Below are 57,671 nucleotides of genomic sequence, written 5' to 3' on the forward strand. Positions count from 1 at the left end.
CTCCATCTTGCTTTGTGCGAATTCGCGGGTAAGTACGAATGCTGTTTGATTAGTAGATGGTAATTCGAACATCGCGTCGCTCAGTAATACTTCGCAGATAGAACGTAAACCACGTGCACCCAGTTTGAATTCCATTGCTTTTTCAACAATATAATCCACAGCGCCGTCTTCTATTTGTAATTCGATACCTTCTACTTTGAATAGTTTTTGGTATTGTTTTACGAGGGCGTTTTTAGGCTCTGTTAAGATGGCTTTGAGTGCATCGGCATCCAAAGAATTCAAATAAGTTACCACTGGAAGGCGACCTAATAATTCTGGGATTAAACCGAATGATTTCAAATCTTGTGAGTTAACGAAGCGGAGGATGTGTTTTTTCGCATCTTCTTCGCGGTCTTTATTCACAGTGAAGCCGATAGATTGCGTTTGTACGCGGCGGCTAATGATTTTATCTACGCCATCGAAAGCGCCACCACAGATGAACAGGATGTTCTGTGTGTTTACTTTGATGAGTTTTTGTTCAGGGTGTTTACGGCCGCCTTGTGGAGGAACAAGTACTTCTGTACCTTCCAATAACTTCAGCAAACCTTGTTGTACACCTTCACCGCTCACATCACGTGTGATAGATGGGTTATCGCTTTTGCGGGCGATTTTATCGATTTCATCGATATAAACGATACCTTTTTCTGCAGCGTCTACATCATAATTGCACACTTGTAATAAGCGGGTTAAAATGCTTTCTACGTCTTCACCTACGTAACCGGCTTCTGTGAATACAGTAGCATCTACGATGGTAAATGGAACGTTCAGCAATTTAGCGATCGATTTAGCAAGTAAGGTTTTACCGGTACCAGTTTCGCCTACCATGATGATATTCGATTTTTCGATTTCTACTTCATCTGTATCATGGGTTTGATTGAGGCGTTTATAGTGGTTATAAACGGCTACAGCTAAGATCTTCTTTGCATCATCCTGTCCAATCACGTATTGATCCAAGAAGCTCTTGATTTCAACGGGTTTCGACACTTTGGGAACAAAGTGAGAAGGGCCTTTAGCTGTGTTTTTATCGTGGTTGAAAAGTTCTTGCTCGATAATTTCTTGCGCGTTGGCCACACAGTTTTCACAGATGTGCCCTTCTGCGCCGGCAATTAAGATCTGCACCTCGTCTTTTGAACGGTTGCAGAATGAGCAGCGGATTTTAGACTCTTTCATCAATTGTCGATCTTTAGATATAAAATAAGTTCTAGCGAACCGGGGTTCGGCAAAAACAAATTTACGGATAATATTTTTGGTAGTACCCGTATATATTAAAACATCCCGCCGGGGCGGGATGTTTTAGCATTTTTATTGTGCGTTATTTTGTTCTTTTTTACGAGGATTTTTGTCGAGCACATCGTCGATAATCCCGTATTCTTTTGCTTCGTCGGCAGTCATCCAGTAATCGCGGTCGCCGTCTTTTTCAACCTTTTTGAAAGGTTGACCAGAGTGAGTGGCGATGATTTCGTTCAATTCTTTTTTCAATTTCACGAATTCGCGTGCTGTGATCTCGATATCAGAAGTTTGACCTTCTGCACCACCGTGTGGTTGGTGGATCATAACACGAGCATGTTTTAATGCTGTGCGTTTACCTTTTGTACCTGCTACTAAGAGAACGGCACCAAAAGAAGCGGCCATACCAGTACAAATTGTTGCTACATCTGGAGCAATAATTTGCATTGTATCATAAATGCCTAAACCCGCATATACACTACCACCAGGGCTGTTGATGTACATTTGGATGTCGCGGTTACGATCTGTGGATTCCAAGAACAGTAACTGAGCGGTAATTACGTTTGCAACGTAATCGGTCACTGGATCGCCTAAGAAAATAATGCGATCCATCATTAACCTTGAAAATACGTCCATCGTAGCTACGTTCATCGGGCGCTCCTCGATGATATAAGGGGTCAAAGCGTTGAGCTGGTGACGAGCGTAACTATCTACCACTAAGCTGCTAATACCGCGGTGGTGGATGGCATATTTTCTGAATTCGTTATTAATGTTCATGATGGTGATGTTTATGAGGCAATTTAACAAAATCTTCTGCTGTGATATCCTCTTCTTTCACGTTCACCTTCGTTTCGGCAAAGTCAAACAATTTTGTTGTAATCATCTCACGGTATGTTTGATCCACGAATTTCTCGTCTTGCAACATACGGTCGATATAAGAATCGATCCATTCAGCTTGTTCAGCGGCGCCGCCGAAGTAACCCATGATACGTTGCTTAGCGTTTTCTTTCAATTCTTCGAAAGAAACTTCAATTTTATTATCGCGGATCAATTTGTCGGAGATTAAAGTCCAACGCAATTGATGGTCGAAATTCGGGTATTCTTTTTCTGCTTCTTCGGCAGTTTTTGGTTTTTCACCGCCGGTTTGTAACCAACGTTTCAAAAACTCTTTTGGTAATTCGATTGGAGTTTCGTGCACCAAAGTTTCGAAAAGATCGTTGTGCATGCTGTTTTTAGCTTCCATGCTCCAGTACTTTTCTACTTCTTCTTGCAATTTAGCGCGGAACGCTTCTTCTGTTGTAACGCCCATGTTAGGGTATACTTCATTGAAGAATTCTTCGTTCAACTCTCTTTTAGCAATGTGATTGATTTTTGTAATAGTTAATACAAAATACTCATTCACCGCTTCTTCTCCTAATTTAAGGTCTTTTAAGATAAAAGCTTGTCTTTCTTGATCAAAAGCTGCAGACAATTGGAAAGAAATGCTTTCACCTACTTTTTTACCTTTTAATTGATCTTGAATAGCAGGTGTGAAATACTTCAACAAAACTGAAGTTTCTTTCTTCTCTGCACCTTCAGCAACAACGCCTTTCGCATCTGCTGCCTCAAATGAAACGTTCAACACGTCGTCTTCAGATGAAACGGTTTCAACTTCTTCTGCTTTACCACCTTTCAATTGTAAACGATTTACTTCTTCGTTTACCATTGCGTCAGTTACTTTTACATTGTATTTAGTTAATGTAGTACCGCCATTTAAAGGAGTAATATCAAAAGTAGGTTTCAAACCAATCTCGAAAGCAAAATCATATTCTGCTGGAGCGTTAAGGTCTATATCTTTTGCAGATTGTTCGAGGGAAATCGGTTGGCCGAAAATTTCCAATTTTTCATTTTGAATGTAATCCATCAAACCTTTCTCAACAGATTTCAATACTTCATCTGTTAAGATCGCTTGGCCATGCATTTTTTTAACCATGCCCACAGGCACCATTCCTTTACGGAAACCTGGAATGTTGGCAGATTTGCTGAACTGCTTCAACGATTTTTCAAAATTGGGAAGATAATCTTCCTGGCTCACTTTCACAGTGATCTTATCATTCAATAAACCAATGTTTTCTCTGGTTACGGTTGCCATTTTGTATGATGTTATTATTTAAAACACGAAAATTGTTTAGGCCGTGTGGAACACTTATGCACGAAGATTGTGCCATGAGCCTGCAGTGAAGGAGTTCCTGCCTTTTTAGCAGGCTTATGCCGCTTTGCTGCCGTGAGCAGACTAATTTTGGCATATAAACTGAAAAATGTGCGGGTAAAGACTCTCGATATAATAAGAAGGAAATTACTACATCACATTATGCTTGTATTCGAACCTGGTTGTCGAATAAAGCTTAGTGCGGGTGGAGGGACTCGAACCCCCATGCCGTGAAGCACTAGATCCTAAGTCTAGCGTGTCTACCAATTTCACCACACCCGCATAGCATTCATCTTAAAGAACTTCTTTTTACCGGCTAGAACCGCAGTAAAAAGGAATGCAAAGGTATCGTTTTTTATGAATAAAGCAAATGTAATTTCAATTTTATCAAAAAATCTTCCCAAACCCCAACGCAGCAAGCTTCTACAGTCGTTATCTAAAACCTTTTTCACTCTGCTTATCCCTTTTCATCCCATCACCCATGTATAACTTTCCATTCTTCATCCACCACTATAGCTACCCAAGAACACCCAAAACCGATGCTGCATATATCCCGAATATACCCTGCATATACCTGGTATATTAGAACAATATTATAATTCCAGTATGACATTATTAGAAGAACATTAAAAGATATTATAAATAACGCTGCGAAAAATAGATATGACATATTATAACCGGCTAAAATGACATGCTTTTCCGTGCAATTGGACTAAAAGCACGGTCGCTTACAGCATAGGGAAGTTAAAGACTTTTAAAGGCAGGTTAAAGTCTTTCAAAGGCAAGTCAAAGTCTTTTAAAGGGGTGTCAAAGGCTTTTCAAAGGGTTTTCAAAGGCTCGTTAAAGGGAAGTCAAAGGGAAGTTAAAGGCTTTGTGGTATAATTTGGGTTTTGCGGGTGAATTGCGTATATTGTTAACAGGGAGTAGCCGCTTCCTCATCAAAGTATGCCCGGGTGACAGTCGTTCTTGTATGACATGTTCATCCAACGAAAAAAAATCAACCCCAGCTATCGCCTCGTTGAAGCATTATATGCCGAAATGTTTATATTTGAAAAGAGCGGCAAGATCGTTGCTTACACACTTCCCGGGGGCGCTTCACCATATTCTTGGCAAGCATAGGTAGCATCCTCTTTTAATCGTAATTTTGAAGCAAGTTTATGGATACAGTGACAGTTCAACAATACAACCTCGACGAAGAACAAGAGAAAAAAGAGATCGTCCGGCACTATAGGGCCTTGTTACGAGCCTTGAAACCCCGTTTGAAAAAAGGGGATAGAGAGCTTGTGCGTACTGCTTTTGAAATGGCAGCCGATGCGCATATCGACATGCGCCGTAAATCTGGGGAGCCGTATATCTTTCACCCGCTTGCCGTTGCGCAAATTTGCGTGGAAGAAATTGGCCTCGGTGTACGCTCTGCTATTTGCGCACTTTTACACGATACCGTTGAAGATACAGAAGTAACCCTCGAAGATGTTGAACGCGAGTTCGGTAATGAAATCGCCCATATCGTTGACGGGCTTACCAAAATATCAATTGTAGTGGATTCTAATACTTCCACTACACAAGCCGAGAACTTCAAAAAGATTTTGCTAACGCTAGCAGATGATCCGCGCGTTATCTTAATCAAGCTGGCTGATCGCTTGCACAATATGCGCACCCTCGATTCTATGAGCCGCGAAAAACAGTTGAAAATCGCTTCAGAAACGGTTTTCATCTATGCGCCTTTAGCACATAGGTTAGGTTTGTATAATATCAAAAGCGAGTTGGAAGACTTGGCCATGAAGTACACGGAACAAGATAAGTACCGTGAAATTGCGCGCAAGTTGAAGGAAACGAAGCGAGGAAGAACCACTTACATCAACGAATTCATCAAGCCAATTAAAGAAGTTCTTCAAGAGGAAGGCTTCAATTTTGAAATATATGGTCGCCCGAAATCGATCCATTCCATTTGGAACAAGATCAAAACAAAGGGTGTACAATTTGAAGAAGTATACGATTTATTCGCCATCAGGATTATCCTGGATTCGCCTATAGATAAGGAAAAAGCGGAGTGTTGGAAGGTATATTCCATTATCACCGATTTCTATCACCCTTCGCCAGAACGTACGCGCGACTGGTTAAGTAACCCTAAAAGCAATGGTTACGAAGCTTTGCACGTAACCGTAATGGGCCCGCAAGGTAAATGGGTGGAAGTGCAGATACGCACGAAAAGAATGAACGACTACGCCGAAAAAGGGGTAGCTGCTCACTGGCGTTATAAAGAAGGTAACCAAACGGTGCAAGAATCGAAATTCGACCAATGGTTTACGTCGATCCGCGAAATCCTTAACAACCCGGATTCGAATACCCTCGATTTCTTGGCCGACTTTAAATCGAATTTATTCACCGAGGAAATCTATGTGTATACACCGAAGGGGGATTTGAAAATCTTACCGGTGAACGCTACAGCATTGGATTTCGCCTATTCTATTCACAGTGCTATCGGTAACAAGTGTATAGGGGCGAAGGTGAATTATAAATTGGTGCCGCTGAGTCATAAGTTGCGAAGTGGCGACCAGGTGGAGATTATTACCTCGAACAAGCAACGCCCATCGGAAGATTGGTTGAACTTTGTATTAACGGCCAAAGCGAAATCGAAGATTAAGGACGCGCTCAAGGAAGAGAAGCGGAAGATCGCGATGGATGGTAAGGCCGCCTTCGAGCGTAAAATGGACCATTTGGGTGTTTCGTTGAGCCAGCATAATATCAACGAGGTTATCCAATTCTACAAGCAGCCGTCGCCTTTGGATTTGTATTACCAAGTGGCGGTGAAGAATATCGACTTAAAAGAATTAAAGCAATTCCAAGTACTGGGCGATAAATTAGAAGCGCCGAAGCCTGTGAAAGTACCAGAAGTGGTGGTTCCAGAGGAGAAAGTAAAGGAAACGAATAAAAAAGACGCCGAGTTAATCATATTTGGCGAAAGTTCCGACAAGATCGCTTACCGCTTAGCAAATTGCTGTAGGCCGATCCCGGGAGATGATGTGTTTGGCTTTATTACGGCGAGTGAAGGATTGAAGATTCACCGAACAAATTGCCCGAATGCCGCGCAATTATTGGCGAATTATGGTCACCGTGTAGTTAAAACCAAGTGGGTGAAAAACCGTGAAATCTCGTTCTTAACGGGTTTGCGAATTGTTGGGATGGACGATGTGGGGGTTATCCACAAGATTACGAACATTATCTCCGGCGAATTGAAAATCAACATCGCTGCACTAACGATCGAATCGAAAGAAGGACTGTTCGAGGGTTTGATCAAAGTGTTTGTGCATGATAAAGAGGAGTTGGAAGTTTTATTAGATCGATTGAAAACTTTAGAAGGAATTCAGTCGATTAGTCGCCTCGAAGATTAATACAGACAAGCCTTTTAGTGGAATGGGTGCCTTTTGGGGTACCCATATAAAAAAATCATACCGGGTGGTGTGTAGGTATTTTATTTGTTAAAAAAAAGTGTAAGGGGAAATTAAAACCTTCTTTTTTTGTGCAATAATTATTGGGATCGCATTATTTTTGCGCTTCTTTTCGAAAGAATTCATAAAAATCTTTAAATATCATGGTAGATGTATTGTTAGGGCTACAATGGGGTGACGAAGGAAAGGGTAAAATTGTAGACTATTTTGCCGGTAAGTACGACGTTATCGCTCGTTTCCAAGGCGGGCCCAACGCAGGTCATACTTTGTATGTAAATGGCCAGAAAGTAGTTTTGCATACCATCCCTTCGGGCGTGTTTCATGCAAATACCATTAACCTAGTTGGTAATGGTGTGGTGCTTGATCCCGTAACGTTTAAGAAAGAGTGCGAGAAAATTAGCGCTTTGGGTATTGATCTGAAAAAGAACTTATTCATAGCTGAAAAAACGCATATCATCGTTCCAACGCACCGTGCATTGGATAAAGCTTCCGAACAAGCAAAAGGACAAGATAAGATTGGTTCAACCTTGAAAGGTATTGGCCCGGCTTATATGGATAAAACCGGTCGTAATGGTATCCGTGTGGGTGACTTATTATCGGCGAATTTTGCTACCATTTATGAAAAATTAAAAGCTAAACATCAACAACTGCTATCTAATTACGGTTTTGATGAAGATATTAGCGAATGGGAAACCGAGTTCTTCGAAGCCGTTGAATTCTTACGTACAATGAACATCGTAAATGGTGAGTACTTCTTGAATGATTTGATCAAACAAGGTAAAAAAGTATTAGCAGAAGGTGCGCAAGGAAGTATGTTGGATGTTGACTTCGGTACATACCCATTTGTAACCTCATCGAACACCATTTCTGCAGGTGTTTGTACCGGTTTGGGTATTGCTCCTCAATTAATTAAGGATGTTATTGGTGTAACAAAAGCATATTGCACACGCGTGGGTAGCGGACCATTCCCTACGGAATTGTTCGACGAAACGGGTGAAGAGTTAAGAAAAGTTGGTCATGAATTCGGTGCTACTACCGGTCGCCCGCGTCGTTGTGGTTGGATCGATTTAGTAGCCTTGAAGTACACATGTATGTTAAGTGGTGTTACGAAATTAGTGATGACGAAAAGTGACGTACTAGATGCGTTTTCTGAAGTGAAGGCATGTACAGCTTATGAAGTAGAAGGTAAGGTAACGGAACAATTGCCATACCACATCTGCAACGTACCTGTAACGCCGGTGTACAAATCATTCCCAGGTTGGACGGAAAAGACTGCTGATAGTGGTTCTTACAATGAATTACCTGGTGAAATGAAAAATTTCTTATCTTTTGTGGAGCAATATTTGGATGCCCCAGTTTCGTATGTTTCTAACGGTCCTGGTCGCGACCAAATTCTCGAAAAACAATAGTGAGAATTTACGAAAAAAATAAGCCAAAAAAAATTTGGCGAATAAAAAAAACTATTAAAACTTTACGCTAGAAACTTAAGTAACACCATTATGAAATCAAAATCTGATAAAGAAAAAGAGACCAAAAAAACTACTTCTGCCAAACCGCCGAAAGCAGCTGCTAAAAAGGCTGAGCCAAAGCCAAAAGAAGTAGATGAGGATGAGGAAGAGGATGATGAGGAGGAAACTCCGAAAAAGTCTGCTGCTTCAAAAAAATCAGATAGCAAGACTTCTAAATCCAAAAAGAAAGGCGACGACGAGGATGAGGAAGAAGATGACTTTGATGGCGATGATGACGCGGATTACGAAGATGAGTGGGAGAAAGGAAGTAAAGACGATGATTACGACCCAGATTTCGAAGAATTCGATATGCCTAAATCTAAGAGCAAACGTTCTACTGGTGGCTCAGGCGCTAAGAAGAAAAGTGGCGATGACGATGATTATGGCTTCGATGATGAGTTCAAAGACTTGGGTTTTTTCAACGATAAGTTTGACGACGACGACGATGATTTTTAATTTAAAGTGATACTGTTATCAGGACATTTTATTCATTTCCCGTAACTAATCTTACTGCACTTAAACAGCAAATGTTGAATTGGGCTAACCAGTTCAACATTTGTTGTTTTTTGGATAATAACCAGTACAGTTTGCCATATCACCAATACGAGGTTTTATTGGCAGTGGGCCGTGTGGCCAATATTCAATGTGCTGCAGGGCAAGCATTTAGTACCTTGCAGAACTTTTATAATACGCAGAAAGACTGGCTTTTTGGTCATTTCGCGTATGATCTCAAAAATGAAGTAGCCCCGCTTACATCGGCACATCCTGATGGCGTGGGATTCGATGATCTCCATTTCTTCCAACCCGAGATCATACTTACGATCCAACATAACAAACTATCTATCGGTGGCTGGAACTACAGTGAAGCCATGTGTACCAACGTGTACCAAAGCTTGCTAGCCATGCCTACAGTTGTAGCGGAAGTACACCTTTCTGTTACCCCCCAATTACAAAATCACCTCAATGAAGCAGCTTATATCAAAGCTGTAGAAGCATTACAACACCATATTCACATCGGGGATTGTTATGAAGTTAATTTCTGCCGGGAGAACTTTTGTGCCGACTTACAAGTAAACCCTTTGGCACTTTTTGCCCGTTTGAACGCGGTATCGCCTGCGCCTTCGGCGGCGTACTACCGGGTGAACGACCGGTATTTGTTGTGTTCTAGCCCGGAAAGGTATGTACAGAAAGTGGGCAATCATATTATCTCCCAACCCATTAAAGGCACCATTCATCGTGGGAACACGGCGCTTGAAGATGCAGCCTTGCGCGACGAGCTTCGGCATAACCGTAAGGAAAGAGCCGAAAACGTAATGGTGGTGGATTTGGTGCGGAATGATTTGAGTCATGTTGCCCAACAAGGCAGTGTACACGTGGCTGAATTATGCGGTATTTACCAGTTTCCGCAAGTGCATCATATGATTTCTACCGTAGCAGCGGAATTTGATGTAGAACATCATGCTTTATTCGATATTATTAGGCATAGTTTCCCGATGGGGTCTATGACGGGGGCGCCTAAGCTGCGCGTGATGCAATTGATTGAGCAATATGAGCGTTCGCGTAGAGGATTATATTCTGGAGCTGTGGGGTATGTTGATCCACAAGGCAACATGGACTTCAACGTGGTGATTCGGAGTATCTTATATAATGCAGCTGACCGGTACTTATCATTCCAGGCAGGATCTGCCATTACCTTTTACAGCAACCCGCAAAGCGAGTGGGAAGAGTGCTTGCTGAAAGCGAAAGGTATGCGGAAGGTATTAGGTATTTGACGATTTGGGGAACAATTGCATCATAGCCTCGTCGATAGTGGGGTAAGAGAATTGGAACCCGGCTTGTTGGATTTTCTGGGCCGATACGGTGGTACTTTTCAATACTTCCACACTCATCTCTCCCAAAGCCAATTTCAACGCAAATTTAGGGGCGTGAACGGTTACATAGCTATTACCTTTAGCAGCCTTTGCCATGCTTAATACTAGCTCGCGGTTACTAACGGGGTGTGGTGCAACGGCGTTATAAATACCCTTAATTTGATCATTTACGATGGCATTGAAGTACAAGCGAACGATATCTTGTATATGTACCCAGCTAATCATTTGTTCTCCGCTTCCTAAGATGGTAGCGAAGCCGAACTTCAAAGGTTTATAGAACTCCACTAATGCGCCTTTATCACGACTAAGAACGATACCTGTGCGGTAAAGCACCGTAGGAATGTTGAGTGATTCTATTTGTTGTACACTTTTCTCCCAGGCTAGGCAAGTATTGGATAGAAAATCATTCACCGGTGGATCGGATTCGATGAATGGGCGATTGCCTTTGTCTTCACCATAGAAACCAATAGCAGAGGCGCTGATGACTTTTTTAACTTTATGGGGTACTTTTTGCAGGGTGTTGAAGAGTAGGTTACCACTTTCTACGCGGCTGTCGACAATCTCCTTTTTACGGGCGGCAGTCCAACGTTTATCGGCTACACCGGCACCGGCTAAATGAACGATGTAATCGGCTTGTTGGATGGCATCTTCATCAATTTGTTGACGATTTACATCCCAGGTAGCATAGGAAAGGTGTTCATTATCAGCGTGCATGGCGTGGCGGCTCATGATGATGACTTTGTATCCTTTTTCCAATAAAAATGAAGCTAATTCTTTCCCGACCAAGCCAGTTCCACCGGTAATTAACACGGTATTCATAGTAGACAATTAATAAATCCTGCTGATAAAAATATTTATCTAAATGTACACAATAATTTGTTGTGTTTTAGCTTTTAAACAAGGGAGAAAGTTTATATAAACGGGTTTTGCAATCCGTAAATTTTCGTGTAGGTTTGGAAGTAGAACCCAATTTTTTGGAAAAAGCAATCTTTGGAGGAAAGAATCCATGACGTTAAAAATTAGTTCCATGCGCACCTTTTCATATTTGCAGCTATTGGTGCTTTTACTTTTGAGCGGCGGTTTGTTCGCGCAAAAAGTAACCTATACCGAACCTGAAAGGGATGATTACAAATCAACAGAGTTTGAGATCATCGGTAAAGTGGGTAGCAACATACTGGTATATAAAGCCAATAAGAGTGATTACGCGATTTCGGTGTACGATAATGCGATGCAATTGAAAGACCGTGTAACCTTAGACTTTTTGCCGAAGAAATTAATTAGTGTTGACTTTATCTCGTATGCTGATAAAGCCTATATGATTTACCAATTCCAGCGTAAAGACGCGGTGTATAGCTTTGCGGCCACCTTTAATAGTGAGGGCCAATTTGATAATGCGCCGGTGATGATTGATTCTACGCGTGTTGGGTATTCTACCAAGGAAAACAAAGTGTATTCTGTACAGGTGTCGGAAGATAAGAGCAAGATCATGGTGTATAAGATCAACCAAGATAAGGAAGATAACAACGTGTTTTATACCTTCTTATACGATCATAACCTGAACTTGATAAATAATAGTCGCTTAGGTATAGCCATGCATAAAAGGCTTTCCCTTAACAACTTTAACTTAACGAATGATGGTAACTTCATCTTCACCCAGTTAGAACGTACCCAGAACCGCGATTATACTGTTCGTGGTGCCGTGGTGATTAAAAAGCCGAAAGTGGACTCTTTCGAGGTGGTGATGTTGAATACGAATACTTCGTTGCTGGATGATTTGCGTTTAAAAGTGAATAATAGCAATAGCCAGGTAACATTGGTAGCATTTTACTACAAACAGAAGAAGGGTAATGTAGAAGGCTTGTACATTGGCAAATTCGACTATACTACAGCACAAGTACAATACGAGCGTTTGATGGCTTTTGGGCAAGATTTGAAATCGAACGCGAAGGGAGAGGCATCTACTTCCACTGCCTTTAATGATTATTTTATCCGCCAGATTGTGAATACCAACGATGGCGGTTTCTTAATAACAGCCGAATCTTATTACACTACATCCCGTTACCAGCCATGGAACCGTTGGAACTATATGTACGGCGGCGGTGGGGGATATTACCCTGGGTTCTATAATCCTTATGGATTTGGGGGCAGGTATTACAACCCGTATTACTGGAATGACTCGCAAGGGAACCGTTACCATTACGACAATATCGTGATTTTATCGGTAGATGGTGAAGGTTCGCCAGTTTGGAGTAACGTGATTCGTAAATCTCAGTATGATGACAATGCAGACTTGTATTTATCGTACATGATGGTGAATGTGGGTAGTGAATTACGCTTCTTATACAACGATTTAGAAAGACGTAGTTATGTATTAACCGACAATAGTATTTCGCCGGATGGTAAACTGAACCGTTTGCCGTTATTGCGTAATTTGGATAAAGGATTCAGCTGGATGCCGCAATATGGCAAGCAGATTGGCGCGCGTAGCGTTTTGATCCCGGTTGTATACCGCAACTATATTTGCTTTGCTAAAATTGACTTTTAACCGCACCTTTGCACTGTGATAAGATTTTTCCGCTCTGGCAACCCCTTAACGGTTTTGCTGCTACTGATATATACCATCGTCTTGAAGTTTAACTACCTCATTCATCCGCAGGCTTATGTTTCGGAGAAATCGGAGGGTTTGTTTTACGATATGTTCGTGCAATTCCTCGACGGCGTAGCGAATAAGAACGCGTTTTTTTACACCTTCTTTGCTGTGGCGTTGATCTTTGTGCAGGCATTGTTGCTAACGCGGATTATCAATAACCAGCGATTATTTAGCAAGCCGACTTACTTGCCGGCTATGTGTTACATATTATTTACCTCGTTATTTACCAGTTGGAACGTTTTTTCACCGGCATTGTTGGTGAACACGATCATGTTATGGGTATTTGCCAATATTACGCAGTTGTACAACCGTACATCGGCGAGGGATGTGGCATTTAACTTGGGATTTGCTGTGGGTATTTGCGGGTTGATTTATTTCCCGTCGATCATCTTTGTGTTATTGATATTTGTGAGTTTATTGATCATGCGATCGTTTAGATTGGCGGAGTGGATAATTGCGTTATTGGGGTTAGCATGCCCATTGTACTTGTTCGGTACCTATTTATTTCTCACGGATCAGTGGGGATTAATGGCGAAAGTATTGCGTATAGGCTTACCTTTGCCGCTCATTACGGATTACAAGGTGTGGGGAGCCATGATTACGAGCGTGTTATTCTTCGTATTGGGGTGGTTACTATTACAAACGACATTCAAGAAAATGTTGATACAAGGTCGAAAAATTTGGTCGGCCGCGGCAGTTTATGTGATAGTAGCAATGGTAATACCGTTTTTTACGGTGAATTTTGCCCCTTTATACTGGCTGATGGCAATTTTGCCGGTTAGCATGTTTGCCGGAAATGTGTTTTGGAGTATCCGGAGTAATACATTTGCCAATATTGTGCATTTTGTGGTATTGGGATACGTGATTGTGATGCAATACTTCACGCACTAGAAAGTAGCCATGGTGGCTTGTTAAAGCTTTATTGGCAGTATTCGAAATGTTAAAACCGGGCAACTGGTGATGGAAAATTGGTGTAGCAATTGTAAATTTGTTGCTCACTATCAACTTAGTTTAATTTTCAATTATATATGAAATTTGGTGTAGTTACATTCCCGGGCTCCAATTGCGACCAGGATATGATTGATGCTTTAAGAAATGATCTTAATCAAGAAGTGATCCATCTCTGGCACAAGGACAATGATTTAAGCATGTTTACTACCGACGACTGCATTTTATTGCCGGGTGGTTTCTCATACGGTGATTATTTGCGTTGCGGTGCGATTGCTAGGTTTAGTCCTATGATGCAAAGCGTTATTGAATTCGCAAACAAAGGTGGTAAAGTAGTGGGTGTATGTAACGGTTTCCAGATTTTGTGTGAAGCGGGTTTATTGCCAGGTGTTTTATTACAGAATAAGAACCAGCAGTTTATCTGTAAGAATGTGTATATCAAAAGTGAGAACACGCATGCGTCTTTATCCAAAGATGTAACCGGACGTCCATTAATGATACCGATCGCACATGGAGAAGGTAGATATTATGCAGATGATGCTACCTTAGAAGGACTGATTGCGAACAACCAGGTGATTTTCCGTTATTGCGATGAGTTTGGCAACATTGTTGATAATGCTAATCCAAACGGTGCATTACATAACATCGCCGGTATTTGTAATAAGGAGAGAAATGTTTTTGGAATGATGCCTCACCCAGAACGTGCCACTAGCAGCATCTTAGGCAATACAGATGGACAGCTCATTTTCCAAAGCTTGATCAATAACAATTAAAGCTTTTTTTCTTAGATCGACCAACCAATTAAAAAATTAACTATGAAAAAATTACTTGTTGCACTGTGCATGTTAGTGTTGCCGTTTCTGGCAAGTGCGCAAATTCAAAATCCGGTAAAATGGAGTTTTTCATCAAAGAAGATTGCCGCTAACACTTACGAATTACATATGACTGCCACCATTGAAAAAACATGGCACTTGTATTCAGTAACAACACCAGAAGGCGGTCCGATTGCGACCTCTTTCAAATTCACTAAAAACCCGTTAGCTACTTTCGAGGGTAAAATCAAAGAAGTGGGTAAATTGGAAAAGTACAACGATGAAAACTTTGGTGTAGAAGTTAGATACTTCGCTGACAAAGTTGACTTCGTGCAAGTAGTGAAAGCTAAAACTGCGAAGCCGTTTGCTGTAAAAGGAAGCTTAGAATTCCAAGTATGCGACGACCACCAGTGTTTACCACCGCAAGAAGTTCCGTTCTCTATTAACGTAGGAAAATAATAAGAACGGCTCATTTTATAGAGATAATGAGACGACCACTGTTTTTGACAGGAATCGTCTCATTTTCGTATACAGTACTTTTTTCAATCTTACGATACCATGAAACGATTTAAACTTTTACTATTTGCCTTGCTTACGGGCTTGGCAGCAGTAAATGCACAAGATAAACAACCCGCTAAGTGGGACTTTTCCATTCAAAAAATTGCCGACAAAACCTTTGAAATACATGCCAAAGCAACGCTTGAAAATGGCTACCGTATTTATAGCGTAAAGGAAAACGAATCATTACCGATTGCTACAGAAATTACGTTAGAAGGTAAAGCAGCGAAAAAAGAAGGTGAAGCAAAAGAAGTAGGTACTATCATTAAAAAGGCAGATAGCAACTTCGACAAAGAAATGCAATACTACGAGCAATCTTATGAGCTCGTACAAACCGTAAAAGTAGATGCAGCAGACGCAACAGAATTGAAGGGTACGCTTTCATACTTCGCTGCTACCACTACTTCAGCAGATCCATTCGAACAAACATTTACTGTAAAAGCCGACCCTGCAGCAGCCGTAACCACAGCCGCTCCAGCTACACCTGTTGCTACAGCAGATACAGCAAAAGCAACAACAGTACAACCGGTTGCAGCAGAAGATGATGCATCGGATAAATCACTGGCTTGGATTTTCATCACCTGTTTCTTAGGTGGTTTCTTAGCGGTATTAACGCCATGTGTATTCTCTGTAATTCCAATTACGGTAAGCTTCTTCACTAAAAGAAGTAAAACACGTGCAGAAGGTTTGAAAAACGCTGCATTATATTCGTTCTCGATCATTTTCATTTTCACATTATTGGGTTTCATCATTACGAAAGTTTTTGGTGCTAGCGCATTGAATGAATTATCGAGCAACATCATCGCGAACTTATTGTTCTGCGTTATTTTCATCACGTTTGGTCTTTCTTTCTTAGGCGCATTCGAAATTCAATTACCCAGCTCATGGGCGAATAAAGCTGATACAAAAGCCGGTTTAGGTAGCTACAGCGGTATTTTCTTCATGGCACTTACATTGGTAATTGTTTCTTTCTCTTGTACTGGTCCTATTATCGGTAACTTATTGGTACTAGCTGCAAAAGGTGGTAACTCTGGTCCGTTGATTGGTATGTTTGGTTTCTCTTTAGCATTGGCGATTCCATTCTTCTTGTTTGCCTTGTTCCCGAACTTGTTGCAAAAAGCAAAACCAGGTGGTTGGATGAACACGGTGAAAGTACAACTTGGTTTATTGGAGTTGGCTTTGGCCTTGAAGTTCTTATCGAACGTAGATATGGCTTATCACTGGAATTTGCTTGACCGCGAGATTTTCTTAGCGATCTGGATCGTGATTTTCAGCTTGATGGGATTAAACTTACTCGGAAAAGTATTAACATCACATGATTCCGATTTACCACGTGTTAGCATTCCCCGTTTATTATTGTCGATCGTTATTTTCACTTTCGTAGTGTATATGATCCCAGGTATGTGGGGGGCTCCATTGAAAGGTATTTCTGGTTTCTTACCACACGAAGGTTCACAAGACTTCAATATCCACAATAAACTTATCAGCATCGAGAATAAGCTGCAAGGTGGTACAGTAAGTATAGGTGGTAGCAACAGCAATGTGAAAAAACCTTCTAAATACACCGATATTCTTCACTCGGAAATCCCAGGTGTGGAAGATTTATACTTCGATTACGATGAAGCTATGGAAGCCGCAAAAGCAGCTAATAAGCCATTGATGATTGACTTTACCGGTCACAGCTGTGTGAACTGCCGTAAATTCGAGAAATCAGTATTGTCTGATCCGCGCGTTATGAAAATTATGCGTGAAGATTTCATCGTGGTTTCATTATATACAGACGAAAAAACGGCCTTACCGGAGAACGAGCAATATGTATCGACTTTGAGTGGTGCTAAAATCAAATCTGTAGGTAATAAAAACTTCGATTTCCAAGCGATCAAGTTTAACCGTAACTCGCAGCCTTACTACATTCCTGTAGATCACAAAGGCGACCAGTTAACAACTACAGGTTATGGTTATGATCCAAAAGAAAACAAAGAAGAATTTATTGCATACTTAGAAAAAGCAAAAGCTGAATTTGCTAAACGCAACGGCAAATAAGCTTCAATATATTGATTTGCAAAATCCCCGGTTCCACAATAACCGGGGATTTTTTTATGACCCTATGTAAGTTTATCCTTAAAGTAAAGCAGCCATTTATAGGTAATGAGATAACGCTTATTGCGCGCTCATTCCCAGTACGGCGAAATTGCTTAAGACAAACACATCGTACTTCTTATACATGAAAAAGCCGCCTCTACATTGTAGAAGCGGCTTTTTAGTATGTTGAAAACCTAGGTTATTGTTTGATTGCATTCAGCCCTTGGTGCTTGAACAACCATGCCGCACATTGGTAATAAGCAATGGCTTGGTTGGTTAATGAATCGTTCATGGTTCCCACCGGTGTAGCATCGCCTGTTTCAAAATTCGGTAAGAATTGGCGTTTGTTGCGGATCGGGGAAATGATCGTCATAACACTATCGCGTACATAGCCTAGGCTTTGGTAAGTGCTCACAAAGGCACGTTCTTTACCTGCCGGCAATGTGAAAATATCTTGACCAAAGAACTTCGATGTATAAGGCAATTTGAGCAAGCCGAGGATTGTTGGCGCTATATCAATTTGTGACATCAGCCTATCCATTTTAGCCGGTTCAATAATGCCGGGAGCATATATGATACAAGGAATGTGGTAATCGTTAATTGGAATTTCCGTTTGCCCAGCAACACCTGCACAGTGGTCGGATACAATGACAAAAATGGTATTGTTGAACCAATTGTGTGATTTGGCGCGTTGGATGAAATCGACGATAGCAAAATCGGTGTACTTCACGGCACCATCGCGCGATTGTGTGCTAGGTGGGATATCGATTCTGCCTTCTGGATAGGTGAAAGGACGGTGATTGGAAACCGTCATAATTTGCGAGAAGAAAGGTTTCTTTAATTGCGCATTGGCATCTAATACATCCAAAGCCTTCGTGAAAATATCTTCATCAGCTACGCCCCAAATATTAGAAAAATGAATGTTAGCAGCCGATATTTCGTTTTTGTCGATCACTTGGTAACCATTTCCACCGAAATACGTACGCATATTATCAAAGTAAGCATCGCCACCATAAATATATTGCGTGGTATACCCTTTCTCTTTCAATACAGAGCCGATAGTGAACATATTGGCATTGTTAGGGCGCTTCACTATACTTTGCCCAGGTGTGGGCGTAATAGCCATCGAAAGCGCTTCTAAGCCACGTACTGTGCGCGTACCAGTAGCGTATAGGTTGGTGAAAAGAAGTGAATGTTGAGCGATAGAGTCGAGTTTCGGTGTGATATTGTTTTTATTGCCGAAGGTGGCCATAAAATCGGCACTGAAACTTTCTACGCTAATCAGTACAACATTGTAATTCTTCGTAGGCTCGTTATAAGTAATCTTCCTTGAGATATCGAAGAGGTTATCACTTGTAAATTGAGCATTAGGTGATTCGAGTGAAGTTCGCAGTATTTTGAAGGCTGTAGTGTCGTTCAAGGTTGGATAATAACGATAGAAGTCGAGTTCATTATTATTAAAAGCGGCACCGAATTCGTAGACACCATTTCCTCCAATTTCATTTGCGAAATGGTAGAGGCTACGTTTATGCCAATCGTCTTTCACCAATAAAAAGTTAAACAAAGGGAATAGTAATAAACCAAAAGCAATAAGGCTTCGACCTAAGATAGTTGAAGGACCTTCGAATGCAGGTTTAATATAGGGCCGAATTATCCAGAAAACTAGGCCAGTAGCTGCCAATAGTACACCAATAATTGGCACTAATGGATATGATTCGCGGATATTACCCAGTACTTCTGTTGTGTAAATTAAATAATCAACAGCAATGAAGTTGTAGCGGGAAGCGAACTCTGTCCAGAAAAACCATTCACTTACAGAATTGAAAAGTAATAAGAAGATGACTAGGATAAAGTCGAAATAAAGCACATAAGTGCGCCATTTCCGGCGGAAATCATCGTTCATCAACGACAATAGAATGAAGATTCCAAAGCGCACAGCCGTGTAAATAATAGCGGCTTTGTGCAGGTCTTCGTTAAAATCGTCGGGTACTAATTGGGTGAACGTGAAAATACCCAATGCAACGAGGAAAACCGCGTATGCGAAGTATTTGTAAGGCTTTTGGTAAACCGTGTTATTAGGTCCCCAAAGGTGCAATACAAACGGGATCATTGCAAAGGAAGCCATGCAAAGATCGTAAAATAGACCCCATCCAAAAGCAGTTAATAAGCTACCAAATGGAATGCCGGCAGTTTCAGTAGCCGGGTGGAATAGCAGCGCTATACGCGTGCAAAATGATATCGCTACTATTAAAATAACGAGTACGGCGATCGGCGAAAAGCGTCGCTTAAAGTAGGTGGAATGCATTTCTCTACAGTTGTAGGACTATGTTATGTTACAATTCGAATAAGGATCGAATGTAATAAGTTTTCGTTAATTATTTCTACCACGTTTGTTTTCATGGTATCGAAAACAGTTGCCATAGTCGATAAAAAAAGATGGCAATGAATATTGCCATCTTGCAAAGATGTAGGGGGATTCTGAAGAAAATCTGAACGCTAGTTCAGCATTTTACCGCAGCCGGAGAATGTTTTATCGTCGAGTTGAATCGTTACTGTTAGCGGGCTTTTCATCCCGGCATCGTCGGTACAGTCTTTTTGCACGGCGAATATTTTCAACTGGTGCTGATCGGCATTGGAGGTATTGATGGTCGCATCTTTCGGGCCTCTTTGGGGAGGGGCATAAGGGAAATAGAGGGTGTCATTTCCATAGTTATTAATGAAAACGATTTGCCTATTGGGGTATACGATTAGGTTCCAGCCTGGCTCGTTACCCACAGCCCAGAGGGTAGCCCCTTGTCTACGAGCATTGTTTGCATTGGCGCTCATACCAGGGAAGTCGGCTTTCATTCTTTCAATGATGGTGTTGGCAATCGTGTTCACGGTGCCAGAATTACGAGTATAATCGTTTGCTTCGGATAATGGCTTATACGGGATTTCTTGTTGCGAGCTGCCAGGTTTGTTCTCAGAACGGAAGCTAACATTTTTCACGAGTTGTTGATCGGTATCGTAATAGAACCTATTTTCCACGATGTTTTGGGTAGAATCGCTGATCAGTACTTCGCGGAGGAAGAGCACTTTATTGGTAATGGTATCGATATAGAACCAACGGTCGGCGTAGGTAGCGTACTTGGATTTCCCATTCGGCAGGCGTTCTACCGATAAATAGATGCGAACAGGTTTGCCGGATGTGGTGAGCATTGCTACAGCTGTATAATCTTTATCATCAATTTTATAATCTGTTACAGTGAGGTAATTATAGGCAGCCGAGCCGCTTTGTGCGTCGGAGGTTTCAGTGTAAGAATCGGTGGCTTTGGGGTCTTTGAAGTTAGATACAATCACGGAGTCGACAACGGTGATGGTATCTTTTTGTTGATTAGAAGCGCTGTTGTTGCAAGCGAACAACGCAGCGAGTAGGATGAACGAAATCGTTTGTTTCATAGCGAGGTGTTTGGGGAAATAACAAGCTGGGGCATATAGAAGTTGCCTTGGATATGAAAAAAAAATGATACGCATATTCAGTGCGTGGTGGGTGGGTATCTTTGTATCATCATTCAACGGAAGCCCTAATTAGTCGATAGAAAGCATGCACACCCCGCGATTAGCCAGAATATGGGCGTAGCGGGGTGCATGTTTTTACGGCTAAAAAAATATTTTTCTTTTTTCGGAAAAAGCGATTAGTTTTGCCCCACTCTAACGGGGGATTAGCTCAGTTGGCTAGAGCGCTTGCATGGCATGCAAGAGGCCACCAGTTCGAATCTGGTATTCTCCACAAGCTTTAAGCCTTGGATACTTCGGTGTTCAGGGCTTTATTGTTTTTGGGGATTGATTACTCTGAAAAAGCGATAATTTATTAATCCTTCATTTCGTAAAAAATGACCGCATATGAAATCTGTAAAAAACTTCAAATATTATTTGAGTAACTCTCGAATAGAGGTTGATGGTTGTTGCACAAAGATCTGGAATATCTTATACAAAAGTCTTAGCTAAAGATCCAACTCTAAAAAGCGAGTTCTAAAATAGAACAAAGCGTAAAGAAAAGAAGCTAACTTTCTTAAAGCTTATGCCAAGAAAAAATGGGTTGTTAATGATGCGTCTAATACTTACCCCATACCGCAATATCTACATACTTACTCGTTAATCCCCCTTCGCCTATAGGCGGTGCCGCCACATATTCTAAATCCCAGCTTAATGTAATATTGATGCCATTATGCCCAATGTTAATGGTCACATTATCTAATATGGTTGTAATAAATCCAGCTGCTCTGGCAATCAATTTCCTTATCCATCCCCGGCTTTCAAAATCGCCACGGAAGGTAGCGGGGTTAACGGAAAAGCTATAATTGCCATTTACATCCGTAACCGCGGTTGCCAAATTTGAAGAACCACTATAATATTCAACCGTGGCGCCAGCAACAGGGCTGCCACCTGGGTCGGTAACTTTACCAGAGATGGTGGCGGTTTGTGCTTGTGAAGTAATGCTACAAAATGCCATTACCATCATCAATAAGAATGCTTTCATTTATGGGTTAATTTAGAAGTGAATGATCTCTAAATTTACAATAAACGACTGCAGTACACCTACACTGAACACTGCTAAAAACCGCGCCCAGCCGATGAACTGGGCGTAGCAACGGGGGCTCAATATTGAAGTAAGAGATGGTTCACCCCGTAAAACTACCTGGTTACATTTCCAGCTGTTTCACGCTTACAATTCGATGTGAGATCCTGCAATTTTGTAATTGTAATTCGCGCGGTTACCCCAACATTTCTCATCCCAAAACCTCTTTTTATGCCATCTACTATTCCATACGACCCATCGCTGGTCCTCGGAAATATTGTTACCAAGGAGGCGCTAACCAACTTGGACAAAATTAGTGGGCTACAAGCCCCGGTTGATAATGCCGAAAGCAAGTTGAATGACCTTATTGCTATGCAACGCAGTATGGATATGACTATTCAAGAATTGCTCAATATGCAAGTAGATACCACCGATCTCGTAAAACAACGCGGTGATGTAAGTACGGCTATTCAGCAAGCAGCAATTGACTTTGCGCAAAAGAAACTACAAAGTGTAAAGGCCATTCAAGATTTAAAGGGCAACAAAATCCAATTAATCCACGATCAAATTGAAAGCCCGATCGATTACAATAAAAGTAAAATTACCGGTCTGCCTCTATCTGTTGATTCCTTGAAAATGAATGCACAATACTTTTCATTCGATGAAAATGAGCAAGACTCCAATACGCAGGCCAACACGGTGAAAACCTTTATCAGCGGGGAGCTGGATTATCTCGGCGACTCGTTCAAATCACAAGCCTCTGCAGCGGTGCAATCGCAAATGAATAGCCAATACCAAAAGCACAGCATTTCTGGTACGCTCGTGGTGAGTGTGAGTTGTACACACAAAAATGCACAGGTATTTGCACCGTTTATCCTGGATGTTGATAAAGGCATCCGCGCTTGGAACCAATTATTTCCAGGAAACATGCTCAATATCAGCGACCCAGATTCGATCGCCAAATCGATTAACCAGGGTGCTAAGGAAGGTGAAGATACCATTACGTTGTTGTCGGGAGCTACTTATGGTTCTTGCTTTATTGGGATGGTGCATATCTTGAATACTACCTCTACTACCGCCAGCGAAGTAATGACCTCCGTGGCCGCTAGCTTACAAACGCAGTTTTCTGTAGCAGCCTTTATTGCTAACGTTAGTGGTGGCTTTGGTGTTGATTCCAGCTTCTCTGACGATGCGAAGAATTTGCTCAGCAAGCAAAATGTTACATCGCATTGTTCACTCGTTACGATGGGGTCGATTCCTTCCATCAAGTCAAATACAGTCGCCTTAGGTGTGAAACAATTCGCCAATTTCGATGGTGCCGGGGCCATGAATCAATTAGCAGCATTACAAAATGCTACCGCGGCCGATAAGGATACCGTAGATTCCTCGGCTACTGCTGCACGTACGGGGCAACAAATGATTGCCTTAAAGAATGCCCAAGTGAAAGGCGTATTATCTGGTTTGGCCGATATCGATGATAAATCGAATAAGATGCTCGACATCAATTCGATGATGGATGCTTTGGATGATTATATTCAAAAAGCATTGGGTAATATTATTGGTGTTCCACTGAACTATTATTTGAAACCCATTACCAAGCCGCAATTAGCGCAAATGTGGGTGAATAAATATTACCCCAATAAATACATCGCTGTAAGCGGTGATGATAGTCAACCTACAAATAACACCAGTGGCAATACTGCTAAATAATTCATCCCAAAACTTTTAATTATGCCTCCTTTAGCTCCTAATCAAATTTTACGACTCAAACAATTTATTGCAGATAATCCTGTACAACATAGCTTGCTTGGTGTGCAAGATGTAAGTGAACATTTTGAAGCAGAAGATTTAGTATGCTGGAAATGGGCGTTGTTTGGACTACAAGACAATGTAACGTTTCAAGGTGTAAATACCCCAACCCTTATTCAACGACCCGGCGAATTGTTTACCACTTATGTGAACGGAATTAACCACGTATTAGACCCACGATCTTGGTGGCTAGAACCAGGTATAGCTGGTCAATTGATAGACTTTGCCAGTGAGCATGATACATGGCGCGATAACGTAATGCACTTTGCTTGTCAATTAGTTTGCTCGAGGGCGGGAATGGTACCAGTTGTACAGAGTGCTTATACGTTGGTTATGCATTACGAAGCGTCTACACTCAACCCAAATGAAACCCATTATTGGATCGAGGTTGATTTAGGTGATGACGAGTTTGTTTGTATAGAAACGTTCCCGGTTGGTACTGATCCTGAGCATCCAAATGTACCGCCAACACCTACGATTCAGTACCGCTTTAATACACGTTATTCAGATGAAACCAATGTGCGTATTCCTATTCAAGGATTATTGCAACAGCACCTGGATGTAATTAATGACGCAGTGCTTGAAGCACATGATGTAGAATAAAACAACAACATACATGTTTTACCGGCGGGGCTTCCAAGCCCCGCTTAAATGTTGAGTTATGGAACTGAAAGCGAGCCACCAAGTCATCATTGCCACATTTTTAGTGGTGAAATTATGCATATTGCTACTATACCAATATTTCAAAAGAAAGGGCAATGAAAGAAGCAAAGAAGCTAACAAAGAGCGCTTAGCGAATGTATTGTTACAATGTAGTCATTTATGTGAACAACAATATGTACAAACTTTATTGATATGTCAACAATCTACCACGGGTAATGCGCATCATTGGGAAATACCTAATTTCATATATACAGCTAAAGGTAAGTTGGATGCCATTAATACTGGTGCGTTGTTGAAAGAGTACTTAGGAATTTATCCTCACCAGCATTCGGCCCGCGTAACCTTTACCATTACAGATGGTATCAATGGGTTACGCTTTGTGAACAATGAATTGTTGACTTACTGGCAAGAGTTTTATCCTAATTACGAATCAACCCTGCAAGTATTCTACGGTAATATTTCCAATTTGTTGCGCGCGCAAGATGAAGTAAACCAGCTACAGCAAAAGAAGGCTATTCCCGAAGAGCTACAACCGTGGATCATTTCATTGCAACAAATATTTCAACAATGGCAGGCAAGTAATACAGGGCAAGATGTAATGATGTTGCATAAGATATTAGCGAAAATAGAGGTGTTGAACCAATCTTACTTACACTATAATATTGTGCAAAAGTACCACGAACGTGTAAAAACGTCGATTAACTTGTATGAAAAAATACAGCTATTGGAAGTGGTATTGTTGCAAAAGATTAAAGTGTATGCTTGGCATTTCAAGAAAGTAGGGAAGCAGTTAGCTGTTATCAGCAAAAGTTTATACCGTTTTCCTACCCCTGCCACGGTTTTATATGTGAATATGAAACCTACTAAGCCATCACCTGCCATGAGTAAAGAACGAATCATTTTGCTGGCAGCTGTTTTGCTGATGGCTGCTGCCGGGTTCTTCGGTGGAAGATTTTCTACCCTGGCCACCATGATGGTGGACGTGAATAAAATAGCCAACGAAGAGGAAGAAGAAATTGAAATCCCTATAGACCTTAAAACCGACACCACTGCCCGAACACCTACGAAGGCTTTATTGCCACAGCCGAATACCCTACTACAAATTATTCGTAAATCGAGTATTATTAATGGGATCGATATCTCGAAGTACCAAGGCAATTTATTAACCGAAATCAATTCACTGGATAGTTTACATTTTGTGATTTGCAAAGCCAGCCAAGGCGCCAAAGGTACCGATCCCTATTTTGCAGCCAATTGGGAGCGGCTGCATAAGCTCCCTGTTATTAAAGGGGCATACCATTTTTTTAATGCAGCCCACGACCCTATACAACAAGCAAAACATTTTTTACAAACAGTGGGTTCCTTCGATAGCCTTAGCATTCCGCCGATTGTTGATGTAGAAGAACAAGGAATTCCTGCAGCTTTATCGCCGGCGGAAGTACAATTATCATTGCTACAATTCTTGCGATATGTAGAAAAAGTAACGAAGCGGGTACCGATGATTTATACCGATTTAAACGTAGGGAATAAGTATTTGAAGAATGAAATGTTTGCCGAATACCCGCTTTGGTTAGCTGCCTATATACAAGGCGCTCACCCCACTTTGCCACTTACCTGGCAAAAGAGCGGGATGCATTTCTGGCAAAAATCTAGCTCGTTTAATATTGAATCTACACAGGCGGATTATGACCTGTTTTCGGGTACAGGCGAGGATTTTATTGCTTTCTTACAACGTTATTAATTAGGCCACAAATATACTGAACCGAATCGCAAATAGTACTAATCCAGCTGTATTCTTACAGCCGGTTTTTAACAATAAACTGTTCCGGTGACCTTCCACAGTACGCACGCTCAAAAATAACATTTCAGCTATCTCGGGATTACTATGTTCTTGGCAAATCAACCGAAGTATTTCCGTTTCACGGTTTGTTAAATGAACGGGAATATTGGTGAGTTTCACATTCGGGCTGGTATTGTGTTTGACATTTTGCATCGCCGCAAATACAGCCTTGTTTACATAAAAGCCCGTTTTATATACGGCATGAACAGCTTGGATTAATTCTTCTTGCTCACAATTCTTGAATAAATACGTAGAAGCCCCAGCCATGATCATTTTTGCAATGATGCGTTCTTGTGTGTAGATAGATAAGACAATGACACGGATCGTTGGATATAAGTCATGCAGCTTTTCGTTCAATTCTATACCGTTCATTCCCGGCATATCAATGTCGATAAGGGTAATGTCGGGAAGTTCGGAACATTGGGCTAATTGCGCTAAAAAATCTATCCCACTCGAAGCTTCCATGGCAATTTTAAAGCCTTGCTGCAGCTGTAATAGATGCGCCAAGCTTTGTCGAAATAATGTATGATCGTCTACCAATGCAATGCGAATTGCCATGTGTTAAATATTGATGTTGATATAAAAACCACTATGTGCTGGATGCCCAATTTGCCAACTAGCATTAATAACTTCTAAGCGGTTTGTGATATTCAATAGGCCCATACCTTTTTTATTACCGGCTGCTAATCCCTTCCCATTATCGGTGTACAGTATGCTTAATTGTGGACCGGTACGGTATAATTTCAAATACGCACCATTAGCATTGGCATGCTTGATGGTATTGTTCAGCAATTCTTCTATCACCCGGTAAATCGATAAGCTCGTGGGGTAAGGTAAGGCTTCTAGGATACCATCGGCTTCCATATCCACAACAATGTGTAGTTGCTGCGTTTGGTTAATGATCATCACTAATTCGTCGATTGCTTCTGCAAGTCCATACAGTTTTAGGATAGCGGGCGATATGTTGTGTGAAATATTCCGCACATCAGTTATGATTTTGTCGATTTGGGATTTGAATTGTTGCTTATATACTGGGTCGTTATTCATCGCCAGTATTTGGTCGACCGATAATCGTAGTGTTGATAAAGCAGCGCCCACGCTGTCGTGTAAATCACTTCCAATTCTTTGTCGTTCTGCTTCTTGAGAAGTAAATACGGCAAGTGTTAATTCTTTTTGATGCGAGATGGCGTTTTGTTGTAGTTGTTGTTTTTGTTGTAATAGTTTATTCTGATTCCGAACATGCAACAATAAAAAAAGGATGACGAGCATACAAGTGCCGCCCATGGCCAAAATTACAACGATATAAATATTATCTATAATAGCTTGCATTTCCAGAAACTTATCGTGAACGAGATATACATCATCAGCACCAAGGTGGCATGTAATATCCAAATCAGCAGGGCGATCTCGAGCGGCGCTACAGCACCTACTATGTTGCTAAAGGCAAATTGACCAATAGCCCCCGAGAAATACAATAAAATGCCCGCGTTGATCCAATTATTAGGAACGTTGATCCAACGGCGTTGTGTTTCAGTATCATTCCTAAAAAAATACAACATGCTGCAAATGATGAATACAATTGCCTCGATGGGTCGTGTGTATGTATTGTAGGTGTAAATATTTTGTATGAAAAGGAAATTAAGGACAGCGAATACAGGAAAGGCAATCGCCATACCAATAAGTACCCGCCGGGCGGTACTACCCGTAAAAATAAAGAGGTAACACCGCGCCAACAGTACAAATTCAATAATTGTATAAATATGTAATAAGGGCAAATTGTTGCTATGCGAGAATATAATCGCAATACAATTCACGGTGAATGCTACACATAGGTAAGTGAGCACCGCTCTTAAGCCCGGTGTTAATTGCTTGTAATGAAAAAAGCCATAACCAATAGGCAAAAGTGTAGAAGCAGGCACAATGTACCCGAGGTATAGCGTTGTAAAAGATGGCATAATAAAGTATGCTATTGACCGTTCGGATCGTTGTATAATGGACTCGTTTTATCGCAAGCTTGCGGGCAAGGCTTCGTGAAATCTTCTACAGCAGATTCTGAAAGATCTTCATCAAAAGTGAACTCTAAAATGTCGCGATCATCTTTATCTACCGGCACAAAAATGAGCGAGATTTCTTTTACATCTTTTATGGAATCGTATTGGCCCACTGTAAAATATGCACGAACACCTTTCAGTTCTTCATATTGAAGTGATTCACTCAGTCTTTTAATATCTGCTAATGGAATTAAACATCCACGGGGAATTTCTTTCTCATCGCGATTAAGATGTTCGGCAATAAACTGGCGCCATATGGTAGTACGTCGAATAGCATCTTCAACAGAAATCGTATTCAAACCGCCATCTTTTGGTACTTGATGGTGCTTAGGTTTGTGATGATTATGATGCCTGTGATGCTTGTGGTGTTTGTGATGTTTATGCCCATGGTGTTCATGATGTTGGGGCGTTTCTTCTTTCATAAGGTTAAAGGGATTATTGGGTTTCAAATAATTTAGCTAGGGTAACGAAGGAATAAATCTACTAAACTTTTCGAATAATAAAAATGAAGTATATGATAGGTTGGGAGAGAAGGAGTTGCGCCTGTGAAAAATTCATTATGAATTCCTTTCATTCCACGAAAAATATAATAAATTGTAGGTAGATGGATGCCACTTTCGAAACCTTTAAACCCAAGGACCCTACAATTGCCCAATTTGTAAGGTACTACTACCGTGATATTCAACCCGCGAATACCACGAGAGAGATCGAATGCTTCCCCCATTTCCATACCACGCTTTCTCTCTATAGTTCGCATATTCGTACAGCCGATAAGGCCATGACCTTCATAGAAAATGCTACTCCCAGCCAGTTTTATACGCCCATGCAAGAGGAGGTGTTGATTGTAAAACAAGTTGGACCTGTAAACAGGATTGTTATTGTGTTTAAGCCGTTAGGCATTCACCAGTTTTTAAAAGTGAAAAACATTCCTCAAACGGTAACAACCATGGAGTTATTTGGCGAAATTGAACTGGAACAAATGTTTCAAGCCAATAATGTCGATGAATTGACCAGTTTACTAGATACCGCTTTATTACAACGGTATGTTGCTTACGAGAACGAAATTGTATACAAAGCGGTCGATTATATCTTCTCGCATTATAAGAACTTTTCGGTGGAAGCCTTAGCATCCTATTTACATATCAGTCGCCGACATGTTGCACGTATTTTTACCGCTCACTTCGGTACACCGGTAAAGAAATTCCAAGAAATCGTGCTTTTCCGTAAAACGCTCGAACAAAAACTCTTTGTCGATACAACGCAAAGTTTTACCGCCTTAGCGTATGAAGAGAACTTCAGCGACCAAGCCCACCTCAATAAAACTTTTGAAAAGTTTACCCAGCATTCTCCTTCCCAATTCTTCCGAAAAGGCAAACTACTAGGCGAAGAAGACACATTTTGGCACCTCCGGGAGTAAACTTTCCTAGTGTATCAATGTCCCATTTTTACAAGTTTGAGCCATGTGATAGAAATATTTTTACGTTGTAAAAGGTTTCTATGAGAAAGTTATGTGTACAAGTTTTAGGCTGGATGTTATTGTCGCTTACTGCGTTTTCACAAACGCAAAATAATGTGCAATTGCAGAAAATGGCCGACGACGACCAGGATGCGAGAAAGGTGTCAAATATTAATTGGATGGTATTGAATAGGGAAGATAGTATTCGCCGTGTAGAAGTGTTTAAGTTAATAGCAGAGGGGAAAGTGCGCACTGCTAAAGATCATTTTAATGCCGGGATTGTTTTTCAACATGGAAGAGACACTGTGGATTCTTACATGGCCGTGAAAAGCTTTGAATCGGCTTTACAATTGGATACTACCCTCAACCGTTGGTGGTACGCAGCGGCAGTTGATAGGCACTTGATGCGTAAGGGTGAACCACAAATCTACGGCACTCAATACACCATGAACCAATCTTCAGGCGGCAAATGGGTACGGTATAAGATCGACACCACCAAAGTAAGCGATGCCCAACGCCGTTACTACCGTGTTGAAACGTTGGCTGAACAGCAGGAAAAGGAGCGCGCAATGAACCTCCAATCCATTCAGCAATATTATTCGCTCAGTGGTTCTATCGATCAAACCATCCAACTAATTAAATCAGAATTCAAAAAGGGCCAGCAATCTAATTATGCTATCAGCGAAGAGAAAATCAACGAGTTTGGATATGCCTTATTAAAACAAGATAAGAAACAGGACGCGCTGAAAGTAATGCAATTAAATACAGAACTGTACCCAGCCGGCTTTAATACCTTCGATAGCTACGGAGAAGTATTATTGCTAGTAGATCAAAAGAAGGCTGCTATCAAAGCGTATAAAAAATCGTTAGCATTAAATCCTGGTAACGAGAACGCAAAAGAAGTACTCAAGAAATTGCAATAGTACTTCCACCATTTTATCAACCAAAGTCTACGAGTGCGCACATGCAGAAGTATGTTTGTCTATTTATCTTGGTATTCGCCACACATTATTCTTTTGCACAACTAAAACATCAAACGCTACAAATCGACAGTATTTTCACTGTGTTACACGATCAAAACCAGTTTAACGGAAACGTGCTTATTGCAGAGAAAGGAAACATTATTTTAACGAAAAGTTATGGTCTCCGCGACGAGACTGCCAAATTGCCGAACAACGTCAACACAAACTTCGAACTGGCTTCTTCATCGAAACAGTTCACTGCGGCCGCCATTGTGTTACTAAAACGCCAAGGAGGTGCCGATGGTATGCTACGTTTTACCAAGCTCGAAAATGGTGATATACAGCTAGAAATGTTGGAAGCTGGAGAGGTGATAGGCAGTGGGATACGACGAAAAAGCTAACTTGCATTTTCAATATATAGCCTCGTACGCTTCCGTGTACGGGGCTATTTTTATTTTATAATGCATTAGAAATTTTGAATATTTTTACAAACATAATCTTAACCTAACGCATTATCCCAATATTACGAATACCTATGTCTACGAATGTAATTAAATGCCCTAGTTGCGGTGCCGCTGTGCCCTTACCCGATTTGCCTGCCAGCCAGAAGGCTGTTGTGTATAACTGTGCATATTGCGGGGTTAGTACCACGCTCGCCAATCCGAATTACGATCCTTTTAATGCAAGTATACCTGTTCCGGGTACAGAAGATAAAATAGATGCGATGGAAGCGGGGTTATCCATTATTTTACCCTTGCCTTCCGAAGCTGGTTTAAGGTTACGGAAAATAGCGGGTGTTATTTTGGGAGTGCTTTCTTTGTTGACTGTTATTGGCGCTTATGGTGCTTATGTTGATGAAGGCCGAGAGGAAACGTTGACCAGTTTAGTTATGTGTTTTGTCTTTACTTTTTGGTCTTTCCGACTAGTGGCACGCTCCATTAAAAAGCAACGACTGTTCCAAACGGGCATTTATGGCCATATTGTAGAACCATTACAAAAAGCGAACTATAATAGTCAATTGATGGCGCGTTACGCATTATCTATAGTGGGGTATAGCTTACTGATTTTTAGTTTAGATGGCTTCTTGAAAGTGTATCTCGGGAAAGGAAACCTAATGGTGTATATTGTTACGATGGTTTTATCGGTGATACTGTTATACTTTAAGGAAAAGAAAAAGGAAAAGTTGGAAAGCTTCAAAAAGCCATTAACACTCAACGAGTTTATGCAAAAGAAAGAAGCTGGATTAGCGGCGCAAAAGAAAGCTTATTTGTAGTTAATCCAGTTACACCTTTTTATAACATGCAAACTAAATGCTCCGATTGTGATGCTATCACCAGGGATTATTCAGATCGTACTGTCCAAAAGATCGTGTGGCACTGTCACTAACGTGGATTGGCGTATAGACAATCCCAACTATCAACCTGGTCAACCAGGTAGCGATGAAGAAAGTGCGCTATATCAAAATGAAATCAATTCATCAATGTCAAAGTAGAACTGAGAAAGATCATCGGGATTGTAAAACAAATCGATGTGTGGTTGACCGAGTAATTTAGCTTGCCAGGATTCTTTACTACCGTTTAAGCGTTGAGAAATAAAGGTATGTGTTTCTCCCTCTTCAAATGTATGCGTATACTGTAACCATACACCCTCTAATAATTGAGTCTGATCGGCCGTTGGATTACCTATATTGTCGCCACTGGAACCGGCGTTATTGATGTGTTCTTTTTTGCTGGAAACTTCTATGTTGCTACTTGGAATGGCGATGTGTGCTGTGCAAGCTTCTCTAAATTCGGATCTATATTGTTCAATGGCAATATAGGCCGACCGGGTTTTAAAGTAAAGAATAACGCCTACAACGATGGCCATTGCCACAATAATTACAAGTACTAGCATAATAGTTTAGTTACGTAAGCGAAGATACTTATAATCGTAGAGTTGTACTCAATTCGTTCGATAGCACTATGAGCAATAATTGTTCCTTATCGCGTTTATGGATGGTTTCAATGATTTAGGTAACGACATGTAATACCCTTGAATACCGAATCATATTTTTGTTACCATCTTGTTACGCACATACAATGCGCACTGCCATTTTACTTTTGCGTTATTTCCAAGAAATACTAACCCATTATTTTACTTAATGGGCATCAATGTTTATTTTTAGTTTTTTACCTAACTATGTTTAATACAACATTCTATCCGCCCAATCCATCGCATGTCGATGCTGGTTTAACTGAGCCTAGTAAGGCGTTTAAATCGCAGGTGACAAAAGTAATTTTTGCCATCTCGTTATTTTTCTTCGTGTTTTTATTAATGATTAGCCTATCGGTTGTACTCGTAGGATTATGTGTGTATGCAGGGGTAGCTATTTTGCTGATGGCAAGAGGGGCATTGTTTCTCATTTTGGGCGCAGCGGTGATATGCTTAGGGTTATTTGTGTTGTTCTTTTTGTTGAAGTTTATCTTCGCGAAAACGAAAACACACAACCCACTCCGCGTACAAATCTACGAAGAGCAACATCCCCAATTATTCGGATTTATCCGTCAACTCGCCGCCGATACAAATGTGCCGATGCCTAAAAAGGTTTTCCTTGTACCCGATATCAATGCCGCCGTATTCTACGATTCCAGCTTTTGGAGCATGTTTTTCCCCGTACGAAAGAACCTGGAAATAGGACTAGGCCTCGTGAATGTCTTAAACCTGAGCGAATTCAAAATGGTCGTAGCACACGAATTCGGGCATTTCTCGCAACGTAGTATGAAACTCGGCAGCTTTACCTATTCGGTAAACCGCGTGATTTATAATATGCTCTACGATAATACGGGGTATAATAACATGTTAAACACGGTAGGCAGCATCCACGGGTTATTTGCTGTAATGGCATCTGTAACAGTGTGGATTGCCAGTGGCATTCAAGCAGTTTTGCGTGCTATGTACGGTGTTATCAATAAACCGTATTACCAACTGGCGCAAGAAATGGAATTCCATGCCGATGCGGTGGCATTGTCTGTTGCAGGTTCTGGCCCGGCAACTTCTGCTATGAGAAGAATTGAAGCCGTTGCCTATATGATGAATTATTGCACAGAAACCATGGCCGATTGGCAAGATTCCAAAGCGGGTTTAACCAATATGTTCGCCGCGCAAACCGGCGTAAATGAACTGTGGGCAAAAAGAAACAACATCGCTATCGAACACAACTATCTAAAGATTTCGGATGAAATGTTGTCGAATACTATTTCATCACGCTTAAAGTATAAAGATCTTTGGGCAACACATCCGCCGGTAGAAGAAAGGGAAGAACGCTACAAATTGGCCAATGTGCAAGTAGTGGAAGATACCCGCAGCGCTTGGATTCTATTCAATAATCCACAAGCCGTTCAAGAAGAAATTACCAAGCATTACACCAGCGTCAATTTCCCCAACACCGAACTAACCGAATGGCGCCATGCCGATCAATTAATCGCCGAACTATCTGCCCATTACGAGAAGTTTAGCTTGCCAAATGAATTGAACGGATTCCACGATGGTCGCACGTTTTGTAATATTGAACCAGGGAAAGAAAGCCAAACACCGCTTTCATTCGAGGCAATCTATAACGATGAAAACAAGCAAAAATTCAAGCGGTATTTCCAAGATATTGCCGACTTAAATACACTACATCAAATCGAAGCAAAACAACTGGATGTAAAACATTTTACCTTCGATGGTAAACGTTATAAAGCATCCCAAGTAAAGCAAGTAATCGAGGAATTAGAAGCAACTGTAAAAGCTACCGAAGACTGGACGATTGAAATTGACCAAGCTGCTTATAACTTCCATCAACAATTGGCAAAACACAGTAGCGATGAACTAGCCAACGAGTTAGCTACTAGGTATACAGAAATTGTTGATAGGGAAACCAACCAAAAGAACTACCTACAGCCGGCAGCTAATATGGTATATTATATACGAGAAATTTTCGGCCGCCAATTAAGTATGGAGGAATTCCAAGAATACATCACTGCTATTAAAGAAGAAGATGCCAAAATGAAACCTGCATTGCAAAGCCTATTGGGAGAACAATTACCAGGTGTATGCAATAACCCAGTGGTAATCGATAACTACAATAGGTACTTAACGGCTGAATTTACTTTTATCTCGGGAGAAAAAGTGCTGACGGATGAATTGATTTGTATGTATAACGTGTGCGTACAAATGAACTATTATATATCGCGTATAACAGACTTGAAGAAGAAACAGTATTTCGAAACCGTTGTGGCATTACTATAATTGAAATAATATACCATGAAAAGCCTGCTAAGTTACTAGCAGGCTTTTTTGATACTGGGAGTTTCCCATATACTTATACTATCCCATATGAGTAGATCATAATTGTGCTCATGTAACGATCCCCCTGCTAAAATATTTTCCCCCGTTTAGCAACAATTTTTTACCATACCGTGTTATTATCCCCAAAGGTCAAAAAATACATTTTACCCTACATTAATTGGGAAGCAGCTTGCTTAAGGTCGGCATAAAACGTTTACAGTAAAATCTTATAACCCAATAGCAGCAATTATTTCCATGCATAATGAATCTTGTGCGGCAGCTTCTGTTCTGCCCACTGTTTGTTAATTAATTCCAATTGTCTACAGGGAAAAAACTATCAAAGCAATTTGATACGGGTATCCTTTGCCCTTACACAACAAATCCTTCTTTCACACCCAAAAAACATTCTCTCTATGTCGTATTTCGACCGTACACATCTCGTCTTTTCCGGCGATTTTCTGTCCGACGTGTCTACCGTGAACAATGACCCGGCACACTATAACAATGCCACCTTCAAACCCGAATATCAAATCCCAAGAGAACAAGGTAGCCCCATTATGAATGGCTGGTGGAACCCCGTAGGAGGCGCAAATTTCATCTTCCAGAATTGTAATGTACAAATGGTGTCGATGAATGATGGCAATATTAAAGATGATCCTACAGGAGATTTTGTTGTTGGCGCCTTTATTACCGGCCCAAGCGGAAGAAATACAGGCAAAATGGTAGATCTCGACCCGCAAGAACAAGGTACCAGCGAATTGTGGGCCATCAAATTTCGACTCGTTACCTGTGCCAACGAACTACTCTTTGAAGGCGATCTCAAACCTACTCCCTTCCGCGACCTACAATACCGCCAGCAAGATGGGATTACTAGTAATGGACAGCCTTTAGGTGGTGTATGGACAAGCGTACTCACGAATGTAAAGTGGGGTGAACGGGCGAATATATCCCCCTTCTTACAAGAGCTAAAAGCTAAAACAAAAGGCAATAAATTGAGCATTAACCTAAATGCCTACGGCTATTATTACAACCACAACGACGGCCGCTTTGCGATGGGTAGAGTACTAGGCACCATTGGCCCATGGTACGAAAGCGATCCCGATTTATTCCCCGCTTGTAGAAGGTTATATGGTATTTACAATGCAGGCACTGATGAAAAACCCAAAGTATATTTCGGTAGTACCAACTTCGTGGTCGACCAAGATTGGAAATCATTGAGAATAGATTTCGGTATGTCGTTCCCCATCTCAAATGCAGTAGGAACGGTAAGTATGACAGAAAACCTATACCTCGCCGTTAGTAAATCATCGCTAAGTGATGGTGTAGCTACCAGCGAAGTATTCCTACTAGAGCATACTTTCGAGATGATTGGCCAAGTGAAATACCAAACAGGCGATCACTGGTTGAATAAAACAGGTGGCATTATGTCGTTCGATGTAGGACCCGAACATATGAGCTTGTTGGCGAACCACCAGTTGGTACTGTTACATCTCAACGATGATGGCGATTACCAATTAGTAGCCCGCGAATCGGTCGATGGCTACTATTTACGAGCCGATAATTTTGTGCTGAGAATGGATGCCGATTCCACAGCTGCAGTTACTTTATATGCTTATCAATACGGCAAACCATTGTCGAATACGAATATCACGGTTGCCATGGAGGCGCCCACACCTTGTACCCCGGTAAGCGATAAAAACCCCATTAGCTATATACCCGGTATCAACTTCCCGCAAGATGGTATCAAGTTCTCACCTGGCGCTACGGGCGATTTGAATGGTAAAACATCTATCGGTTTGCTGGCTCAGCGGATTTTTAAACCAAGGGATTATATCGATGGACAAATTTATTTATTCGATTACCAATTCGAGGGGCAAGAACCTGATCCAGCATTCGGTGTAGAAAGCATATACGTGCACCTGCGCGATTACTTCCCGGTACCGGCACAACCCAAGTGGGAAGATATCGAAGAAACAATGATCCAGTTTGCGAACCTGTATCCCATTATGAGTAAATACATTGTCGACCTCGCCGATCCTCACGCGGTAGCAGCACGAGCTACCATCTTACGCTTCGCATTTTCACAGGATATCAACGACCCTTTGTATATGCCTGTTACACGCGATTTATCGGAAGGGAAACGCTTAACTATTCTCAAATGGTTAGATAACCCCATTATGCCCACAGGCGCACCTACCACGAAACAACCGCCACAGAAAGGCTGCCCACCGGAATCACTCCGCGCAGAAAGTGTACCTACTTACAACCGCTTACAAAAGCTCGTGGCAGCTAAGCAGGCACAAAATATTAACCTCGACAGTACTCCTAAAATTTTCAAAAAATAAGTCTCGTATATCATGTTAAGAATAAATCCTACGCTTGTTAGTAATATTTTATCCGCCCAATCGCTGGAAGAATTACATCCCATGGTGCAGGGCGCTATAGAATTGGAACATTCTACAATTCCACCGTATTTAACCGCCTTATTCTCGTTTAAAAGAGGCAAAGGCAAGGAAGTACGACCGATTATTGAGTCGATTGTAATTGAAGAAATGTTGCACATGACCATTGCCTCCAACATTCTCAATGCCTTAAATGGCCGCCCACAAATTGATAAGCCCGCGTTTGTACCCAATTATAAATGCCCGCTGCCGATGGGTATTAACGTGGGTTTTGAAGTAGGGTTAGAGAAGTGTTCGATTGATGTGGTGCAAAATGTATTCATGGAAATTGAAGAGCCGGAAACTATTTTGAATATTAATTATGCTGTAAAAGCAACCGATACCTACAAAACAATCGGCGAATTCTACGGTGCCCTCGCGAAGAAAATAGATGAACTAGCGCCGGATATTATGCCCGGCGACCCGGCCAAACAAGTAGTGGCTAATAACTATTTTCCGCCCGATGAGCTGTTTGCAATCCGCACTAAGCAAGATGCCATTGCTGCCATCGATATCATAGTAGAACAAGGAGAAGGTACCAGTACCGAACCGGTAGATATGTACGGTGAAGTAGCCCACTATTACCGGTTTAAAGAGATTGTAATGGGTAAGAAATTGATCAAAGATCCGCACGCCGATCATGGATATTCCTACAGTGGCGCACCCGTGCCATTCTCGAATGACGATGTTTGGAATATATTCCCTACTACAAAAGTATGGATGTTACCTCCCGGTAGCGAGCAATGGCACCGTGCACAGGAGTTCAATTACTTCTACACCATGCTGCTCGAAGGTTTACATCGCACCTTCAATGGCGAACCAACGTTCCTGTCGAATACAATGGGCTTAATGTACGACGTAAAGCTCACTGGCGAGAAACTCTGCGAGATGAAGTTTCCCGGTAAAGACGGGTTCTACGTGGGACCTACGTTCGAATACCAAAAACAGCCGCCTCAACAAATGTAAGCAGCATACAATAGGATCAACATTTGTTGATCCTTTTTTTATCGATACAATTGATACATCAAATTTTAGTAAGTCAAACAATTTCCAATTTATGTACTTTTGAAAACGGAACCATTTATTAAAACACTCAACTCACTATCGTGGAAAAACTATTAAAAGAAGTACGCTTCCTTAAAATTTATTCATTTGTATTAACACTCGTATTGTGCGGGTTTATTTTCTTATCCTTTAAACCCCTAGGGAAAGAACGTTTCACAGAAATTGATGTGGAAAGAATTAATGTCGTAGAGAAAGATGGCCAATTGAAAATGGTGATCAGTAACCAAGCACGCCAGCATCCCGGTATGTTTAATAACAAGCCATTGCCGCCAAGAGAACGCCAAGCCGGTATGATCTTCTTTAATAGCCGTGGCGATGAATGTGGCGGCTTAATTTATGATGGTAATGAAAACGAGAATGGCATGGTTTATTCTGTAGATCAAAACCAAAACGATCAAGTACTCCAAATTCAATACAACGAATCACGTAATGGGCAACAATTACGTCGTACTTACGGCCTTAAAATGTGGGACCGGTCCGACGAGTTTAAGATGGAAAAAGCTATCAAAGAATTTGCGGCCTTAGATCAAATAAAAGACGAGCAAGAAAGGAAAAAGGCAGTACAAGCTTTACGTGATAAAGGCTATTTAGGAAGGGAAAGGATGTTTGTGGGTAAAACCACGGATGAAGAAGTAGGATTGTTTATCCGCGATAACAAAGGTACGCCGCGTATCAAAATCTACGTCAACAAAGCTAATGAACCTGTGATGGAGTTCCTCGATGAACAAGGCAATAAGTTAAAATCAGCTAATTGATATATCAAATATTGATGCATGAAAAAGGGGCTATGACTTTTTGGGTATATAGCCCCATGCATTTTTCAATGCGGGTAAAAAACGAGTATGTCTAGTAATATTCAACTGTCTTCAAAGGAAAAACACCCGCTGTTAAGGATTTGTTCGCCATTTGTTGTACTTTCTATACCCTTTTTATAATTATTTTAAACGGCTCCACCAAGCACCTGTTTTATTTGGTTGGTCGAGCACGATTGTTTCCCCGATCATAGGTGTTAATAACTCGATATTGTATTGCTTAATTTCTGCACTCACTCTTTCTGGTGGCTCTTCCCAAGGATGCATCGATAACACGTATTTCCCCCAATGTACAGGTAATAAAGCTTTGGCTTGTAAGTCGGCGGCCGCGTGTACCGTTTCTTCCGGCATCATGTGAATATCTGGCCAAAATTCGTTGTACTGGCCACTTTCCAAGATGGCTAAATCAAATGGCCCCATCTTTTCACCAATCTCTTTAAAGTGTGCACCGTAACCCGAATCGCCACCAATAAAGAGGTTGCAACGGCTCGTTTTCATCACGTAGGAAGTCCACAAGGTATTGTTGCGGTTGAAGGCCCGGCCAGAGAAATGTCGTGCGGGGGTAGCCGTAAGCTGCATGCCGGGTTGTATGTCGATATGTTGCCACCAATCTAGCTCTTGGATATCGCTACTAGGAATGCCCCACGATTCTAAGTGTGCGCCCACGCCCAAAGGTGTAATAAAACGTGGTGCGCGGGGTACCAGTTGTAAAATAGTGTGGTAGTCTAAGTGATCGTAATGATCGTGCGTAATAATAACCACGTCGAGCTTCGGTAGATCCTTTACCCCGAAATCGCCTGTTCCTTCAAAGTTCTTATTGCCTAACCAGGTAAAGGGTGAGGTACGTTCGCTAAATACGGGGTCTACGAGTATGTTTAATCCTTCTATTTGTAGTAAGTAAGAAGAGTGTCCAAACCAAGTAACTGCTAGCACATCGTTGGGCCTTGTCCATTGCGTGGGATGAACCACGGGTAAGGCGTGTGCCGGTTTTTTGCGGGGATCTCTTTTGAAGAAGCGGCGCATAACGGTCCATGCATTCCCTTTAATACCTAGCACGGTGGGTTGAGGGTTTTGGAAGGTGCCATTTTTGTAATGGGGTGATTGTTTCAGCCGCTGCAATCGTTCGCCGCTGGGCTTTTGTCCGAATGCGCGGGTCCTGGAGATCCAATAAATGATCGTGATAACGGTTAAAATAATGACAAATAAGATAGTCATATAGAAGCTTAAGACTTGCAATATAAGCTTTCGGAAAACAAATAACGCTAATCCAGGTATGAATTAGCGCTAGTTTGCTCTGGGGTTAGATCGATGTGATGATATATTGTGTGTATAAGTTATGGCTTATTGGAAAATGTTTTTGAGCGGTGATGGGGATAGCAGTGGCAATGGAGAATACAGCGTAGCTGTAGTAGGAAGGATAGCGTTCACCGTTCAGGAATTGGAAGAACCAATACGGAACAAAAGTAATACGTGTAGCAACGGTTTCAAATACCTATTAGTAGGTATCTTGACGATGGGAGGGGAAGTGGGATAGGAGGAGGAAACTAGATGTGTAGGAGGATATTATTCATAACATCTTTAAAGCTGGCTGGAACGAGTGGTTTGGGCAACTTTTGCTTCACGAGTTGAAGGCTGGGATGTACGATGTGGTTATATTCATCGTGGGCAGACGATACCATCACGATGATACACTTCTCTTTGACCGTAGGAGGGCAATTGTGTAAGTGTGCAACGAATTCATAACCATCCATTTCCGGCATTTGAATATCCAGGAGAATGAGCGTGTAAGTAGCCTCGCCTTCATGTTCCATAAGGTATTGTAATGCATTGGCTGCATGCTGAAACCCAATCGTGTTGCAATTCGGCATATGGTGCGCTACTATCCGCTTATGTAACATTAAATCGATGGCATTGTCATCAACCACTAATACACGTAGTTGCACAGGAACAGGGTTCTGCGGTTGACTCAATTGATTTAATGAATAGATGTTATGCATCATGGTAAATTAGGTCTCTGTTTTTTAATGTTGGGCACACTAAAGCATTACTTTATACTCTGTGGCTTTTCCAAATAATGGTTAAAAAACGGGGTTTTTTCTAGGCGGGTAACAATTGAACGAATAAAACTTCATTCAATGATACCTGTGCAATGTAAGGTTTGATTTCGAACTACCCATAAAAAACGGCCGAGTTAACATGTGCATAACAAAAAAGCGGCGCACTGCATTTCATATGCAGTACGCCGCTTTGCGTATCTTACAGCATCGGCTAAACCGATTTTGCCTACTGTTCTTTGAAGATGCCTTCGATGACTTCTTTTAATTCCCTGGGTTGCAACGGTTTCTTTAATAAACGTACCACTAAAGGGTTCGCATTCGTGCGGTTAATGTCGCCAAAATCCAACGATGATGATACCATAATGATGTAACATTGGTTCTTAATCTTGTTGGGATACGAATCAAACGAACGCAGAAACTCGAAGCCATCCATTTCCGGCATCTGGATGTCTAACAATATAACCGTTGGCGGAATTTGGGGCAAGGTTACATTGCTCGAGAGATACTCCAGCGCTTTATTGGCGTTGTTGAAAGATAGTACCGTTCTACTGATTTGCTGAATGGCGATCAAGCGTTCGTGCAGCAAAAGGTCGATCTCATTGTCATCGATTAATACTATTCTTAAATCAGGAATCGAATTCATTTCTATTCGGGATGGTGATTTCAAATTGCGTGCCTTCCCCGTATTGCGAGTCCACACTAATGGTGCCACCTATTTTCGTGAGCGCTTCTTTTACGATATACAAACCAATGCCGCTTCCGGGTTTATTGTTGTTTTTCGACCTAAAAAACATTTTGAAAATGTTGTTCAAATGCTCACTTAAGATACCTATACCATTGTCTTCTATACGTATTGTAGCCTTGTGCGGCTCCACTTTTACGCCCAAGTTCACTTTAGGACTCTGCGCGTCGGGTTTCTGGTATTTTACAGCATTTGAAATCAAATTGTTTAAAATCACGCTGATTCTAAAAGTATCGCCCTTAAAATCAAACGGCTGATCAACATCTACATGAAAATCGATCGATGTATTCTGGTGCTTGAAAGTATCGGTACAATCTTTCAAAAGCAATGCAAAATCGATTTTCTCATACTCTACATCTAAACGCGAATTACGGTAATATTCGATAATCTTCTGTATAAATCCATCCAATTTTACCACGCAACTCTCAATCATATCCATGTAACCCATCGGGTCGGTGACCGTATTGTCTAACCGCGAAAGGTTAATAATACCCAGTACCGACATTAACGGCGACCGTAAATCGTGCGAAGTAGAATAAATAAAACGATTCAATTCATCGTTTGTTTTCTCTAACTCTACGATCTTTTCTTTCAACTGTTTACGGGCATTGTAAATCTCGTAAGCATTGTTGATCGTACGGTGTAACTCGTGCTCGTCCCATGGTTTCTTGATATACGAATAAATATGCCCCTTGTTAATCGCATCAATAATATCTTCTACATCCGTATAGCCCGTAAGCAAGATCCTAATCGGCTCTGGCAACACGTTTTTAATGTCATGAAAGAATTCAACACCGGTAGTAACGGGCATTTTCTGATCGGCAATGATAATATGCACATCAATGCCTTTCAATAGTTGCCGCCCTTCCAGCGCGGAAGTAGCCGTGTAGATTTCGTAACTTCTGCGAAAGCTCGCACGGAATGCATTCAAGTTGTGGACCTCATCGTCGATGTAAAGTATCCTGATACGACTATTTTTCATGCACTTTAATTATGCAAAGGGTTATTCGTAATATTGAGTGGTAAATATATAATAAATTCTGATCCTTTACCCGGCGTGGATTCTACGACAATTTTACCATGATGTTTCTCGATAATACTAAATACGATCGACAAACCTAACCCCGTTCCTTCGCCCACGTCCTTCGTTGTAAAGAATGGTTCAAATATCTTCTCTTTTACTTTTTCGCTCATCCCAATGCCCGTATCCCTTATACCAATACTAACTGTATTAGCATCCACTTTACGCGTGGTAATGGTTAACTGCTCATTGCCCTGCTCGGGCTTCGTTTTTATGGCGTTAATGGCGTTGTTGATGATGTTTAAGAACACTTGGTTCAATTTACCAGCATAACATTCCACCTTCGGTAATTCGTCGAAATCACGCACAATTTGCACGTTGGTGGGAATGGTGTTGCGTAGTAACACCAAGGTAGAGTTGATGCCCTCGTGTAAGTCCACCGATTTTAAATCACTCTCGTCTAATCTACTAAAGGTTCTCAATCCTTTTACAATCTCGGCCGTTCTGCTGGCACCATCTTCAATACCTTGTATCAAGGTTTCTATTTCGTTATGCACATAATCGATATCGATCTGTTGCTTGAAATTTTCGATGTCTTGTAATTGGCGCGATACGTCTTTACCCGTATCAAGCTCATCATACTTCTGCAACAAGCTCTTCAAATCGGCGAAGTCGAGCTTCAATGGTTTGATATTAGACGTTACGAAGTTGATCGGGTTATTGATCTCGTGGGCAATACCGGCGGTTAACTGACCCAAAGAAGCCATCTTTTCCGATTCTACCAGCTGGGTTTGCGCCTCTTTTAAACTCTTTAACGTTTTATTCAGCTCAATGTTGCTAGACTGTAATTCTTCTGTACGTTCTTGCACTTTCGCTTCTAACACGGCGTTTTGTTCGCGTACCAAGCGCTCATTCTCTTGCGACACTTGCAGGGCAATTACTTGTGATGCTTCTTTCTCGCGCCTGTACATATTTATTTTATTGGCCAAGGCGAATGAAAGCAAGGTTACTTCTGCCGCCGAACCCAATTGCAGCGCGTAATACGTGAAATCGTTATACGGCAGTATATTGAAGTTCCGCAGTACGAATATGATTACGCTCGTGAGGAAAATTCCCCAAGCCACTAAAAAGTACGTGGCCGGCGTATAGCCCGTTCGGCTTACCTTGTAACTGATAAACAGTGCCAAGATCGACCCAATCATTGCTACCAATTGCACCCAAATCTGTGCTATGAAGTAATGATCCAAGAACATCGGGATGAAGCACAGCGCGTAAAATACAATCACCACGTTCAAAATTCGGTGCCCTACACGGTATCTTTCCTTCGTATGTAGGAACGATTGAATAAAGATAGCAGCCGTTAGCCCGTTCAAGATAGGAATGATCACCGTATCATGCAAGGCAAACCAGGTATTATTTGGATATAAATACCGGAAAGTATAGCCATGCTGTGATGCCTGTGTAAGACCCACGCAAATGATATAGGTAACGTAAATGAGGTAGGTTCTATCTTTCGTTGTAATGGCAATAAATAAGTTGTACAGCGCCATCACCAAAATAATCCCCGTGTATATCCCGAAAATAAAATTCCGTTGCGTGTTCTTCACATTTACCTGGGTTTCGGTACCAAGGTAAAGTGGGAGCTGCGCTTGTTCGCCGGCTTTAATTTTTAGAAAGAAATCTTGTGTTGAACCGGGAGGAATGAGGATGGGGAAAATGTAGTTCTGGTGGTTGTAGGGGCGCTGATCGAAGTTCTTATATTCGCCTAACTGGGTAGTGATATAATGTCCATCTTCATCCTTTTGGTAGAGCGTGATCTCGTCGATCGTTGGATATTCTACCTCTACCAGTAGTTTGGGTGAAGTGGATTCGTTTTTAATAGAAAACTTAGCCCAAGAAGTGTACGGCGTGATACCCAGGTTGGGTACTGCTTGTGCAGAAGCCGTGAAGGTAGCCCGTTCCACGTCGTGGATAGTGAGCTTACCGCTTTTATCGACGAGTAGTTCTGTATGGCCACCTATTTGCAATAACTTGGAGCTATCGCGGTACACGATGGGACGCTGTGCATGAGCACGAGGCGTAAACAAATGAAATAGTAGAACGAATAGTAAGGAACGTATATACATGATCTTTATGCGTGCCGGGTTTACGCGTTTTCTGGCGCGTAATAGTTATCAATTTTTAACTGGTAATTTACATCATACGAACCTTTCGGGCCTGTTTCTGTTCGCATTTGTACGGGGTTCTTGCGCAATTCGAACATCAACTCGCGTTCGTTGGGTTCAGCATTTGATAAAACGTCCACGTCTTCAATGACCATGGCAGTGGCAATGAAATCGTCTTTTGGGTAATAAAAAGTGCCCTCGTTACCAAGGGATGTATCAATCACGGCACCTACTCGTCGGCCCATCCGCGTAGTGATGGGGGCGCAAAGTACGTGCACCCTATTTATAGGTAATTGCGACATTAAAGCTACGGCTACTCTACATAATATAAGGCTACCGATGCCCATGCCGGCTACTTCTTTAGAATTCCACATGCCACAGATTTCTGCGCTCCCTTTCTTCACGTAATCATGAATCTTTGGATCGTATTTACCGATCGCTGTTTCGATGGGTAAAGGTAAAATGCCATCTGCTAATTGTACACGGGCCCCGCCATACGTTTTACTACCGGTTTCATCTTCTACGATGACTACAATTGTATCACGGTGTTGCACCCAATCTTGGTTACCCGATGTGATTTTCGCAATACCGTAATAAATTTCGAGCAGTTTGCTGTGTCCCTCATAAAACCGCATGCATGCTTCCGGGTCATCCGGTGCAATAAAAGCCCTTACATTTATCGTGACACTCATGGTTGCTCAGGTTTTGTGGTGTAAGGCCGGTTAAGAGATTAGTTTGTCAAAGTCTACATAATACCTACCCGACGATTGCAACTGGTTCAACAATATTCTCCTGCACGTATCTGCCACCATGGCGCCGCCCAACACTACGGAAGAGGCAAGCTGTGGCCATGTTGTAATTGTTTTACCTATTTCACTCAGCGAATACTTCATACGCGGGCTCATATCTTGCATACCTACCATCGGTCCTAGAATCGGCACTTTTTCTTCATTCGATAAGTGCTTCAGCTTCAGGGGATCGATGTCGGGAATGAGTCCGTGCATCATGGGGTAATCAGGATGTAAATCGTAACGCTCTATATCTAACATGCCCCGGTCGTTCATCTCCATCACCACGGGCATTTTAAGTGCTTTTGCTTTAATGCGACTGATAATTTTGATGTCGATACCATCACATTCTTCAATCAATATATCGAGTTGACCATCTTTTGTTAAGAAGTCGTCGAGGTTTTGTTCCGTTGCCCCATCTGTATAACATACTACTTTAACAAAAGGGTCTAATTCGGCGATTTCCCGGGCAGCGATTATTACTTTCGGGATGCTTAAATTATGGATACCCGTACGGATACGGTTCATATTGGTTAATTCTAAAGCATCGAAGTCCGACAAGCGAATTTCGCCGCACAAACGTTCCATCACGAGTGTAAGCGCGATGCTTTGTCCTACCGACAATCCAATTACGCCTAATTTCTTTTTCCTTAAAATATCTCTTTCTTCGGCAGTAATTTTGTGGAGATTGCGGGAGGTGCGGAGTAGGATGAATTCTTCTTCATCTACGATATGCACCACTTTATGGATCCATGGATAATATACCCATACACCGTATTGTTCTAAGGGCGTGCTGCCAACATGCTCCTTCACGGCTACTTCGATTTCTTCTTCGGTGAGTCGTTTCGTGGGGTGAAGCGATTTTACCAGTTCTCTTAATTGCGAAATAATTTCGTCGTACACGCGAATGTACGGATGTGCACTTACCAATTCCTCTAGCGCCTGTTGTTGCGTTTTATCCTTTAGCCGGTAGAAAACAGGTTGATAGACCTGCTCTTGTTGTTTCTCTTGTTGTACTCTGTCTTTAATAGTCATTGCTAATCTGGCTTGGTTATATTGCTATTCTTATACTTAGCTTTTATTCTGAGATAATTCAGCCACCGCACATGCCATATCATACGCTACAAAACCGGTAAACAGTGGTGAATACATATATAATACATGGTTACTTGTAAAGGCTTTTCGCATGGGTGATAGGTTTAATTTTTTGTTGGCAAATAGTTTATAATAAAGCTAATATGGTCCTTCGCGGGTTAAATGGCACAACGAAAATGATGGAAAATAGTATTTTCGAGTAGTTAGTATTTGAAGGATTACCCCCCAACTGGAGCAACAGATGGGGCTGTAAAGATAGCGGCATTTATTCAAATTACGACGCATACCGCGCAATTGAAGGCAGTTGCTACCAGGGATAAATAGCTCCATTTTTCCAAATGATTAAATACTATTACTGCTACACATGAATACAAAAGTAAAATAGCAATTAATTTCAAATTAAACTATATTATTCTATTACTTTTCCAGATTTCCGCTAAAATTTAATCAAAATTATATTATATTTAGTATAATTACTATATGATTCTCTAGCACCCTTTACAGTTGGTGTAATATTTGCAGCCATTAAATGCTGATCAATTAGATTTGCAATACAACTTTATTTTATGCATAAAAGAGAATTCCTGAAAATAGCCGGTATGGCCGGTGTAGCCGCACTCGCAAACCCAAGTGGCTTGCTCGCAGGTAACAAATCTACCCTCTCTATTGCTGATAAAGCACCCTTTACTTTACCAGCCCTCCCTTATGGCTTCGATGCACTCGAACCCAATTTCGATAAAATGACAATGGAAATACACCACGATAAGCACCACGCCGCTTACGTGAAAAACCTAAACGATGCCCTCAATGGCACTACTTGGGCTTCTTTGTCATTAGCCGAAATTCTCGCTAAAGTATCTGCTAAAGAACCTGCTATTCGCAACAACGCGGGTGGTCATTATAACCACAGCCTGTTCTGGACAATCCTTTCTCCTAAGAAAACCACTCCAAGCAGCAAACTCAGCGCTGCTATCAACAGCACGTTCGGTTCTTTCGACGCTTTCCAATCTAAGTTCAATGATGCCGCTAAAACCGTATTCGGTTCCGGCTGGGCATGGTTGTATGTTGATGGTAATAAGAAGTTGAATATTTCTAAAACGCCTAACCAAGATAACCCACTTATGACAGGCCTCGTGTCGGAAACAGGTACGCCTATTTTAGGTTTGGATGTTTGGGAACATGCGTATTACTTGAAGTACCAAAATCGTCGTCCTGATTATATCACGGCGTTTTGGAATGTGATTAATTGGGATGAGGTGAGTAAGCGGTATGAGGCTGCTGTGAAGTAGTTTTTATAAAGTTATTTTTTGAGAAGCACGTTGATAGGTTTTATCAATGTGCTTTTTTGTTTTATGATGGATTTTGATAGGGCATCGGCTATTCTGTTTTGGGGTACATCCCATTGTGTTACTTTCTTTGCTCGCCAAAGAAAGTAACCAAAGAAAGGCGAAAAACGCCCCGTGAACGGCGGGGGCGTTTTATCGGAGCGTTGATTGGGCGATGGGGGTACTGTGCTGCCGGGCTTTGGGATTTCTTCACTGGGTGGGGGTTGGGATGTTTGTTTGAGGGGGTAGATTTTTATGGGGGATTTTCTGCTGTTTGCTGTTTTTAAAAATAGGATGTTCGTATACCTCACTTTTCTTGGATGAAGGTAATGGGGGGGCTTGTATATACATTATATACAAGCTGGGGTGTTTTTTGGGTATGTTGGTAGTGGTGCTAACTACGCTTAGGAGGGGCTAGCGGTGCTTTTGTTTTGGAGGATATGATGGAGCGGTATTTCTTTCGGATGCTTTTGTGGTGTTGGCGTTCGTTTAATATTATGGGGTGATGGGTGTTAATTTTTGGGGTGGTGGAAAGTGAGGGTTTTACTTTGATAGCGATGGGGGCTTCCTCTTTTAGAGGGGCTATGGTGGCTACTTTGGGGAATACTTTGCAAATGGACATGGGGTTTTGGTAGCCGGCTTTGATGGTGTATTCAACGGCGTTTTCTATTTCTATGAAGATGATGCCGATGGATATGAAGTGGTGATGGGTATTGTTTTTTGCAAAGGGAAGTGCCATGTTAAGGGCTACTGTGGGGGCTTGTAGTGATAAGGTGTCACTTATAGCACAAGTGCTGTTGTATTGGTCGTTATCAAAATCGGCGGTGTGAAGGGTGGCGATGATTTTGAAATGGGTGCTGTTTTTGGGAGGGGTGATTTCGGATGCTGGACGGAATGCAGGAATGATTACTTGGGCCTGGCCTTGTTGCCTATCGTGTTGGATTTCATACGAGGCACGGAAGGTGCGGCGGAAGTTGACGTTCTTGTTGAACTCGAATCCTGCTAAGTTGCTGATATTACCGGCTTCTACAGTACGTTGGCCACGTTCGTGGGTAGTGTCTTGTTGAAGGGTTTTTAATAAGCGAGCCGATAAACGCCTGTACATGCCCGGGTCGCTGATGTGTTGCATCGTTTCTTGGAAATGGGGGCGTAGTGCCGCAGATGTTTTGGCGGCTCGGCCGAATTCTTGGCGGTGGGCACAGGTGCCTTCGCCCCATTTAGGCTGTTTACGGTTAGCGGCTACACATATATAACCGTTGGCGGTGGGATAGAAGGCCATTTTTGATAGTTGCCTTATATCGAGGTTAACTACTTTTCCCATGATACAATGGATTGAGGTTAATAAATGAATGAATCTATCTTGAAGATAACGAATTTTTTTGGTGTTTCCTATTATAGTTTTACGAATTAAGTGTTGATTATCAATAGGTAATGAATAGGTGAGCATAAGGTGAATACCGATGAGGAATGCTATCTATAACGAAGTGATATAAGGGGAGTTATAGGTGAATTACAGAGAAACTACAGAGAAGTTACAGAGAGATTACTGGGAAGTTACAGAGAAACTATAGGGAAAGAATAGGGACGTAATTGGTATTTACTTTATAACAAATATCCCGGTTGCTTATCGTAACCGGGATGTATATACTTTACTAGCTACTCCATATTAGGGGTGAGCTACCGGTTTGCGTTGAAAGAATACGAAGCCGTTTTTCTCGCCGATCTTTTCTAGGTTCGGGTGGGTGAGATAAGGGGCGGCATCGGTGATGCGGCAGATGAAATAGGTGGGTTTATCCACGTTGCCATTTAATAACCAATCACGGTCGTAATAGTTTTTGTTGCTAGGCGGTACTTTTTTCGTGTAGAAGAGTTTCGCGTAGCTGTGGTAGTCGAGGGCTTGTACGTACACATCCTTTCCTTGGAATTGTTGGAAAAACTCGATGGCGGCGGCTTGTGAATAGCCTTCTATTTTTGGAACGAAGTGCGCCATGGTTATTTGCATCATGAGCAGGGTGCCTACGAAGATGGTGATGCAGGCTTGTTGGATTTTCTTCTTCCACAATAATACACCGCATATGATCACCACCAACACATATGCCCATCCAAATATCATTTCCCAATATGCCCACGGCACATCTGCTTGCAAGTTGGCTACGGCAAATTTATCGCCGATATATGGTATTAATTCGTTTTTGTAAATACCCACCAAAGGCAAGCTACCTATGGCTATACCCAATAGTACGCCTATCAATAGCAAGAGAATGATAGTCCATTTCTTCATACTAAATCGGCCCTCTGTTAGGCGTTGTACCTGTATAGCAGCCAAGTAAGTAAGCGGGAAATAACACAAGGAAGAATAATGTACAATCTTCGTTTTTACAATCGAGAATAATAACAGTACCACCCAAAACAATATCCACATCCATTTGCTAAAATCCTTTACCGGGATGGGAGAACTAAGGTACACCGACTTGCTGCGGATGTTTTGCAAATAGGTTAATAAGAATATGCTGGCTGGGAAACAACCGGTTAATAGTACTATCCAATGGTAGAAGAAAGGCCCATCGTGACCGGCATCGCCGGTAGTAAGTAGCCTAACCTGGTAAGCCACGAATTCGTTTACAAACCACCATCCATGGGTAACGATTTCATAGCCAAACCACAATAAAGTAGTAACAGCCGTGAAAGCGGTGATCAATAATATTTGTTTGATAGTAAGGCTGATGTTGAACTTGTTGTATACCCAGTAAACAAGGAGTACTAACAAGGCCACGAGAATGGCTACCGGTCCTTTTGTAAGCACGGCCAAGCCTAAGAATACACCGCTTAGAATAGCGGCGCGGTTGGGCTTCGCTGTATATCGAATCATGTATGCGAAATAGATCGCTAAGAATATAAATAGGTTAAAGGTGGGATCGATAATACCCGATTTGAAATAAAACCCGGGCAGCCACGATCCTGCGTACAGTAACATCCACCAAAAGCCGAATTTCTCGTCGATTAACCTACGGCCGATGTTGAATAATATCAATAAGGTGGCAATACCTACTACGGCGTTCGGGAAACGCGCGGCAAATTCATTCACCCCGAAAACTTTCATACTTAAAACTTGCAGCCAAATAAACAATGGCGGCTTTTCCCAGAAAGGTTGGAAATCGATCTGTACTTGGGAATAATTGTGTGTGTATAACATTTCTCTCGCGCATTCCGCGAAATTGATCTCGTCCCAGTCAAATAAGTGAGCTGATCCCAAAAATGGGATAAATAGGATAGCTGCTACTAATACGATCAGTAGATTCTTCATGCCGATATAGTTATGGTGCTTGTATTCCATAACGAATAGTTATAGGGATTATTATAAGTAAGTGTGTGGATAAGGGAAGTTATAGGGAAAAATGGCCGGTTATAGCGCGTTTAAGTTGGCGGTAGCATTCTGCAAGGCTGTTTTTTGCCTATAAGCAGCGCCCGTGTTTCTTAATTCAAATAACCAGAACATCAATAAGCTGGCGGTAGTGCCAATGATGCTTCCCACGTATACATCCTCGTAGAAGTGTTGCGCTAAATAAATGCGCGAATAGCCTGCAAGGAGTGCGATGGCGAATAAGGCAAGTGCCCATTTTTGTGCTTTTACCGGCAACATCATCGCTGTAAAACAACACATGGCAAATGCTGTAGAGGTGTGGCCCGATGGGAAACTAAGGCTGCTGTGAACATTTACCCAAGCTACTGTATGCACAATAGATGGATCTGGGAAATAAGCAATCGGGCGTGGTGCGTCGATGTAATGCTTAATCAGCTGTACAACGATGGCTACAAATAAGAAGGCAGCAGTGCCTACTAAAAATAACCTGAATTTCTTCCCGATTAACAACCCAATTAGCAAAGCTCCAAACGTAACGCCATCACCAATATAAGTGAGACCCGTTTGAAAATAATCTAACCACAAACTGCGCGGACCGTTGATGGTTAAGAATAATGTTTCCTTGCTAAAGTAAAGCGGCAATAGTCCTCCAATGATGGCCCATGCTAAGAACGGCACAAAAAAATAACGGTTCTTGCGTACGAGCGTAAGAAGTGTTTTCAATGTCGAATATTTTGTTGTAGGTCTCCGTAAATATAACGCGACTTTTCAACGACAGGGCTTATTTCGACATTAGATTTGTATTAATTTTCTGCTAAAGTTTTCTTCTTGATAATGGCCTTCTTTATTTTTTGGAAGAAGCGGAAATAGAATTCCTTGTTAAACAATTGAGAATCATTGAGTGCCTTGTATACTAGGAACACAGCAATCGGAATTAATATAGCATTGGAGAGCCACATGCCCGACCACGTTGCTAATACCCCGCTGCGCGACATTTTTTCGCCCACCATGAAGAACACGTTGAAGATAACGAAGAATATCACGGCCAATACAAGCGGCATACCTAGGCCACCTTTCCTGATAATGGAACCCAAAGGGGCGCCCACCATAAACATCACGATACAAGAGAAGGATAGTGTGAATTTCCGCTGCCACTCTACTTTTGCAGAGCGTATGTTACCGGTTTTACCATCGTAATCTTCAGCGGTATATTTGAGGTTGTTGAATACATCATTCATTTGCTGCTCGGCACGTTCTAATACCATCGAGCGGCGTTCGGGGGCTACTAAATCGAAGTACGATTTAATGTCTTTTGCCACCGGCGGTGCCGTTTTAGCCCAACCCGTATCGTTCCAACGGTAGAATGGGTAGCGCGACGTAACATAGGCATGCACATTTTTCACCAACGAATCTTGTGTACGCTTTGTAGAGTCGATCGACTTATCTAGTTGGCGAATATTGAGCATTTGGTTCAAGCTCGAGAACATGTTCACATCTAGGCGGTTGAGGGCAAAAGAAGTGAGATCGAAAGCTTTTGTATATTTTTTGAAGTGAAGGCGGATCAGTTCGCCACCGGTACCGGTAGGCGTGAATCGTTCTTCATAACGCCAGCCATCTTCCAAGATGAAATACAAGTATTTTTTATCCGGCGAGAGGGTCATGATACCTTTTTTCGCGAGGATAACACGGTCGCCATTGCTACGTACGGCGCCATTGGGATCGCGATCGAATACCATTACGTTGTGAATGGTTCTGTTGTCGTTATCTTTTTTGGATACTTTGATGGTGTAGCCAGGAATATCGTTATAGAAAGTGCCTTGCTTGATATTGAAGGCGGGTTTGGTTTTAGTGATTTCGTAGAGCAACATCTTCGCCTTTAAATTGGCTACGGGAATTACGTAGTTGGCGAAGTTGAAGGCGAGGAACGCGATAATAGAACACACTACGAGGAGTGGGCTAATGAAGCGTAGCAAGGAAATACCGGCGGATTTAAGCGCAACGAGTTCGAAGCTTTCGCCGAGGTTACCGAAGGTCATAATCGACGATAATAGTACCGCCAAAGGCAGGGCCAAAGGTACCAAGCTGGCGCTGGTGTAGGTGAGTAAGGTAATGATAACGCCGGTTTCGAGCCCTTTACCTACGAGGTCGTCGATGTATTTCCAGAGGAATTGCATCATTAACACGAAGAGCGTAACGAAGAAAGTCGCTACGAATGGGCCGAAAAATGTTTTTATAATGAGTTTATCGAGTTTCTTCACCAGTTGCTTTTTAGGAACGTAAAATTAAAAGTTGGCTTTTATTTTTACGGAGAGCAAAAATAGTACGAATAAAGCAATGCGTAAACTGCCAATTACTGAAAATAGCGTTAAATTATCATATTTCTGAAAGTAAAGGGGTATGAATTACAAAAAATGAAGGATATGACAGCAGAAAGAGGGGGTACCAATTACGAATTAAGCGCGGCGGAATGGGCGATTGCCCGGGATGCGGAATTTATTTATGCGAAGAACCGGGTAATCGACAAGGTGTACGAGATGATGGGAGTGTTGCAGGGGGCCTTGGCGGAAACGAGTATAACGGGGGAGTTTGCGTTCCCGGGGAATTGTTTGCAATACGGGGCGAAGATATCGAAGGGGGAGAAGTATGAGCATTTGCCTTGGGTGATATTGGATTATCCAAGGTTATTTAAGGGAGCGGAGGTATTTGCCTTTAGGACGATGTTCTGGTGGGGGCAATATTTTTCCTGTACGCTGCACTTGGCGGGCGAGGTTAAAGATAGGTATGCCGCTAAATTGCTAGCTTGTAGGGAGCAATTGGCGGGCGAGGGATTTTCCGTATGTATACATGCCGACCCATGGTTGCATCATTTTGATGATACCAACTATAGATCCATTAGTAAAATGCAGCAAAGTGAGTGGGAGCAACGAGTGTTGGAGTCATCCTTCATTAAGCTGGCAAAGCCGTTTGCGCTAAGTGACTGGGGAAATATAATACCCTTAACCGTCCATGCTTATACGGTACTGCTGGGTATGTTGTACGATCAAAATCTTGGCGGGCGTGCTGCGCTTTAGTTACCGATGCGGTGAAATAGGTCTTTAATCTGGTAGTCCCATAACTGGCTCTGGTCCTTAATTTCCTTTTTTTCAGCGAAGTCTCTAACGACTAAGATTGTTTCATTTGTAACTTCGGATATTTGTATACGAAATTCAAAAAACTCTTCTTTCGGGGCGTGGAGCCAATGTAAGCGGATGAATTCATCTTCTTCTTGTTCCAACACTTCAGCTTCTTCCACGGAACCGTTCCACGAAAAGGAAAACACGTTATCCCTAAAATCAACTTTATCGGCAAACCATTCTTGCAGGCCTGCGGGGGTACTTAGAAATTCATATAAAATACCTGGTGAGCATCTTACTGGATATTCTATCTCATATTGCACTTTCTTTGACATCGCTCAAATTATTAAAAATTCAAAACCATCTGGCTGCAATTATAGAAAAATATTTAATTTATCAAAATAAATTTTTAAATATTTCCGAGGATTTAACTTTTATTTAGATACGATTTAATATTAATTTATATATTAAAGCTAATCATAATTTAAAAATGCGTCCATATGTACTTTGGGCGCTAATTTTGGCCTATCTCGATAAATTCCTTTGTAACCCTTTGCTATTCAGCATTCCAGGCGATTGCTTCAAAGTGCCTGCCACCGCGGTTTTTTTACTTATTGAAAACCAATATTTAAACACTCAATCGATTTTGTTTGAAAAGGATTTAACAATAAATTATTTTTTTTGGGTCGTTTCTAAAAAAAGTTATTTTTGTTACGCATTCTTCTAATTAACTTTTATTTACCTGTAACTGTTCCGATGCTATGTCAATGCGCCAACTAAAAATCACCAAGTCTATCACCAACAGGGAATCGCAGTCGTTGGAAAAATATCTCCAGGAAATAGGGAAAGTGGACCTTATTACACCGGAGGAGGAAGTTAACCTGGCGATCCGTATTAAGCAAGGAGATCAGCGCGCTTTAGAGAAACTAACAAAAGCTAACCTACGTTTCGTTGTTTCCGTGGCCAAACAATATCAAAACCAAGGTTTATCGCTGAGCGACCTTATCAACGAAGGTAACCTCGGCTTAATCAAGGCGGCACAACGTTTTGATGAAACACGTGGTTTTAAATTTATTTCATACGCCGTATGGTGGATTCGTCAATCTATTTTGCAGGCTTTGGCAGAGCAATCGCGTATTGTTCGTTTGCCATTGAACAAAGTAGGTCTCTCAAATAAAATCAGTAAAGCTTATTCACAGCTTGAACAAGAATACGAAAGGGAACCATCTCCCGACGAATTGGCTACTATTCTCGAGATCAACACCGAGGAAGTAGAAGCTACACTAGGAGTAGCGGCGCGCCACGTGTCGATGGATGCCCCTTTTATTGATGGAGAAGATAACTCGTTATTGGATGTATTGGAAAACCCTAATGCTTCTAGTGCCGACGAAGAGCTCGATCACCACGATTCGCTTCGCCGCGAAATCGAAAGATCTCTTTCAACACTCACCGATCGCCAGAAAGATGTGATCATGCTATACTTCGGTATTGCCGTGGAACATCCTATGTCGCTCGAGGATATCGGGGAAAAATTTGGTTTAACCCGCGAACGTGTTCGCCAGATTAAGGACAAGGCTATTACCAAGCTACGTACGACTTCGCGCAGTAAGCTGTTAAGAAATTACCTCGGAAACTAAATTGGAGGAGATCATGCTATAAGATTGCATGAACGAAATTTTAAAATAAAACTTATTTTTGCCGACCTTTAAATGGTGAGTATTTCTAAAATATTCACCATTTTTATTTAGCAACAGCAATTCATTACAAAAAAATATAGCAATGTTTGAATCTTTATCGGAGCGGCTCGAAGGGGCGTTTAAGCAACTTAAAGGGGAAGGACGAATTTCCGATATTAACGTAGCCTCTACCGTGAAAGAGATCCGTCGTGCTCTTGTTGACGCGGATGTTAACTACAAAATCGCTAAAGAATTTACCGACCGTGTAAAAGATAAAGCACTGGGTGAAAAGGTAATTACAGCCATTTCTCCTGGCCAGTTAATGGTAAAGATCGTGAAGGATGAGTTGGTATCCCTGATGGGTAATACCGAGGTAGAGGTTGATTTGAAACCTAACCCTACCATTATCTTGATCGCAGGTTTGCAAGGTTCCGGTAAAACAACGTTTTCCGGTAAGTTGGCGAACTTTTTGAAAACCAAAAAGGCTAAAAAACCGTTGTTAGTAGCAGGCGATATTTACCGCCCAGCTGCGATCGACCAATTACAAGTACTCGGTTCGCAGATCGGCGTAGAAGTCTACAGCGAGCCTGAAAATAAAAACGCGGTAGAAATCGCGCAAAATGCCATCAAGCAAGCGAAAGCGAATGGCAACAACGTTATTATCATCGATACGGCCGGTCGTTTGGCGGTAGACGAGGTAATGATGACCGAGGTAGCGAACATTAAGGCGGCGGTGAACCCGCAAGAGATATTGTTCGTAGTGGATTCGATGACGGGCCAGGATGCTGTTAACACAGCGAAAGCCTTCAACGACCGTTTAGACTTCTCGGGTGTTGTATTAACCAAGTTAGATGGTGATACCCGTGGTGGTGCCGCCCTTACGATCAAATACACGGTAAATAAGCCGATTAAGTTCGTAAGTATGGGTGAAAAGCTCGATACGCTCGACGTTTTCTACCCTGAAAGGATGGCCCAGCGTATTTTGGGTATGGGTGATATTACCACCCTTGTTGAGCGTGCGCAAGCGCAGT

The 57,671-nt window shown here is 41.7% G+C and carries 48 protein-coding genes and 2 tRNA genes (2 of these 50 only partly in view); 25 read left to right on the plus strand and 25 right to left on the minus strand.

Annotated features, from left to right (window positions below; translation table 11 throughout):
• The 4 genes from clpX to LX64_RS15185 form a co-directional block, all read right to left on the minus strand.
• Window positions 1-1,209, minus strand: partial view of an ATP-dependent Clp protease ATP-binding subunit ClpX gene (gene clpX, locus LX64_RS15170; RefSeq protein ID WP_111598511.1) — the 5' portion only. 33 nt of this gene lie to the left of the window's left edge; 1,209 of the gene's 1,242 nt are visible here — the first part of the coding sequence; its start codon is at window positions 1,207-1,209; its stop codon lies beyond the left edge, outside the window.
• A 132-nt stretch (window positions 1,210-1,341) separates the two neighbouring features.
• The gene (gene clpP / locus LX64_RS15175) at window positions 1,342-2,043 is read right to left on the minus strand and encodes an ATP-dependent Clp endopeptidase proteolytic subunit ClpP (RefSeq protein WP_111598512.1); all 702 of its coding nucleotides are present in this window, start codon (window positions 2,041-2,043) and stop codon (window positions 1,342-1,344) included.
• Window positions 2,033-3,397 (minus strand): trigger factor, encoded by a 1,365-nt coding sequence (tig, locus tag LX64_RS15180; RefSeq protein WP_111598513.1) that lies wholly within the window; start codon window positions 3,395-3,397, stop codon window positions 2,033-2,035. The genes clpP and tig overlap by 11 nt, the downstream gene beginning before the upstream one ends.
• A 257-nt stretch (window positions 3,398-3,654) precedes the next feature.
• Window positions 3,655-3,736: transfer RNA gene (locus LX64_RS15185), tRNA-Leu, on the minus strand.
• Window positions 3,737-4,611: 875 nt separating this feature from the next.
• Here LX64_RS15185 and LX64_RS15200 point away from each other — a divergent pair.
• The 4 genes from LX64_RS15200 to LX64_RS15215 all read left to right on the plus strand — a co-directional run bounded on the left by LX64_RS15200 (window position 4,612) and on the right by LX64_RS15215 (window position 10,183).
• Window positions 4,612-6,846, plus strand: coding sequence for a RelA/SpoT family protein (locus LX64_RS15200; protein WP_111598516.1), 2,235 nt, complete (start codon window positions 4,612-4,614; stop codon window positions 6,844-6,846).
• 200 nt (window positions 6,847-7,046) lie between these two features.
• Entirely contained in the window at window positions 7,047-8,312 is a 1,266-nt protein-coding gene (locus tag LX64_RS15205; protein ID WP_111598517.1) for an adenylosuccinate synthase, read from the plus strand.
• 90 nt (window positions 8,313-8,402) lie between these two features.
• On the plus strand, window positions 8,403-8,867 hold the full coding sequence (locus LX64_RS15210; protein ID WP_111598518.1) for a hypothetical protein: 465 nt from the start codon (window positions 8,403-8,405) through the stop codon (window positions 8,865-8,867).
• Window positions 8,868-8,998: 131 nt separating this feature from the next.
• Window positions 8,999-10,183 carry an anthranilate synthase component I family protein gene (locus tag LX64_RS15215; protein ID WP_245952695.1) on the plus strand — a complete coding sequence of 395 codons (1,185 nt, stop codon included), beginning with the start codon at window positions 8,999-9,001 and terminating at the stop codon, window positions 10,181-10,183.
• Here LX64_RS15215 and LX64_RS15220 read toward each other — a convergent pair.
• Window positions 10,172-11,101 (minus strand): TIGR01777 family oxidoreductase, encoded by a 930-nt coding sequence (locus tag LX64_RS15220; protein WP_111598520.1) that lies wholly within the window; start codon window positions 11,099-11,101, stop codon window positions 10,172-10,174. The two genes, LX64_RS15215 and LX64_RS15220, sit on opposite strands and share 12 nt — an antisense overlap.
• Window positions 11,102-11,309: 208 nt before the next feature.
• Between LX64_RS15220 and LX64_RS15225 the strand changes: the two genes are divergently transcribed.
• The 5 genes from LX64_RS15225 (at window position 11,310) to LX64_RS15245 (ending at window position 17,293) form a co-directional block, all read left to right on the plus strand.
• Window positions 11,310-12,827: a hypothetical protein gene (locus LX64_RS15225; protein WP_148707335.1), complete on the plus strand. Its 1,518-nt coding sequence runs from the start codon at window positions 11,310-11,312 to the stop codon at window positions 12,825-12,827.
• Between the two features lie 15 nt (window positions 12,828-12,842).
• Window positions 12,843-13,823: a hypothetical protein gene (locus LX64_RS15230; protein WP_148707336.1), complete on the plus strand. Its 981-nt coding sequence runs from the start codon at window positions 12,843-12,845 to the stop codon at window positions 13,821-13,823.
• A 137-nt stretch (window positions 13,824-13,960) separates the two neighbouring features.
• Window positions 13,961-14,653 carry a phosphoribosylformylglycinamidine synthase subunit PurQ gene (gene purQ / locus LX64_RS15235; RefSeq protein WP_111598523.1) on the plus strand — a complete coding sequence of 231 codons (693 nt, stop codon included), beginning with the start codon at window positions 13,961-13,963 and terminating at the stop codon, window positions 14,651-14,653.
• A gap of 42 nt (window positions 14,654-14,695) precedes the next feature.
• On the plus strand, window positions 14,696-15,151 hold the full coding sequence (locus LX64_RS15240; protein ID WP_111598524.1) for a protein-disulfide reductase DsbD domain-containing protein: 456 nt from the start codon (window positions 14,696-14,698) through the stop codon (window positions 15,149-15,151).
• A 99-nt stretch (window positions 15,152-15,250) separates the two neighbouring features.
• Window positions 15,251-17,293 carry a protein-disulfide reductase DsbD family protein gene (locus LX64_RS15245; RefSeq protein ID WP_111598525.1) on the plus strand — a complete coding sequence of 681 codons (2,043 nt, stop codon included), beginning with the start codon at window positions 15,251-15,253 and terminating at the stop codon, window positions 17,291-17,293.
• Window positions 17,294-17,531: 238 nt separating this feature from the next.
• On the opposite strand, the gene LX64_RS15250 is transcribed toward LX64_RS15245, so the two are convergent.
• On the minus strand, window positions 17,532-19,637 hold the full coding sequence (locus LX64_RS15250) for an LTA synthase family protein (protein WP_111598526.1): 2,106 nt from the start codon (window positions 19,635-19,637) through the stop codon (window positions 17,532-17,534).
• A 191-nt stretch (window positions 19,638-19,828) separates the two neighbouring features.
• Window positions 19,829-20,770: a hypothetical protein gene (locus LX64_RS15255; protein WP_111598527.1), complete on the minus strand. Its 942-nt coding sequence runs from the start codon at window positions 20,768-20,770 to the stop codon at window positions 19,829-19,831.
• 257 nt (window positions 20,771-21,027) lie between these two features.
• On the opposite strand from LX64_RS15255, the gene LX64_RS15260 reads away from it, so the two are divergent.
• A tRNA-Ala gene (locus LX64_RS15260) sits at window positions 21,028-21,101 on the plus strand.
• Window positions 21,102-21,425: 324 nt separating this feature from the next.
• Here LX64_RS15260 and LX64_RS15265 read toward each other — a convergent pair.
• Window positions 21,426-21,851 (minus strand): carboxypeptidase-like regulatory domain-containing protein, encoded by a 426-nt coding sequence (locus LX64_RS15265; protein ID WP_111598528.1) that lies wholly within the window; start codon window positions 21,849-21,851, stop codon window positions 21,426-21,428.
• Window positions 21,852-22,121: 270 nt separating this feature from the next.
• Between LX64_RS15265 and LX64_RS15270 the strand changes: the two genes are divergently transcribed.
• From LX64_RS15270 to LX64_RS15280, 3 genes are read left to right on the plus strand one after another with little or no spacing between them, the layout of a single operon-like run.
• Window positions 22,122-23,600 (plus strand): hypothetical protein, encoded by a 1,479-nt coding sequence (locus tag LX64_RS15270; protein WP_111598529.1) that lies wholly within the window; start codon window positions 22,122-22,124, stop codon window positions 23,598-23,600.
• Window positions 23,601-23,621: 21 nt separating this feature from the next.
• The gene (locus LX64_RS15275; RefSeq protein ID WP_111598530.1) at window positions 23,622-24,302 is read left to right on the plus strand and encodes a hypothetical protein; all 681 of its coding nucleotides are present in this window, start codon (window positions 23,622-23,624) and stop codon (window positions 24,300-24,302) included.
• Window positions 24,303-24,360: 58 nt separating this feature from the next.
• The gene (locus LX64_RS15280; RefSeq protein ID WP_111598531.1) at window positions 24,361-26,103 is read left to right on the plus strand and encodes a GH25 family lysozyme; all 1,743 of its coding nucleotides are present in this window, start codon (window positions 24,361-24,363) and stop codon (window positions 26,101-26,103) included.
• Here the strand turns inward: LX64_RS15280 and LX64_RS15285 are convergent, their stop codons facing one another.
• The 4 genes from LX64_RS15285 to LX64_RS15300 are packed head-to-tail and all read right to left on the minus strand — an operon-like array spanning window position 26,104 to window position 28,675.
• Complete coding sequence (locus LX64_RS15285; RefSeq protein WP_111598532.1) at window positions 26,104-26,760, minus strand: response regulator transcription factor; 657 nt, start codon at window positions 26,758-26,760, stop codon at window positions 26,104-26,106.
• 3 nt (window positions 26,761-26,763) lie between these two features.
• Entirely contained in the window at window positions 26,764-27,531 is a 768-nt protein-coding gene (locus tag LX64_RS15290; RefSeq protein WP_111598533.1) for a sensor histidine kinase, read from the minus strand.
• Window positions 27,516-28,157, minus strand: a complete 642-nt coding sequence (locus LX64_RS15295; protein ID WP_111598534.1) for a hypothetical protein — start codon at window positions 28,155-28,157, stop codon at window positions 27,516-27,518. The genes LX64_RS15290 and LX64_RS15295 overlap by 16 nt, the downstream gene beginning before the upstream one ends.
• 11 nt (window positions 28,158-28,168) lie before the next feature.
• Window positions 28,169-28,675, minus strand: coding sequence for a hypothetical protein (locus tag LX64_RS15300; RefSeq protein ID WP_111598535.1), 507 nt, complete (start codon window positions 28,673-28,675; stop codon window positions 28,169-28,171).
• 182 nt (window positions 28,676-28,857) lie between these two features.
• On the opposite strand from LX64_RS15300, the gene LX64_RS15305 reads away from it, so the two are divergent.
• From LX64_RS15305 to LX64_RS15320, 4 genes are all read left to right on the plus strand, one after another.
• Window positions 28,858-29,670, plus strand: a complete 813-nt coding sequence (locus tag LX64_RS15305; RefSeq protein ID WP_111598536.1) for a helix-turn-helix domain-containing protein — start codon at window positions 28,858-28,860, stop codon at window positions 29,668-29,670.
• A gap of 80 nt (window positions 29,671-29,750) precedes the next feature.
• Complete coding sequence (locus LX64_RS15310) at window positions 29,751-30,632, plus strand: tetratricopeptide repeat protein (RefSeq protein WP_111598537.1); 882 nt, start codon at window positions 29,751-29,753, stop codon at window positions 30,630-30,632.
• A gap of 41 nt (window positions 30,633-30,673) precedes the next feature.
• Entirely contained in the window at window positions 30,674-31,072 is a 399-nt protein-coding gene (locus tag LX64_RS15315) for a serine hydrolase (protein WP_111598538.1), read from the plus strand.
• 134 nt (window positions 31,073-31,206) lie between these two features.
• A complete protein-coding gene (locus tag LX64_RS15320) occupies window positions 31,207-31,944 on the plus strand; it encodes a hypothetical protein (RefSeq protein WP_111598539.1) in 738 nt (245 codons plus the stop codon).
• A 185-nt stretch (window positions 31,945-32,129) separates the two neighbouring features.
• On the opposite strand, the gene LX64_RS15325 is transcribed toward LX64_RS15320, so the two are convergent.
• Window positions 32,130-32,564, minus strand: coding sequence for a hypothetical protein (locus tag LX64_RS15325; protein WP_111598540.1), 435 nt, complete (start codon window positions 32,562-32,564; stop codon window positions 32,130-32,132).
• A 285-nt stretch (window positions 32,565-32,849) separates the two neighbouring features.
• Here LX64_RS15325 and LX64_RS15330 point away from each other — a divergent pair, with 285 nt between their 5' ends.
• From LX64_RS15330 to LX64_RS15345, 4 genes are all read left to right on the plus strand, one after another.
• Entirely contained in the window at window positions 32,850-34,940 is a 2,091-nt protein-coding gene (locus LX64_RS15330) for a M48 family metalloprotease (RefSeq protein ID WP_111598541.1), read from the plus strand.
• 452 nt (window positions 34,941-35,392) lie between these two features.
• The gene (locus tag LX64_RS15335; protein WP_148707337.1) at window positions 35,393-37,324 is read left to right on the plus strand and encodes a hypothetical protein; all 1,932 of its coding nucleotides are present in this window, start codon (window positions 35,393-35,395) and stop codon (window positions 37,322-37,324) included.
• A 12-nt stretch (window positions 37,325-37,336) separates the two neighbouring features.
• Window positions 37,337-38,386, plus strand: a complete 1,050-nt coding sequence (locus tag LX64_RS15340) for a ferritin-like domain-containing protein (RefSeq protein ID WP_111598543.1) — start codon at window positions 37,337-37,339, stop codon at window positions 38,384-38,386.
• A gap of 140 nt (window positions 38,387-38,526) precedes the next feature.
• The gene (locus tag LX64_RS15345; RefSeq protein WP_111598544.1) at window positions 38,527-39,240 is read left to right on the plus strand and encodes a hypothetical protein; all 714 of its coding nucleotides are present in this window, start codon (window positions 38,527-38,529) and stop codon (window positions 39,238-39,240) included.
• Window positions 39,241-39,420: 180 nt separating this feature from the next.
• Here LX64_RS15345 and LX64_RS15350 read toward each other — a convergent pair whose 3' ends face one another.
• The 7 genes from LX64_RS15350 to LX64_RS15385 all read right to left on the minus strand — a co-directional run bounded on the left by LX64_RS15350 (window position 39,421) and on the right by LX64_RS15385 (window position 47,105).
• On the minus strand, window positions 39,421-40,512 hold the full coding sequence (locus tag LX64_RS15350; RefSeq protein WP_111598545.1) for an MBL fold metallo-hydrolase: 1,092 nt from the start codon (window positions 40,510-40,512) through the stop codon (window positions 39,421-39,423).
• 329 nt (window positions 40,513-40,841) lie between these two features.
• A complete protein-coding gene (locus LX64_RS15360) occupies window positions 40,842-41,297 on the minus strand; it encodes a response regulator (protein ID WP_111598547.1) in 456 nt (151 codons plus the stop codon).
• Window positions 41,298-41,580: 283 nt separating this feature from the next.
• On the minus strand, window positions 41,581-41,997 hold the full coding sequence (locus tag LX64_RS15365) for a response regulator (protein WP_111598548.1): 417 nt from the start codon (window positions 41,995-41,997) through the stop codon (window positions 41,581-41,583).
• Window positions 41,981-43,078 carry a sensor histidine kinase gene (locus tag LX64_RS15370; RefSeq protein WP_111598549.1) on the minus strand — a complete coding sequence of 366 codons (1,098 nt, stop codon included), beginning with the start codon at window positions 43,076-43,078 and terminating at the stop codon, window positions 41,981-41,983. The genes LX64_RS15365 and LX64_RS15370 overlap by 17 nt, the downstream gene beginning before the upstream one ends.
• A 5-nt stretch (window positions 43,079-43,083) precedes the next feature.
• A complete protein-coding gene (locus LX64_RS26360) occupies window positions 43,084-45,204 on the minus strand; it encodes a sensor histidine kinase (protein ID WP_211324822.1) in 2,121 nt (706 codons plus the stop codon).
• A 59-nt stretch (window positions 45,205-45,263) separates the two neighbouring features.
• Window positions 45,264-45,974, minus strand: a complete 711-nt coding sequence (locus LX64_RS15380; RefSeq protein ID WP_111598551.1) for a hypothetical protein — start codon at window positions 45,972-45,974, stop codon at window positions 45,264-45,266.
• A 30-nt stretch (window positions 45,975-46,004) separates the two neighbouring features.
• Window positions 46,005-47,105 carry a ThiF family adenylyltransferase gene (locus tag LX64_RS15385; RefSeq protein ID WP_111598552.1) on the minus strand — a complete coding sequence of 367 codons (1,101 nt, stop codon included), beginning with the start codon at window positions 47,103-47,105 and terminating at the stop codon, window positions 46,005-46,007.
• Window positions 47,106-47,731: 626 nt separating this feature from the next.
• Here LX64_RS15385 and LX64_RS15390 point away from each other — a divergent pair.
• Entirely contained in the window at window positions 47,732-48,454 is a 723-nt protein-coding gene (locus LX64_RS15390) for a superoxide dismutase (protein ID WP_111598553.1), read from the plus strand.
• 430 nt (window positions 48,455-48,884) lie between these two features.
• On the opposite strand, the gene LX64_RS15400 is transcribed toward LX64_RS15390, so the two are convergent.
• The 4 genes from LX64_RS15400 to LX64_RS15415 all read right to left on the minus strand — a co-directional run bounded on the left by LX64_RS15400 (window position 48,885) and on the right by LX64_RS15415 (window position 54,109).
• A complete protein-coding gene (locus tag LX64_RS15400) occupies window positions 48,885-49,811 on the minus strand; it encodes a hypothetical protein (RefSeq protein WP_111598555.1) in 927 nt (308 codons plus the stop codon).
• Window positions 49,812-50,156: 345 nt separating this feature from the next.
• Complete coding sequence (locus LX64_RS15405; protein ID WP_111598645.1) at window positions 50,157-51,794, minus strand: ArnT family glycosyltransferase; 1,638 nt, start codon at window positions 51,792-51,794, stop codon at window positions 50,157-50,159.
• A gap of 99 nt (window positions 51,795-51,893) precedes the next feature.
• The gene (locus LX64_RS15410; protein ID WP_111598556.1) at window positions 51,894-52,574 is read right to left on the minus strand and encodes a phosphatase PAP2 family protein; all 681 of its coding nucleotides are present in this window, start codon (window positions 52,572-52,574) and stop codon (window positions 51,894-51,896) included.
• Window positions 52,575-52,654: 80 nt separating this feature from the next.
• Entirely contained in the window at window positions 52,655-54,109 is a 1,455-nt protein-coding gene (locus LX64_RS15415; RefSeq protein ID WP_111598557.1) for an LptF/LptG family permease, read from the minus strand.
• Between the two features lie 162 nt (window positions 54,110-54,271).
• Between LX64_RS15415 and LX64_RS15420 the strand changes: the two genes are divergently transcribed.
• Window positions 54,272-54,922, plus strand: coding sequence for a hypothetical protein (locus LX64_RS15420; protein WP_148707338.1), 651 nt, complete (start codon window positions 54,272-54,274; stop codon window positions 54,920-54,922).
• Here the strand turns inward: LX64_RS15420 and LX64_RS15425 are convergent.
• The gene (locus LX64_RS15425; protein ID WP_111598559.1) at window positions 54,919-55,299 is read right to left on the minus strand and encodes an START-like domain-containing protein; all 381 of its coding nucleotides are present in this window, start codon (window positions 55,297-55,299) and stop codon (window positions 54,919-54,921) included. The two genes, LX64_RS15420 and LX64_RS15425, sit on opposite strands and share 4 nt — an antisense overlap.
• A gap of 426 nt (window positions 55,300-55,725) precedes the next feature.
• Between LX64_RS15425 and LX64_RS15435 the strand changes: the two genes are divergently transcribed.
• Together LX64_RS15435 and ffh are read left to right on the plus strand one after the other, a co-directional pair.
• On the plus strand, window positions 55,726-56,601 hold the full coding sequence (locus LX64_RS15435; RefSeq protein WP_211324823.1) for a sigma-70 family RNA polymerase sigma factor: 876 nt from the start codon (window positions 55,726-55,728) through the stop codon (window positions 56,599-56,601).
• Window positions 56,602-56,743: 142 nt separating this feature from the next.
• Window positions 56,744-57,671, plus strand: the 5' portion of a protein-coding gene (ffh, locus tag LX64_RS15440; RefSeq protein WP_111598562.1) for a signal recognition particle protein. It continues 398 nt past the right edge of the window; 928 of the gene's 1,326 nt are visible here — the first part of the coding sequence; the start codon lies at window positions 56,744-56,746; its stop codon lies off the right edge, out of view.

This window comes from Chitinophaga skermanii (assembly GCF_003259335.1).
GTDB classification, from domain to species: Bacteria; Bacteroidota; Bacteroidia; order Chitinophagales; family Chitinophagaceae; genus Chitinophaga; species Chitinophaga skermanii.

Coding starts and splice junctions, on each gene's coding strand:
- clpP (WP_111598512.1), bottom strand. CDS start 2,043: ATGAACATTAATAACGAATTCAGAAAATATGCCATCCACCACCGCGGT.
- tig (WP_111598513.1), bottom strand. CDS start 3,397: ATGGCAACCGTAACCAGAGAAAACATTGGTTTATTGAATGATAAGATC.
- LX64_RS15200 (WP_111598516.1), top strand. CDS start 4,612: ATGGATACAGTGACAGTTCAACAATACAACCTCGACGAAGAACAAGAG.
- LX64_RS15205 (WP_111598517.1), top strand. CDS start 7,047: ATGGTAGATGTATTGTTAGGGCTACAATGGGGTGACGAAGGAAAGGGT.
- LX64_RS15210 (WP_111598518.1), top strand. CDS start 8,403: ATGAAATCAAAATCTGATAAAGAAAAAGAGACCAAAAAAACTACTTCT.
- LX64_RS15220 (WP_111598520.1), bottom strand. CDS start 11,101: ATGAATACCGTGTTAATTACCGGTGGAACTGGCTTGGTCGGGAAAGAA.
- LX64_RS15225 (WP_148707335.1), top strand. CDS start 11,310: ATGCGCACCTTTTCATATTTGCAGCTATTGGTGCTTTTACTTTTGAGC.
- purQ (WP_111598523.1), top strand. CDS start 13,961: ATGAAATTTGGTGTAGTTACATTCCCGGGCTCCAATTGCGACCAGGAT.
- LX64_RS15240 (WP_111598524.1), top strand. CDS start 14,696: ATGAAAAAATTACTTGTTGCACTGTGCATGTTAGTGTTGCCGTTTCTG.
- LX64_RS15245 (WP_111598525.1), top strand. CDS start 15,251: ATGAAACGATTTAAACTTTTACTATTTGCCTTGCTTACGGGCTTGGCA.
- LX64_RS15250 (WP_111598526.1), bottom strand. CDS start 19,637: ATGCATTCCACCTACTTTAAGCGACGCTTTTCGCCGATCGCCGTACTC.
- LX64_RS15255 (WP_111598527.1), bottom strand. CDS start 20,770: ATGAAACAAACGATTTCGTTCATCCTACTCGCTGCGTTGTTCGCTTGC.
- LX64_RS15265 (WP_111598528.1), bottom strand. CDS start 21,851: ATGAAAGCATTCTTATTGATGATGGTAATGGCATTTTGTAGCATTACT.
- LX64_RS15270 (WP_111598529.1), top strand. CDS start 22,122: ATGCCATCTACTATTCCATACGACCCATCGCTGGTCCTCGGAAATATT.
- LX64_RS15275 (WP_111598530.1), top strand. CDS start 23,622: ATGCCTCCTTTAGCTCCTAATCAAATTTTACGACTCAAACAATTTATT.
- LX64_RS15280 (WP_111598531.1), top strand. CDS start 24,361: ATGGAACTGAAAGCGAGCCACCAAGTCATCATTGCCACATTTTTAGTG.
- LX64_RS15285 (WP_111598532.1), bottom strand. CDS start 26,760: ATGGCAATTCGCATTGCATTGGTAGACGATCATACATTATTTCGACAA.
- LX64_RS15290 (WP_111598533.1), bottom strand. CDS start 27,531: ATGCAAGCTATTATAGATAATATTTATATCGTTGTAATTTTGGCCATG.
- LX64_RS15295 (WP_111598534.1), bottom strand. CDS start 28,157: ATGCCATCTTTTACAACGCTATACCTCGGGTACATTGTGCCTGCTTCT.
- LX64_RS15300 (WP_111598535.1), bottom strand. CDS start 28,675: ATGAAAGAAGAAACGCCCCAACATCATGAACACCATGGGCATAAACAT.
- LX64_RS15305 (WP_111598536.1), top strand. CDS start 28,858: ATGGATGCCACTTTCGAAACCTTTAAACCCAAGGACCCTACAATTGCC.
- LX64_RS15310 (WP_111598537.1), top strand. CDS start 29,751: ATGAGAAAGTTATGTGTACAAGTTTTAGGCTGGATGTTATTGTCGCTT.
- LX64_RS15315 (WP_111598538.1), top strand. CDS start 30,674: ATGCAGAAGTATGTTTGTCTATTTATCTTGGTATTCGCCACACATTAT.
- LX64_RS15320 (WP_111598539.1), top strand. CDS start 31,207: ATGTCTACGAATGTAATTAAATGCCCTAGTTGCGGTGCCGCTGTGCCC.
- LX64_RS15325 (WP_111598540.1), bottom strand. CDS start 32,564: ATGCTAGTACTTGTAATTATTGTGGCAATGGCCATCGTTGTAGGCGTT.
- LX64_RS15330 (WP_111598541.1), top strand. CDS start 32,850: ATGTTTAATACAACATTCTATCCGCCCAATCCATCGCATGTCGATGCT.
- LX64_RS15335 (WP_148707337.1), top strand. CDS start 35,393: ATGTCGTATTTCGACCGTACACATCTCGTCTTTTCCGGCGATTTTCTG.
- LX64_RS15340 (WP_111598543.1), top strand. CDS start 37,337: ATGTTAAGAATAAATCCTACGCTTGTTAGTAATATTTTATCCGCCCAA.
- LX64_RS15350 (WP_111598545.1), bottom strand. CDS start 40,512: ATGACTATCTTATTTGTCATTATTTTAACCGTTATCACGATCATTTAT.
- LX64_RS15360 (WP_111598547.1), bottom strand. CDS start 41,297: ATGATGCATAACATCTATTCATTAAATCAATTGAGTCAACCGCAGAAC.
- LX64_RS15365 (WP_111598548.1), bottom strand. CDS start 41,997: ATGAATTCGATTCCTGATTTAAGAATAGTATTAATCGATGACAATGAG.
- LX64_RS15370 (WP_111598549.1), bottom strand. CDS start 43,078: ATGAAAAATAGTCGTATCAGGATACTTTACATCGACGATGAGGTCCAC.
- LX64_RS15380 (WP_111598551.1), bottom strand. CDS start 45,974: ATGAGTGTCACGATAAATGTAAGGGCTTTTATTGCACCGGATGACCCG.
- LX64_RS15385 (WP_111598552.1), bottom strand. CDS start 47,105: ATGACTATTAAAGACAGAGTACAACAAGAGAAACAACAAGAGCAGGTC.
- LX64_RS15390 (WP_111598553.1), top strand. CDS start 47,732: ATGCATAAAAGAGAATTCCTGAAAATAGCCGGTATGGCCGGTGTAGCC.
- LX64_RS15400 (WP_111598555.1), bottom strand. CDS start 49,811: ATGGGAAAAGTAGTTAACCTCGATATAAGGCAACTATCAAAAATGGCC.
- LX64_RS15405 (WP_111598645.1), bottom strand. CDS start 51,794: ATGAAGAATCTACTGATCGTATTAGTAGCAGCTATCCTATTTATCCCA.
- LX64_RS15420 (WP_148707338.1), top strand. CDS start 54,272: ATGACAGCAGAAAGAGGGGGTACCAATTACGAATTAAGCGCGGCGGAA.
- LX64_RS15425 (WP_111598559.1), bottom strand. CDS start 55,299: ATGTCAAAGAAAGTGCAATATGAGATAGAATATCCAGTAAGATGCTCA.
- LX64_RS15435 (WP_211324823.1), top strand. CDS start 55,726: ATGTCAATGCGCCAACTAAAAATCACCAAGTCTATCACCAACAGGGAA.